Here is a 57,671-nt window from a genome sequence, read left to right on the forward strand (position 1 = left end):
GATAATGACCTTTTGCCAGGTGCTGGGCACGCCGGTCAGAATCAGCACGCTATTGATCAGCGTCACCAGCGCGACCCCGAGCAGCGTGCCCCCCACCGTCCCGGTGCCGCCGGTAATGCGTGCGCCGCCCAGAATCACCGCGGCAATCACGTCGAGTTCCGAGCCGACCAGGTCGAACGGATTGGCGAGTCGATTGTTCGACACATGCAGAATGCCGGCAATCCCGGCGAGCAGCCCCGTATAGCCGAACACGAACAGATGGATAGCGCGCAGATTGTAGCCAAGCCGCTCGGCGATCGCGAGACTGCCGCCCATCGCATAGACGCCCCGTCCCATCATCGTCCGGTTCAGCAGCCACCACGTGAGCACGGCGGCAGCCACCAGCGCCAGCACCGAAACCGGCAGCACCGCGCGCAGACCGTCGGCCGTGTGATAGAAAAACAGCGGGATCCGGCCGAAACGGTCCATGCTGTGCGGGATATTCATGAAGAACGTCGTGCCGATAAACGTCAGCAACAGCCCGCGATACAAATACTGCGTGCCGATCGTCACGATCAGCGAAGGCGCTTTCAACCGATGCACGAGCACGCCGTTCACCACACCGAGCATCGTCCCACCGAGCGCACCCGTGACCACGATCAGCGCGAACGGCGCATCGGGCCACCACGCGAACACGGCCTTGGTGATGCCGTACATCGTCAGCGCCGCGATCGCGGTGAACGACACGTCGATGCCCCCGGACGCCAGCACGACCAGCGTGCCGAGCGCGAACAGCGAAGTCGTGGTGGCGGAGTGCAGCAGGTCGAACAGCGTCGCGAGCTGAAAGAAGCGCGGGTTGATCGCGCCGACGATCAGGCACGTCACCGCGATCAGCGCGACGGTGAACCACTCGGGGTTACGCGCGAGTTGGCGTGCAAGCTTCGCCGGCAGACTGGGCGGTTTGACGCGAGGCGCGACTTCGACGACGGTGGGCGGGGTCATGGTCTGGTTCGTGCGCGAATTGATCCGCGAGTTCATGGGTAGTGACGTCCTCTGCGCTATGCGGCTTCGGAAAGCAGCGCGTGATACAGGTCGGCTTCGTCGAGCGCGTCAGCGCGATATTCGCTCGCCACGCGGCCCTTCTTCATCATCAGGATGCGGTCGCAGTTCTGCAGCAGCTCAGGCAGATCGTCGCTGATCAGAATGATGCCGATGCCGCGTTGCGAAAGCCGCTGCATGATGCGGTAGATGACGTCCCTGGAGCCGACGTCGACACCGACGGTCGGCCCGTGGAGGATCAACACGCGGGGATCGATCGCGAGCCAGCGGCCGATCAATACCCGCTGCTGGTTACCGCCGGAGAGCGACTGCACCGGTTTGTCGATGCCCGCTGTGGCGATCTGCAGCTCTTTCACCGTCTGTTGCGCGAGCGCTTGCGCACGCGCGCGGTCGATCTGGCCGAAGCGGTCGCGCAAGCTCGAGATCATCGCGGTGATGAGGTTGTCGCGGATCGGCTTGTCGAGAAACAGCCCTTCGTTCAGGCGGTCTTCCGGTACATACCCAATGCGGTTGCGCTTCGCGTCGGAAGGCGTGCGCAACGCGATCGCGTGGCCGTCGAGCAGCACTTCGCCCGCGTGCGCCGGCGCCACGCCTGCCAGCGCGCGCGCCAATTCGTTACGGCCCGAATCGAGCAGACCGGTCACGCCGAGAATTTCGCCGCCGTGCAGCGACAACGATACGTCGCTGAACTGGCCGGCGCGCGTCAAGCCGCGTAGTTCAAGCACGACATCCTGCGCATGCCCGGCTTCCCGGTACCGTTCGTTCGACAGCTCGCGCCCGGTCATCAGCTCGCTGAGCCGCGCTTTCGTGAATTGGGCAATCGGCCCTTGGGCCATTTTCTGGCCATCGCGCAGCACGATCACTTCGCCGCCGATCGCGTAGCATTCGTCGAGCTTGTGGCTGACGAACAGCACCGTCACGCCGTGCGCGCGCAGATTCGCAAGCACGGCGATCAGATTGTCGACTTCCTTTTGCGTGAGCGAGGTGGTCGGCTCGTCCATGATGACGAACTTCGCTTCGCTGGCGATGGCCCGCGCGATCGCGACCAGTTGGCGCGTCGCGAGCGGCAATTGCTCGATCAGCGTCGCCTGGAAATCGGCACTGCCGGGCAAGCCGACGGCTTCGAGCGCACGCGCGGCGGTTCGCGCCAGCGCGCGCCGATCGAAGGTACGCGCGAGCTTGCCTGCGTGAGCCGCCAACTCGGCGGTGAGCGCGACGTTTTCCGCAACGCTCATATTCGGCAGCAGCGACAGATCCTGATACACGGTTTCGATACCCGCTGCGAGCGATTCAAGCGGGGACAGCTGCGCGTGACGCACGCCTTCGATCACGAGCTCGCCTTGGTCCGGCGGCTGTGCGCCGGAAATGATCTTGATCAGCGTGCTCTTGCCACAGCCGTTCTCACCGAGCAGGTGATAGATCTGGCCGCGCTCGAACGTCAGGCTCACGCCGCGCAATGCGTGCACGCCGGTAAACCGTTTGTGTACGCCAACTACCTGTAAAAAAGGCTGCGCAGTTTCGCTCAACGGTGACGCTCCGTCCTGATTCATGGTGGTGAGTCGCAAGGTGAAGCGTGCCCCCGCGGGCACGCCGTAACGGACAATTCAAGCGCCGATCAGAACGGATATTCCTTGTAGTTCGACTTGTCGACATTCACCCAGCCCTGGCCGCGCACGATGATGCCCTTGCCCGGCCCTTTCGCGACCGTGACCCTGGTGTAGCCGGGAATGCCGAGATCGGCGCCGTTCGCGACCGTCTTGCCGTCGATCAGCATCTGCGCGACCTTGTTCATCGCGATGCCGGCAAGCTTCGGATCCCAGAACGCAATGCCGTTGATCGCGCCGCTTTCGAGGAACTTGCCGGCTTCGGTCGGCAGGCCGGTCCCATACACGCAGATCTTGCCCTGCATGCCGGCTTCCTCGACGGCGCGGCCGATGCCGATCACATCGAGCGACGACGAACCCTGGAAGCCCTTCAGGTCCGGATGCTTGCGCAACACTTCCTTCGCGACTTCGTACGCACGTTCGCCGTCGTTGTTGGTTTCGAGCTTGGGCTCGACCAGCTCCATCTTCGGATACTTCGCCTTGGCGTTGCCGATACCGCCATCGGCCCATTGCACCTGCGAACGGCTACCGAGCGAGCCCACCAGCACCGCCCACTTGCCGTCGCCGTGCATGCAGGACGCGAGCCGTTCGTTCAGGCCCGCGCCGTAGGCGGTATTGTCGAACGCCTCGATGTCGACCATCGTGTTCTTCGCGTTGTCCGCTTCATGCGTGACCACCTTGATGCCGCGATCCATGGCTTTTTTCAGCGCCGGTTCGAGAGTCGGCGGATCGTAGGGCACCACGGCGATCGCGGTGACTTTCTTCGCGATCAGGTCTTCGATGATCTTCAGTTGCTGCGCGGCGTCCGCCCGGCCCGGCCCGGTCTGATAGGCGGTCACGCCGGGATTGTCCCTGGCGAACTGCTTGACGCCGTCGTCCATACGGTTGAACCAGTTGATACCGGTCACCTTGACAACCGTGACGATCGTTTCGTTGGCCGCCGCGTGCGCCGCGACCATCACGCCCACCGTCAAGGCGCCGGCTGCAAGCGCGGTCCCCAGTCGAGTCAGTTTCATTGCGTTTGTCTCCTTTATGATTCGATCTCGCCCTTCGTGAGCATCGCGGGCAACCAGGGCATGATGTCCGCCGCGTACTGAATGAAAGCCAGACCTGCATCGGTTCATGCGCTGGCACGCTAACGCTTCGTTGCGCTCCCGGCGCCGCCGAAGCCGAAAATCGCGCGTACCCGCTCGCCGCCCGCGAACGCAAGCGACAACAACAACAGGAAGCCCCACGCGCAGTCGCCGAAGAATTGCGACACGCCCATCAGATTGAACAGGCTCGACAGGAATTGCAGCACGGTCGCGGCAAAGAACACGCAGATGATGCGTCCATAGCCGCCCGCCGGATTCACCCCACCCATCACCGCGATCAGGATCGCGATCAGCAGATACGAGTTGCCGTAGTCCCATTTCGCGCTGGACGTATGCGTCGCGCTAATCAGGCCCGCGAGCGAGGCGAGCACGCCGCACATCGTGTAGGTGACGATCAGCATCCGCGCGCGCGGAATGCCCGCATAGAACGCGGCTTTGGGGTTCGTGCCCATCAGATAGAGACGCAGGCCTAATGGGGTGCGTTTGAGCAGCCAGCCCAGCACGATCACGGCGGCAATGAAGATGCAGAACGCGATCGGCACCTGGAACACCGTGCCGTTGCCGATGTTCGAAAGCGGATCGACATAGTCGACGTGCACCGACGCGCCGTTGCTAAGCACCACGGCAAAGCCCGTGAACAGCAACTGCGTGCCCAGCGTGCAAAGAATCGGAGTGAGTCTGAGCCGCGCGATCACGACGCCATTCAGCAGTCCGCCGAGCATCCCCATCGCCACCACGATCGCGCAGAACAGCGCGGTATAGAGCGCCGGCGAGCCGTCGCCGTTGACGAAACGCGGCACGATCAGCGCCGCGACCATGCCCGACAGGTTGGCGAGGCCGACCCCGGACAGATCGATGCCGCCATTGCCGGACACCATCGAGAGCATGATGCCGAGCGCGAGCAGGCCCAGTTCGGGTAACTGGCCACCCATCGACTGCAGATTGTCGATGTCGACGAATTGCCCATGCGACAACCAGGTCGCGAGCAGCACGACGAGCAGATTGACGATCAGCAGAAAATTCAGTTGCCGGTCGGCAAACAGTTTTCCAGCGGTGAGCGAGGACTTCATGATGCGGACGATCTCCTTCGAACGGCGGCGACGGCGTGAAGTGCCGGACCTACCGGCAGCAGGCGGAGGCGCTCAGGAGGCGTGCGCCGTCCGGGCCGCCGCGTTCAGCACCCGGTTCACTTCGGCAAGCGTCGGCATCGACGGCGCGGTGCCGGCGCGCGTCACCGAAATCCCCGCGAGCGCACAGCCGAAGTGCATTGCCGCAAGCGCATCGTCGCCGCGCGCGAGCGCCGCCGCGAAGCCGCCGGTGAAGCCGTCACCCGCGCCGGCCGTTTCGACCACGCGGCCACAGTGGTAAGCCGGCACCAGCACCGATTGCGTCGCCGAATGCAGCAGCGCGCCGCCCTCGCCGAGCGTCACGATCACCGTGCCGACCCCTTTGGCCAGCAGCGCGTCGGCGGCGCGGCGCGCGTCGTCGGGATTGGCGATCGGCACGCCGGTGAGCGCGGTGGCCTCGGTTTCGTTCGGGGTGAGGTAGTCGCACAGCGGGAAGATGCCGTCGTCGAGCGGCAGTGCGGGCGCCGGATTGAATACCGTGACGACGCCGTGCCGGCGCGCCACTTCGAGGCCGCGGCGCGCGGCGGCGAGCGGCTGTTCGAGTTGCGTGACGAACACGCGCGCCGCGGCAATGTCGGCCTCGATCGCATCGACATCGGCCGCGCTCAGCGTGCCGGCCGCGCCGGCTGCGACGATGATCGCATTCATGCCGCTGGTGTCGTCGACGAAGATATGCGCGGCGCCCGTGGCGTGGCCGTCGGCCACCGGCGCGCGCGCCGTGATGCCTTCCGCCGCCCATGTCGCGCGGGCGATCTCGCCAAACGCGTCGTTACCGAGACGCGTGCAGAACACCACGTCGGCGCCCGCGCGCGCGGCGGCGACCGCCTGATTCGAGCCCTTGCCGCCGGGCCCCATCGCAAACGCGGAACCCGCGATCGTCTCGCCGATCAGCGGCATACGCTGCGCGCGGAACGTCAGATCCGTCACGTAGATGCCCAGAACGACGACACGTCCATTGGCTTGACGAGCCGTGTTCATTGCCGCGCTCCTTGCTGCAATGCGGTCGAGGGCGCGTCCTGGGCGAGCAGGACGCCCTTCTTGAACACGAAACAGCCGTAGCCGCGCTGCTCGCCCGTCGCGATCACGCAGTAAGCCCGGCGCGCACGCTCGTAAAACGCGAACCGTTCAATCGACGCAAACGGCACGTCGCGCCCTTCGGCGGCATTCACTTCGGCCTGCGCTTCGCGCTGCACCGCGGGCAACGTATGCGGCTCGCCCACCACTTCCATGCGCAGCGCCGGAGCGTCGACAAACGTATCGAGCGGCAGCACCGACAGCACCGCGCGAATCGCGCGCGCCGCGTCCACGCCGTCGAGGCGCAGCAGCTTGCCGGTCACCGTGGCGCGGGCGACGGAGTCGGCGGGAAAATTCGCGTCGCACAGCACCAGCTCGTCGCCGTGCCCCATCGCGCGCAGTGCGTACAGCACGTCGGCGTTCAACAGCGGGTCCAGATTCTTCAGCACGTTGTCTCCTCCATTTCCTGGTTGGCGTGCGGGTATTCAGATGCGCTTTGCGCGCGTGGCGAGACTGGTCCGGCTATCGGTCAGTCTCCATACGGCACCCAGATGTTCTTGACCTGGACTGCCTCGCGCAGAAACGGCAGACCTTCGCTCGACGGGTCGAACCAGTCGAACTGGCGGCCGTAGTCGGTGAAAGTGCGCTTCAGATTGCCGGCCGACTCGCGCTCGACGAGCGTCGAATCCGCCGCGCTGCCGAAGCACCAGAGCGCATCGACGTCGTTGTGCCGGGCCAGCGCCGGCAACAGCGCGCCGCGCTCGCCGGTGATGACGTTCAGCACGCCGCCAGGCACATCCGACGTTTCGGCGACCTGATAAAAGTCCGTGACCGCCAGCGGACACGCTTGGCCCGGCAGCACGATCACGCGGTTGCCCATCGCCAGGGCGGGCGCCATCAGCGAGACGAAACCGAGCAAAGGTGCTTCGTCCGGGCACGCGATCCCGATCACGCCAAGCGGTTCGTGCATCGCCAGCGCGACGCCGCGCAGCGGCGGCGTGTGCACCGCGCCATCGAACTTGTCGGCCCACGCCGCATACGTGAACAGCCGTGTCACGGACGCCTCGACTTCCGCGCGCGCCACCGCTTCCGTTGCGCCATTTCTCTGCATCAACTGCCGCGCGAATTCGTCGGCCCGCACGCTGAGGTTTTCGGCGAGATAGAACAGCACCTGTGCCCGGTTATGGGCACTTGCCTGCGACCATTTATGCGCCGCGCGCGCCGCTTCGACCGCGTTGCGGATGTCCTTCCGGTTGCCCTCGCCGACTTCGCCCACCGGCGTGCCGTCCGGCGCGTAGACCGGCAGCGAATAACCGCTGTCCGGGCGCACCTGCTTGCCGCCGATGAACAGCTTCGCCGTGCGGTCGACGCGATCGATTGCCATGACGTTCAGCGAGCGCTCAGGTTGGTCCGCGACGGTTTCGGCGTTGCGCGGCTGACGCCAGCCAAGATTGAGCCATGCACGCGGTTTCAGATATTCGTAAATGCCCTCACGTCCGCCTTCGCGCCCATAGCCCGATTCGCGGTAGCCGCCGAAGCCGACCGCCGCGTCGAACAGGTTCGTCGCGTTGATCCACACGACGCCGCACGCGAGTCGCGGCGCGATGTCGAGCGCGCGGCCGATCGTCTCGCTCCACACGCTGGCGGCGAGCCCATAGCGCGAATTATTGGCGAGCGCGATCGCTTCGTCGGGTGTGCGAAAGCTCATGGCCACCAGCACCGGCCCGAAGATTTCCTGCTGCGCGAGCGTGGAAGCCGGCGCCACGCCGGTGACGAGCGTCGGCGGATAAAAGCAGCCTTGCGCCGGCAGGACCGTGCCGGGCGACTGCCACACCGCGCAGCCTTCGCGCCGCCCCGTTTCCACCAGCGACCGGATCCGCTCGAGTTGCACCGGGTCCACGATCGCGCCGATGTCGATGCTCTTGTCGAGCGAGCTGCCAATCCGCAGTGTTTCCATGCGGCGTTTCAGCCTGGCAATGAAGCGCGCCTCGATCCCTTCCTGCACCAGCAGTCGCGAACCCGCGCAGCACACCTGCCCCTGGTTGAACCAGATCGCGTCGACCACGCCTTCGACAGCGCCGTCGAGGTCCGCATCGTCGAACACGATGAACGGCGACTTGCCGCCCAGTTCGAGCGTCAGCGATTTACCCGAGCCGGCCGTGACCGCGCGGATCGCCTTGCCGACTTCGGTGGACCCCGTAAAGGCGATCTTGTCGATCTGCGGATGTTCGACCAGCGCGGCGCCGGTGCGGCCGTCGCCAGTCACGACGTTCAGCACGCCCGCCGGCAGGCCCGCCCGATGCGCGAGCTCGGCGAACAGCAAGGCCGTCAGCGGCGTGTATTCAGCGGGCTTCAGCACCACGCAGTTGCCCATCGCAATGGCCGGCGCGATCTTCCACGCCAGCATCAGCAGCGGAAAATTCCACGGCACGATCTGGCCGATCACGCCAAGCGGCGCGTACGCGGCGAACTCGCTCTCCTGCAGTTGCGCCCAACCCGCGTGATGCAGAAAATGCCGCGCGACCAGCGGCACGTCGATGTCACGTGTCTCGCGGATCGGCTTGCCGTTGTCGAGCGCTTCCAGCACGGCAAACAGCCGGCTGTGGCGCTGCACCATGCGCGCGAGCGCATACAGATGCCGCGCGCGCCCCGCGCCGCCGAGCGCAAGCCAAGCCGGCTGCGCCGCGCGCGCGGCGCACACCGCCGCGTCGATGTCGCCGGCATCGCCGTGGGCGATCTGGGCCAGTGGTTCACCGCTGGCGGGCGCATGCGAAGCGAAGCGCTCGCCGGCGCCCGGCTCGCGCCATGCGCCGCCGATGAAATGCCCGAAGCGCGCTTCATGCTGCGCGAGCCACGCACGCGCGGCTTGATCGCTCTCGGGCGCGGGACCGTACTCCATCGATGAAAAATACTCGGCTACGCTCATGGGATCGGTCTTGGGTTCAGGCTACGGGGTGACGGTTGAAAGCGGAGTACTGGCCGCTCACGTGATGTTCGAGCTGGCGTTCGATATCGGCCAGCAGGCTCGACGCGCCGATGCGGAACAGCTCGGGTTCGAGCCAGGCGCGGCCTAGCTCCTCCTTCATCAGGATCTGGTACGCCAGCACCGACTTCGCGCTCGAGACGCCGCCCGCCGGCTTGAAGCCGATCGGCATGCCGGTGCGCTGCTGGTATTCGCGGATCATGCGCACCATCACGAGCGACACGTCGAGCGTCGCGTTGACACCCTCCTTGCCGGTCGAGGTCTTGATGAAATCCGCGCCAGCCATCATGCAGACCATCGAGGCGCGCGCCACGTTGGAGAGCGTGCGGATGTCGCCGGTCGCGAGAATCGCCTTCAGATGCGCGGGACCGCAGGCCGCGCGAAACTCGCGTACTTCGTCGTAGAGCGCCTGCCAGTTGCCCGTGAGCACGTATTCGCGCGTCACCACGATGTCGATTTCCCGCGCGCCGTCCGCGACAGAAGCCTCGATCTCCTTCAACTTCAGCGGGTGCGGAATCAGCCCGGCCGGAAAACCCGTCGACACCGCCGCGACCGGAATGCCGCTGCCCTGCAACGCATCGACGGCCGCCGCCACGAAGCGGTGATACACGCAGACCGCGCCGGTCCTGATACCGCGCGGCTCCATGCCGAGCGCTTCCAGAATCTCGGCGCGCACCGGCTGGCGCGCCTTCGCGCACAGGCGGCGCACCCGCCCTTCGGTGTCGTCGCCGCTTAGCGTGGTCAGGTCGATGCAGGTGACGGCCTTCAGAAGCCAGGCCGCCTGCGCGTCCTTCTTGACCGAGCGGCGCGTGGCGAGCGTTACCGCGCGCCGTTCGGCCGCCGACTGGTTGACGCGCAAACCGTCGAGCCACGACGCGTCGAACGGGACCCCCGGATTGCGCGCTGGATGAATGAGCGGCGTGCCGCGCAGCGCGACGACCGACGAAGACAGGGAAGGAGCTTCAGACATGAGACATCCGGAAATTGATGCGAAGCACAACGCCCGCGGATGGGTTGTTCGCAGCTATGCTACAACGATTGATATAATTATCACAAGTTTTACGAACATATCTTCACATTAGTACAAACCAGAGGGTTGTTCTCGCGCTGAATGTGATTGGCGCACCATAAACATGACGCGAAGATCACAATAGCGCGTCGCAGCCGGCGGCGCCGCGCTCCAGGCGCGGCCCCGAGCAAACCCGCTTTCTCTACGACGTACGCGCGTTGGCTTCAGACGGCGCACCTGCCGCTGAACGTATGCGTTGCGGTTGATGCTCTCGCGGCCGCATTGCGCGAGCGGCGACGCCAGCCAGCACCGAAGTGCCCGCCACCACAAAAATCTGTCCCGCGGAAGACGGCAGCAACCATCTTGCATGGGACCAGGTAGGTGCTTTGCATGGGACCTGAGCAAGCGCTAAAGCGCCAGCTCCGGTCGACCGAAGCCGAGCGTGGCCTTCGGTGAGATGAAATCCATCTGGCATAAAGCCAGATTTAATGTTGCATAAGGGGCGGCTGTCGACAAAACTGAAGCCACACTACGTCGTTGAGGGCAGCCTCATGATGCCGGGCAAAACTGCGTCGAAGGTCGACGGTTATCTCTTCCAGCAAGGCGTCGTATGCGCATTGCGTACGTTGGCGGGTGCCTGGTTCGTGATGGCTGTCAGCGTTTCCCCCGCTCAAGCCGCCTGTGCGCCCGATGGCCAGGGCGGCATCACCAATAGCGGCGGCACCTGTTCGGTCGCCCCGCCCGTCAACCGCATCACTGCAACCGGCAGTGGCACCACCACCGCACCCGGTGTCACGCTCGCCGTGCCGTATGGCATCGCCGTGACAGCATCGGGAGGGGCGTCGGTCAGCCTTGGCCGAAGCGACGCCGGCGGCGCGCCGGCGATTTCAGCTCTGAACGGCGGCGGCCTCACGGGCCTGTTTGCGACCGGGGTGTCCAGTACGATCACGGCGGACAGTCTCGCCATCGGGCTTCCTTCGGGGGGCGGCAACGCGGCGGCGAGAGCAACCGCCGGCGGCCACATCACGTTCCTGAATAGCGCAAACATCACCTTCGTACCTGGCGGCGGTGGCGGCACGGGCCTGCTGGCCGATGGCGCAGGCAGCCAGATTACCGGCACCAACGTCACCGTGGCAGGCGCGGGCGGCGGCGGGGATTATGTCGCACACAGCAACAACGGCGGGGATATCGCCTTGACCGGCGGCGCACTCAGCCTGAATTCCCCCGGCGGTGGCGGAGTGGCGGTGCTGTCGGAAAACGGCAGCACCTTCACCGGCGACGGCGTCGCCATCAGCGTGTCCGCTTCAGGGGGAGATGCCGCGGTGAAGTCGGTCGGCAACAGTCATGTTTCCCTGAGCGGCGGCTCCGTCACGCTGAACGGAACAAGCGGTGAGACCGGCTTGCTGGCACAAGGCGCGACGCTTACCGCCGTCGGCGTGCCTGTCAGCGTGACGGCCAGCCAGTCGTCCGCCGGCACCGTGCAGGGCGGCGGCACGCTCGCGATTACCGGCGGTTCGGTGACGGCGTCGGGCAGCGGCACGGTCGGGATGCTCGTCAACGGAGCGGCGGGCGCGGCCAATACGCTCGCGCTCAACGATACGACCGTCACATCGACAGCCGACTCGCTGCATGTCGTGGGCGCGAATGCGAACATCACGGCGGCGGGATCCACCATCACCGACAACAACGGTGTGCTGCTCAGCACAACCGGATCTCCATCGACGACCACATTCGACGCGGGCGCGTCGACACTTGGCGGAGCGATCACGACCGGTGCCGGCACCACGACGACCGTCACGCTGCACGACGATACCGACTGGACCGTCACGGGCAATTCCACGGCGACCAACCTGACCAACAGCGCGAGCAATATCCACTTCACGGCGCCGGCCGACCCGAGCCAGGCCGCCAGCTACAAGACGCTCCAGGTGCAGAACTACACTGGCGCAGACGGCAACCTCCATCTCAACACGTTTCTCGGCAGCGACGACGCCCCGTCGGACAAACTGATCGTGAGCGGCGGCACCGCGACCGGCACGACAAATCTCACGATCCACAACACGACCGGCCCAGGCGACATGACGGTGGCCGACGGCATCCAGGTCGTGCAAACCCTCAACGGCGGAACGACGGCATCCGATGCCTTCACGCTGACCGGCAGATTACGCGCCGGAGCGTTCGACTACCTGCTGTTCCATGGCGGCATCGGCGGCAGCCGTCCCAATGACTGGTTTCTCCGCTCGAGCTTCGTCGTCCCCGAGTCGATCACACCGACGGTGCCATTGTCGCCGGCGACACCTTCGTCGCCACCTGGAGAGCCGGGTACACCTTCGTCGCCGCCCGGAGAGCCGGGAACGCCTTCGTCGCCGCCCGGACAACCGGGTACACCTTCGTCGCCACCAGGACAACCGGGTACACCTTCGTCGCCACCAGGACAGCCAGGTACACCTTCGTCGCCACCAGGACAGCCGGGTACACCTTCGTCGCCACCAGGACAGCCAGGTGCACCTTCGTCGCCACCAGGACAGCCGGAAACCCCTTCGTCGCCCGGACAGCCCGGCGGCCAGACGACGCTGGACGTATCCCGGCCTTTTCCGGCCGACCCGCCAGCCAGCCCGCTACAGCCGGGCGTGACCTATCCGGTCATCGGGCCTGAACTCGCCACCTATGGCGTGGTCCAGCCGGTTGCCCGGCAGATGGGCTTCACGATGCTCGGCACGCTGCACGAGCGCATCGGCGACACGTTGACGGCCGACAACGCCGGCCCTGACAGCGAAGGCTGGGGACATTCCGGCTGGGCACGCTTCTTCGGCCAGCAGATCGACAACCGCTACCAGGCGTTCGCCAGTCCCCGTGCCACCGGCCAACTGCTCGGCGTGCAGGCCGGGGTGGACGTCTGGCGCGGCAGCCTGATGCCCGGCCACCGCGATGTCGCCGGCGTCTACTTCGCCTACGGCAACAGCAACCTGGATGTGGACGGACTCGTCACGAACGCCACGGCCACTGCCTATCTCCTGGGCCGCACCGGCAAGCTGAATCTCGACGCCTATTCCGGCGGCGCCTACTGGACCCATTACGGCCCCGGCGGCTGGTATCTGGACCTGGTGCTGCAAGGCACGTCCTACCAGGGCGAGGCGACGACGCAGTCGGCCAGGCTGCCGACCACGGGCGACGGTTTCGTCACCTCGCTGGAGGCCGGCTATCCGGTGCCGCTGCCACTCGGCCCCCGCTTCGTGCTGGAGCCGCAGATCCAGGTGCTGTGGCAGCGGGTCAGCTTCGACCAGGAAAACGATGGTCTGGGCCCGGTCGACCTCGGCTCAACCACCGGCACCACCGGACGGCTCGGCTTGCGGGGCCAGTGGACCATCGACGGTGACCACGGCCAGGTGTGGCAACCGTATGGCCGCGTCAATCTGTGGCACGACTGGGGCGGGCGCGCGACAACCCTGTTTGGCGTCGATCAGGTGCCGCTGCGGGACGCAGCAACGCGGCTGGAGTTCGCAGCCGGCGTTACCGCGAAGGCAACTCTTCGTCTGAGTCTCTATGCTCAGGCCGGGTATCAGTTCGCTGTGGGAGCCGGTGAAAATAGCCGGCGGCAGGGGGTGCAGGGCAATCTCGGGCTCCGGTACACCTGGTGATCGCGATCGCAACCGATCACCCGAACAGATCCCCTGAACTGCGGACGAACTTCTTCGTTCGGGTCCGAATCGACGCGCCGGCGCCGGGCCACGCGCGCTTTGCAGGCCAGCAAGATTCCGGGCCTGCCAGCAATTAACGGCCGGCAGCGTGCAATGCGCGCTGAATCGCCCGAAGCACATCGTCAAGCTCGTTCACCGCGTAGGGCTTGCGCAATCTGTTGTGTGAGAAGTCGAACAACACGTTGTCCGGCAATTCGTCTCCTGATGCAAACACCACGTGCAGACGCGGATGCACCGCCACCGCCTGTTTCGCGAGTTCGATCCCGGAGGCGCCGGGCAGGTTCAGATCAGTCAGCAGGACATCGAAGCGCCTGGCGCGCAGCCGCTCCATCGCCTGCGTCGCGTCGGTGGCCTTCGCGGCATCGTGGCCGAGCATCTGGAGAATTTCACAGGCCGCATCCAGAGAGTCGGTGTCGTCTTCGGCCACGAGGATATGCAATGGTCCTTCCGGCACCGGGACTGCACCGGCTTGCACGGTGTCGCCACTGCCGGCGGTCGCGGCAATCGCTTCCCCGGGTGTGCCGAGAATGTAGCGCAGCTTGTGGGCCAGTTCTTCCTGACTATAGGGCTTGCTGAGCAGTTCGACACCGGCGTCCAGCCGTCCTGCATGCACGATCGCATTCTGCGTATAGCCGGAGGTGAACAGGATTTTCAGGTGCGGCAGCAGCAACGCAGCCTGGCGGGCCATTTCAGGACTGCGCAGCGGACCGGGCATGACGACGTCCGTGAACAGCACGTCGATGTGAATGCCGCTACGCAGCACGGTCAGCGCCTGCTCCGCATTGTCGGCCTTGAGAACGGAATAACCCAGTTCCGTCAGCATATCGACGACCGTCGACTGAACGTTCGCGTCGTCTTCCACCACCAGGATGGTCTCGCGGCCGCCCACCTTCACCGGGTGCTCGTGTCTTGCCAGCAGATCGACTGCGGTATCCATGGATCTCGGCAGATAGATCCGGACCGTCGTGCCATGCCCCACTTCGCTGTAGATCCTGATGTGTCCGCCGCTCTGCTTGACGAAGCCATAAGCCATGCTCAGGCCGAGCCCCGTGCCCTGCCCCTCCGGCTTGGTCGTGAAGAATGGATCGAAGGCACGCTCGACGATCTCCGGCGGCATGCCGATGCCCGTGTCCGTCACTCCCAGCATGACGTACTGCCCCGCGGGCACGTCCGATAGTGGCCGCACGTACCGGTCGTCCAGCATTGCGTTGGCCAGTTCAATGGTGAGACGGCCGCCTCCGGGCATCGCGTCGCGCGCGTTGATCGCCAGGTTCAGCAACACATTTTCAAGCTGGTGGGTGTCCACCAGCGTATTCCATAGTCCGGCGGCAACGACCGTTTCGACATTGATCGTCTCGCCGAGCGCGCGGGCGAGCATGCTGTCCGTCCCGCGCACCATCGCGGCCAGGTTGACGACAACGGGGCGCAACGCCTGGCGCCGGCCAAATGCGAGAAGTTGCGACGCCAGTTTGGCGCCGCGCTCGACGGCATCGATGGCGTGAGCGAGCCGCTCCCTGCTCCAGACGTCCCGGCTATGCCTGTTTTCGAGTAGTTCGAGATTGCCTCGCAGCACCTGCAATACGTTGTTGAAGTCGTGGGCGACGCCGCCCGTCAGCTTGCCGATCGCTTCCATTTTTTGCGCCTGGAACAGCGCGGCCTGGGTCTTTTCCAGAAGCTCGTGCGCCTGACGGCGCTCGGTGATGTCCTGCGTGATCTTCGCGAAGCCGAGCAACGTGCCGTCGTCTTCGTAGATTGCATCGATCACCACATGGGCCCAGAAGGTCGTCCCGTCGCTGCGGACCCGCCAGCCTTCCGCCTCGAAGCGACCGTCGCGGGCCGCGGCTTGCAGACCGCGCTGCGGCAAGCCGGCCGCGGCGTCTTCCGGCGTATAGAAGCGGGAAAAATGAGAACCGACGATCTCTTCCTCGGTGTAGCCCTTGATCCGCCGCGCGCCGCTGTTCCAGTTCGTCACGCAGCCTTCGGGCGAGAGCATGAAGATCGCGTAATCCGTCACGCCCTGCACCAGCAGCCGGAAACGCCGTTCGCTTTCAATCACGGCCTCGTGTGACCGGCGGTTCTCGCTCACATCGCGCACTACCTGTACCGCTCCGCTGAACTCGCCCCGCCGGTCGCGAAGGGCGGTAGTCACCACGCTTGCCCAGAACGTCCCGCCATCCCCGCGCTGGCGCCATCCTTCCGAGTCGTGACGTCCGTGGCGCCGGGCGCTCTCCATCACTGCTTCGGGGATGCCGTCCCGGCGGTCGTCATCGGTGTAGAGAACGGAGAAATGCTGCCCGATGATTTCCGCCGGCCGGTAGCCCTCGATCCGGATACCACCCTCGTTCCAGCTGGCAATCCTGCCGTCGGTCGTGATACGAAAAACGGAGTAGTCCACAGTGGACGCAACCCATTGCCGGGCCCAGTCGTCGTTGGCCTCCCATTGCGTGGCGTCCGGTGCCTGCGCTGTCATTCGTACATTCCTATTCTGCGTATCCATGTCGAGCGGACCCGCCTTCACCGCGCGGGGCAAACCGGGCGGCCCGCATAGCGATCGATTCTATCAGTGCGCGTTCTGCCCATGATCGGATCAAAAGTTGCCCGGTCTGGCCGCCACGGGTGACGAGAGATGACGATCGGGGTGTCGCTGACCCAATGAGACTCCACAGCCTGATCAGGGCGACCCGCCCCGATAGATGATCTTACAAGTGTTCCTGTTACGATTACATACCCCATGGCGTAGCCGGATCCGGGCGCCGGCCGCAGAACATCACGGCAGTCTCCACGGCCCAGGACGAACAGGTTCGAGATCGGCCGAGCGGGCATGGCGCGATACGTGGTACGTGGTACCTGATACGCGAGCCGGTTCCGCTTCAGCAAGATCGCATGCGCCTATCCCCGCGCCATTTTCGTGCGGATAGCCAGCGGCGCTGCATCCGCTGCATCGATAGCGCGCCGACGCGGCGCCGGCATTGCGCTCGTCGTCCCAGACCCGAACCTGCCCGAAAAAATTCTTCCATGCGCAACCTCGATTTCAGTTCCTGGCAAGCCCTGCTCTCCACGCTCGTCGGGTTGGCCGTTATCACGTTGATCGGCGTCGGTATCCGGTTGCTGCTTATGCAGACGGTGCAACAGCGACGCGAGCGCGAAAACCGGCAGGTAAACGAGCGGCTTCGCACGCTCATTGCCGCGTACAAGACGCTTGGCGGTTCGTTCACTGGCAATCTCTCGGTCGATCCCGCTCATCTGCGCGACCTGAAGCGCGCCTCGATGGCCGTTCCGGCCGTTGCGTCAGCCCTACTCGACGCGTCTGGCGGCGATGCCCCGCTGCAAGGCGAGGCCGCCGTGAGCGCAAGCGATCCGGGTGGCTCTGACCGGTCCCGGCGCATCCGGGACGCCGTCGAGGCCGCGCTCGCTGACATCCTCCTGCTAGGCACCGAGGAACAGGTACGGCTCGCGGCTCAAGCCGCGCTGGAGATGACCCAGGGCAAGCCCATTCATACGGCGGAACTGGTCGTCTCGCTGCGCGATTTCATCCGCGAAGTGCTCGATCTCGATCCGGTGCCGCGCAGCCTGGCGATTCCCGTGCAAGGCCCCGCGCGGCCATCGGGCGCGAGGGGCAAGGACGGCGGACGCGAAGGAGGCGGCGCGCCGGGCGGCAAGACGGGCGGCGGGGGAGGAGGAGGTGGTGGTGGCGCCGGTGGGATGGGCGGCGCCAGTGGTGCGCGGCCCGACGACGGTCTGGCGCCTCAAGCCGACGACAATGATGCGCATCACGGCCAGTAGGGCGGCAGGATGCTGGTGGCGGTAGAGAAAGGAAACCTGGCCGCTTGCGGTTTCGCCCCGCCATCCGATGGCAGCCGGGATTTCGCGCGCTGTTCTATCAACCGACCGTCGAAACGCAAACGCCTGCTGCAATATGGCAGGGGCGCGCCCACCACCGAACATGATGCAGCCCTTAACAGAAGTGCATCACACCCTCTAACGTTTCTGCTCGTGGGCGCATGACTCGCCGCGACCGGCGGCACCCCGTACGATCTCGCGGCGGGTCTCGTGCTGCCCATTGCCCGCGCGCAGGCACAGGTTATGCACATTTTCAAGGCCACCATTGATGGCCATCGTCCGAATCGCACTGAAGACGCAGGAGAAAACTCACATGTCACAGCATCCAGCTCACTCCCAGGATCAACGTCATCCAGGCCAACCCAATCCCGCCGATATTCAGAAGGCGCTTGCCGGGATCGATTATCCGACGACGCGTGAAAAGCTCGCCGCCAAGGCACGACAGAACCATGCGAATACCGACATTGTCGACTTGATCGAACGCCTGCCGGATCACAATTACGACAGCCCGGCCGCGGTATCGAAACAGATTTCCCGCACTCAATAGAAACCGCCGGCACGGCCCACTCGCGGTGTCCGTCGTGCCCACCGCGCCCCGGGGCGTCCGCGATTGTCGTTCCACGTGCGGACGCTTCCTGCCCGCGATGGGCGGCCTCTCATGTTAGTTGAAGTGGGAATACCGATGATTGCGGCGATCTTCCTTCAGACCAATGCCGGGTTCAAAACCCGCGCCATCGGAGCCTGCGAAGAACACGGCGAGCGGCGCTCACACGCCAAACGGGAAGGTCTCGGCGGCCCCTTCGCTGGCTGCGGCGGGCAAAGCCGTGACAGCGTTGGTGCGATCGAACCAGACCAGCGCGTCGAATTGACTTGCGAGCGACGCCTCGACATAGTGGCTGTAGTGTTCCGTATCGGGCCAGTAGATCACGCCGATGAACCGCTCCAGCAGCGGCCCCTGCAAGCGTTCGCGTAACGCGTCGTGGACCTTCGGACGAAGGTCGAGCAGGAACCGGGGAAGTCCGGTGCCATGCATCCAGTACTCGTAACTGTCCTCGTGCGACGGCCGCACGGTCTTCACCTCCATCGGACCGCCCCACTCCGTCGCCGCGGCCACTGTGCCGTGATGCGTGGAAAAACCAATCAGCGCTGCCGCATCGCCGAAATGCGCGCGGCACAGTTGACCGAGGTTGATCTCGTCCTGCACCTGTCCCATTGCCGTGGCGCTCGCGTCGCCAATATGCGAGTTATGCGCCCACACCACGAGGCGCGCGCCGGGCCCGCGACTGTCGAGCGTATGGCGCAACGTTTCGAACATGTGCGTGTCGCGCAGATTCCAGCTCTGCGATCCACCGTAATACATCGCGCGGTAATAGTGTTCGGCCACGGCGACCAGCCGCGCATTCTGTGCAGCGTCGAGGAACCGCTCGCCGTCCGCATGCGAGTAATCAAGGCGTTTTTTCAGCAGATCGCCGAGTTGCGCGACAACGTGTTCCTCGCAATGCGCATAGGTGCCGTTCACGGCCGCGCGGCCGTACACCGAAGGGTTTTTCTGCCATGGGCCGAGGCATCCGTATCGCTCGCGGGCAATCCTCGCCGCGTACGGGTCGACACTGTCCAGATAGCGCAGTACGGCGGCGATCGACTCGGACAGGCTGTAAATGTCCAGCCCAAAAAAGCGCGCCTGCCGATCAGCGGGCAACCGGCTATTGCGCGAGCGAAGCCACGCCACCAGCGCCATGAAATCCGTATTGCGCCACATCCAGCTGGGAAAGCGCTGAAACGGCGCGGTGCCGTCAACCGGCGGCGGACGATGGCGGATATGCCGGTCGATCATCGCGGCGTCGGGCCAGTCCGCCTCGAGCGCAATCGTCGAGAAACCGTGCCGCTCGACAAGGCGCCGCGTGATCGCCGCCCGCGCGCGATAGAACTCCGACGTGCCATGGCTCGCCTCGCCAAGGAGCACGACGCGCTTGTCGGCAAAACGGTCGAAAAACGGCGCGAATTCGTTGGAATCGATCTCGGGCAGCGCTTCGGCCGCGTCGCGGATCGCGATCTCCAGCGGCAGCGGCACGCGCGCCTGCGAACGCTCCGCTGAGGTGGCAAAGCCGGCCTCGGCGGCAAGGGCGGTCGGGGCGATCGGGGCGGCGCGCGACATACGCGGCTCGGCGTCCAGTTCAGGCCAGCCGTCATCACCGACCAGCGGGACGAATCGCACGTCTCCCAACACACGCTCTTCGTAGTCCTGCTCGCCCCGACGCACGATCTTCACCAGCCGCTGCCGGTTTGGCTCGGGGCCGACCGGCATGATGAGGCGACCGCCGGGCGCAAGCTGCGAACATAACGCATGGGGCACGCGCGGACCGCCAGCGGCTGCGATGATCGCATCGTAAGGCGCGTGTTCCGCGAGGCCGGCCGTGCCGTCGCCATGATGCACCACCACGTTCGTATATCCCAGTCTCGCCAATCGGTCCTGGGCCGTATCGGCCAGCGCGGCGTCGCGTTCGATCGAATCCACCCGCGCGGCTATTTCCCCAGCGACCGCCGCAGCGTAGCCAGAGCCCGTGCCGATATCCAGCACATGGTCGCCGGGATGAAGCTGCGCGGCCTCGAGCATTTTCGCCACGATGACCGGTTGCGAAATCGACTGCTCGTTTTCGAGAGGCAACGGCGTGTCGTCGTAAGCGAATTCGCGTAGTTCGGCTGGCACGAACGCATCGCGCGGCACGCGTCGCATCGCGGCGAGCAGGTGGGGATCGCGCACCCCACGGCGCACGATCTGTCGTTCGACCATCCACTCGCGCGCCACGCTCGAATCGGTCATCGCATTCCTCCACACAATCACGGCGGACCACAGCGGCGATCCGCCTCAAACGTGGCGCGAGCCTCGCGTCGACCACGGGCCGCGCTGCTGCGCCCGGCTGCGCTCCCGGGCTGCCGGATTCCGCGCCCGCGTGCCGCTGCGCGCAGGCCCGAGATCCGTGCAGCAACGGGCATACCGCGCTGCCGAACTTCCACGGCCGCAGTTGGCGCGCCGTGGCGCCAGCGTGAAGCTGGCATTCCTGATGCTGGACTGACCGGCAATCACAGTCCCTGAAGCGAGTGAGCCATGTCCGCCCATGCCGGCGAGAAAGCGGAAAAGACCGGCGATTTCCGCCGCGCCCAATGCGATCAATCCGTTCATGTGACCAACGGACATGCGATCGGACATGCGATCCCGAGGTACCCGCATTGCGGCAACGAAGCCTCCGCGACGCGCATGCGCGAGCCGGGGAACAAATCGGGCAGCCAGACCCCGCGCGCTGCCGGCCACCTCCACGACGAACCTGTCTTTCCCCTTTCGCCACGGATTCATCATGAGAATTGCCCAAGTCGCGCCGTTATACGAAAGCGTTCCACCATCCGCGTACGGAGCGACGGAACGCGTGGTCTCGTATCTCACGGAGGAACTGGTCCGTCGAAACCACGACGTCACCCTGTATGCGAGCGCCGACTCGGCCACCCGCGCGAAACTGGTGCCGGTCTGCGAACGCGGGTTGTGGCGCGACGCCGCCGTCTGGGACACGCTCACCCATCACGTCAGACAGCTCGCGCTGGTCGCGCGCGACGCCGACGCTTTCGACATCGTGCACTTTCACGGCGACCCGCTGCATTTCGCGCTGGCGGACAGTCTCGCCTGCCGCACGCTGACCACGCTGCATGGGCGGCTGCTGCCGGTGGATCACGGCCCGCTGTTCCGCCAGTGTCCGTTTGCGCCGCTCGTCTCCATTTCGAACAGTCAGCGCAAACCCGTTGCATGGGCGAACTGGCAACGCACCGTGCATCACGGTCTGCCAATCGACGAATTCGACTTCGAGCCAGCCGGCGATTCCTATCTGCTCTTTCTCGGCCGAATGATGCCGGAGAAGCGACCGGACCTCGCGATTGAGATCGCGCGGCGCGCCGGCATGCCGCTCAAAGTGGCCGCGAAAGTTCATCCCGGCGAACGCGAGTACTTCAGACAGCAAGTCGAACCGCTGCTGCAGCGCTCGCGCGATTTCGTGGACTATCTGGGCGAGATCGGCGGACACGTGAGAAAGCAGGTGCTTGCGCATGCGCGCGCGTTGCTGTTTCCGATCGAATGGGACGAGCCCTTCGGGCTCACCCTGATCGAGGCGATGGCATGCGGCACGCCGGTCATCGCATTTCACCGGGGCGCGATTCCCGAAATCGTGGAGCATGGGGTCAACGGTTTCATGGTGGACAACGTGGACGAAGCCGTCGCGGCCGTCGCGCGCCTCGATGAAATCGACCGTGCGGCGTGCCGGCGCTCTTTCGAGGCGCGCTTCAGCGCGGCGCGCATGACCGACGACTATCTGCAGGCCTATGAGGCCGTGCTGGCCACCCCGCCCCGCACGGCTGCGTCCGCGGCTGCGTGCGATACCGCGTTCGGCCGCTAAACGGCTCGCCCTTTCGCCGACGCATGTAATTACTCCGCGCGTCTTTGCAGATTTGACCGGGGCACGGCCGGCAACGCGCGCGTCGCAGGGCTGGAGATGCAGCAGCTTGCGGTCCGGTCGGATCGTGGAAGTCCGCGCGTATCTGAATTCGGCGCTGGTGCAAAGACTATTCGATCGGCATGACGCCGAAAAGCCAGGCGCGGCGAACCACTGACCCACGCGGCCAGCAGGTCCGCATCGTTCGCGCCGCAGGTACAGACCATGCTTTCACCCGTTGGCGGACACCGTTCGCGCGTGCTGCCGGCCTCCGGCACCATCGGCCCATCAACATTTCACGCGCTGTGTATGGGAACCATCGTCAGCATCGGCAGCATCAATCTGGACCTGCAAATGCGCGTCGACCATCCGGTGGGCAGCGCCGAAACGCAGCGCGCCCATGACTTCTCGCGCCTCGCCGGCGGCAAGGCGGCGAACGTCGCCTATCTCGCGCGCCGCTTCGGTCACGACGCGCAACTGCTCGGGATGGTCGGCGACGACCGTTTCGCCGACGAAGCCGTTGCGCCGTTGCGGGACCTCGGCATCGACGTGTCGCGGGTGCGCACGGCCGCCGGGCAGCCCACCGCGGTATCGATGATCTTCGTGCCCGACAACGGAAAAAAGACCATCGTGCTGGCGTCCAACGCGAATGACGCGTGGCAGCGCGCGGATATCGACGCCGCGCTGGAAGCGATCGATGCCGCTCCCGCGCACAGCGTGCTTGCGGTGGACTGCGAAATGAGCGTCGACGCGTGCGCGGCCGTGCTCGCTGCTGCGCAACGCCGCGCGCTGTGCGTCGTGCTCGACCCCGCGCCTCCCCAACGCGCCCAGTCGGGCGCGCTGCGTGCGCTTTGGCGCGCTGTGCACGCGCTGACGCCTAATGAGGAAGAAGCGGCGGCGCTCACCGGCATCGAGATCGCGGATCAGGCCGGCGCCGTGCGCGCCGCTCGTGCCCTGCATCGTGAAGGCTTCGAACTTGTGTGCGTGAAGCGCAGCGATGGCGGCTGCATTGCCGTGTCGCGCGACGGCGTGCTGGCGGTGCAGGTGAAACCGGTCGAAGCGCTCGACACCACCGGCGCGGGAGACGCCTTCACCGGCGCGCTCGCCGTATCGCTCGTCGAGCGCCGCGCGTTCGCGGATGCGGTCCGGCTGGCGACGGCCGCCGCCAACCTCACCGTCATGGCGTGGGGCTCGCAAACCGCATTGCCGGATCGCGCCCGTGCGGACGCGTTCGCCGCCGGATTGCAGTGCGAATGGCTTTGAGATCCGATGCGCGACGCTGCCAGCATCGTCAGTTCCGTGGTATTCGACCATTACGACGAGGCGGACGAGCGCCGCCGCGAATCCTTGCTGGGGCTCGGCAACGGCGTGCTGTTCGTGCGCGCGTGCGCGCCCGAAAGCATGTTCGCATCGCCGGCCGACGACGGGGCGAGTCACTATCCGGGCACCTATCGCGCGGGGCTATATAACGAGCTCGAAACCGAAATCCAGGGTGAACGCGTGCGCAGTACGTTCACGCCGCGTCTGCCCGACGCCACCGTGCTTGCCGTGCGCCCTCGCGGTGGACGCTGGCTGGGCGCCGATACTTCGCGTGTGCTGGATTACCGGCACGCGCTCGACATGAGCCGCGCCACCGCCACACGTCATCTGCTGCTCGCCGACGACGGCCGCACCACGCGCATTGAAGAACTGCGCTTCGTGAGTGCCGCGCATCCGCAAATCATCGTGCTGCGCTGGCGCGTGACGGCATGCGACTGGACTGGCCTGCTCGACATCGGCGCTGGCATCGACGGCGATGTGCGCAATGCCAACGTCGCGCTGCAGCGCGCATGGCGCGGTCGTCACGTGACGGATTTCAGCGCGCGCCAGGCCGCTCCCGAGACGCTGCTTGCGACCGCGCGCCTGAGCGGCGCGCTCGTCTGGCTGGCGCTCGCGGCCCGCACCGTCGTGCGCGGCGCCCACGGCGCGCTCGCGCCGAGCCAACTGGCAGCATGCGGAGCGGGCCTCTTCGAGTTGCATCGTGTGCCTCTGCAGGCAGGCGAAACCGTTTGCATCGACCGCGTAATCGCGGTGTGCACCTCACGCGACGCAACCGTGAGCGATCCGGCCGAAGCTGTCCTCGCGCTGGTGTCCGATGAATTTGCCGCAGACGCCGACGCGTTGCAGGCCGCGCACGAACGTACATGGGCCTCACGCTGGGAGCGGATTCAATGCCGCTCGAGCGATGCCCGGCTCGCCCGGCAACTCAACCTGCGGGCGTTTCACGTGGCTCAAACGCTGTCAGGGGCGGTGGTGCATGAAGACGCCGGTTTTCCCGCGCGCGGCTGGCAGGAGGCTTACCAGGGGCACATATTCTGGGATGACATGTTCGTGCTGCCGGCGCTGCTGCGGGACTGCCCGGAGGCCGCCCGCGCGCCGCTGCTGTACCGCTACCGGCGCTTGCCGGCCGCGCGACGCGCCGCCGCGCGCGAAGGCTACGCGGGCGCGATGTTTCCGTGGCGCAGCGCGACGACCGGCGGCGAGGAGACGCCGCGTTTCGAGCTGAATCCGCTGAACGGGCACTGGATGCGCGACGACACGCGGCTGCAACGGCACGTCGGCGCGTCGATTGCATGGAACATCTGGCGCTACTACTGCATGAGCGGCGACGCCGCGTTCCTGTATCGCGAGGGCGGTGAGATGCTGGTCGAGATCGCCCGCTTCTGGGCGAGCATTGCGCGCTTCGACGAAGCGCGCCGCCGCTACGTGATCCGGGCCGTGATCGGCCCGGATGAGTATCACAACGCCTATCCCGGTGCCGACTCGCCCGGTCTCGACAACAACGCCTACACGAACGTGATGGCCGCATGGACGCTACGATGCGCGGCCGATGCGCTCCGCGCGATGCCGCGGCCGCAGCGTGACGCGCTCGCGGTGAAACTCGAACTGGGCGACGCCGAAGCCGCTCGCTGGAACGCGATCGCGCGGCGTATCCATGTGCCGTTTCTGGCGGGCGGCATCATCGAACAGTTCGACGGCTTTTCGGCGCTCAAGCCCTACCCCGATGTGTCCGCGCAAGCGCGGCACGGCCAGCGGACCGACTGGCGTCTCGAAGCGGCAGGCGACACGGTCGAGGCCTGGCAAGTCTGCAAACAGCCGGACGTGCTGATGCTGTTCGCGCTGCTCGGCCAGCCACAGCTTGCCTCGCTACTGACCGATCTGGGTTATCCGTTCGACGACGCGAACGCCCGGCGCACGCTCGACTATTACACCGGCCGCATGACGCACGAGTCGAGCCTTTCGAAAGTGGCTTGCGCGGCCGCGTTTGCGCACGCCGACCCGCAGCGCTCATGGCAATACTTCGTCGATGCCCTGCAGGTGGATGCCGCCGCCGGCGCCGGCAGCAGCGCAGCCGAAGGGCTGCATCTTGGCGCGCTCGGCGGTGCATTCAGCGTGGTCCTGCGGCACTACGCCGGCATCGACTTCATACCGCATGCGATGCGGCTGTTTCCGGCATGGCCCGAACCCCTGCCGGCGCTGCAACTGGCCTTTGCCTATCGCAGCAATCGCTTCGAGTTGCAGGGCGACGCCCGCACCGTTCGCATTCTGTCCGATCCGGGAAATCTCAGCGCAGTCGCCGTTCAGCATGTGGGCGGAACGTGCCAGTTAGCGCCCGGCAAGACGATCGCGGTGGCGGCGCGCGCGGCATAGGCCAACCGGAACCCGACGCGGGCTGCGCACCGTCGACATCGCAAGGGAGCGGCAGCGACACTGCTTCGCATCGCGCGCGCCTGAACTTCACCGGGTCGAGGAACAGGGTTTGCTGCCGGTTCGATATGCGTTTGCGCCGCCCCCTTCCTGTCGCGAAGGTGGCTTACAACCCGGTTGCGTCCGCGCAGATCGCTCTGCAATGCATCGGCCGGCTGGGCTATTCCGTGGAGAATGCAATGAGTCAAACCGTGGGTGACTTTATTATCGATCGGCTGCATGCGTGGGGTGTGCGGCGAATTTACGGCTATCCGGGCGACGGCATCAACGGCGTCTTCGGCGCGCTGAATCGCGCCCACGGCAAGATCGAATTCGTGCAGGTGCGCCATGAAGAAATGGCTGCATTCATGGCCTCGGCGCACGCGAAATTCACCGGCGAGCTCGGCGTTTGCATCGCAACCTCAGGGCCGGGCGCATCGCATCTGCTCACCGGCCTCTACGATGCCCGGCTCGATCACATGCCGGTACTCGCCATTGCCGGACAACAGGCCCGCGCGGCGCTCGGCGGCCATTACCAGCAGGAGCTGGATCTGGTGTCGATGTTCAAGGACGTAGCCGGCGCGTTCGTGGAGCAGGCTAGCGTGCCCTCCCAGGTCCGTCATCTGGTCGACCGCGCGGTGCGCACGGCGCTCGCCGAACGCAAGGTCACGGCTCTCGTGTTGCCCAACGATCTGCAGGATCTTGCGTACGAAGCACCGGCGCGCAAGCACGGCACGCTGCATTCGGGGGTCGGCTACCGGCGGCCCCGCCTCGTGCCCTATCCGGACGATCTGCAACAGGCCGCGGAAGTGCTCAACGCCGGCAAGCGGGTCGCGATTCTGGTCGGCGCGGGCGCGCTGCATGCCACCGACGAAGTGATCGCCGTCGCCGACAAGCTCGGCGCGGGCGCTGCCAAGGCCTTGCTCGGAAAAGCGGCGTTGCCGGACGATTTGCCGTGGGTGACCGGGTCGATCGGGCTGCTCGGCACCAAACCCAGTTACGACCTGATGACCGAGTGCGACACCCTGCTGGTGATCGGCTCGGGTTTCCCGTACGCCGAATTCCTGCCCAAGGAGGGCGCCGCTCGCGGCGTGCAGATCGACCTCAAGGCCGACATGCTCAGCCTGCGCTATCCGATGGAAGTCAACCTGGTGGGCGACAGCGTCGAGACGCTACGCGCGCTGCTGCCGTTGCTCGAACAGAAGCAGGACCGCGGATGGCGTGAAAAGATCGAAGGTTGGACTGCCGACTGGTGGAAGACACTCGACAAACGCGCCCACGAAGCAGGCAGGAAGGGGATGAATCCCCAGCGCAGCGTATGGGAACTGTCGCCTCGCCTGCCTGCCAATGCCATCGTTACAAGCGATTCCGGATCATGCGCGAACTGGTACGCGCGCGACCTGAAAGTGCAGCGCGGGATGATGTGCTCGCTGTCCGGCGGTCTCGCCTCGATGGGGGCGGCGGTGCCGTACGCGATAGCCGCGAAATTCTCCCACCCCGAGCGCCCGGTGATCGCGCTGGTGGGCGACGGCGCGATGCAGATGAACAACATGGCGGAGCTGATCACCGTGGCCAAGTACTGGAAGCAGTGGGCCAGTCCACGCTGGATCTGCATGGTGCTCAACAATAGCGACCTGAACCAGGTGACGTGGGAGCAACGGGTAATGGAAGGCGATCCGAAGTTCGAGGCATCGCAGGACATTCCGTCCGTGCCCTATCACCGTTTTGCGGAGCTGATCGGCCTGAAGGGCATCTACGTCGAGGACCCGGAGCGCATGGGAGCGGCCTGGGACGAAGCGCTCGCGGCAGACCGTCCCGTGGTCATTGAAGTGAAGGCCGATCCGGACATTCCGCCACTGCCGCCGCATATCACGTTGGCGCAAGCCAAAGCCTTCGCGTCGACGCTGATCAAGCGCGATCCGAACGAAGGCAGCGTGATCATCGAAACCGCCAAACAGGTGCTCGGCGCGGTGCTGCCGGGGCATCGCGACAAATGACGCGGCATTTGGCCGGGAGCTTCGCGTCGCCGCCGGGAGCGGAGGCGGAAGGTGGGCCGGTTCGCGTCACGGCGCTGCGCGCGCAGGCTTTCCATATCCCGACCGATCTCCCGGAGGCCGACGGCACCTTCGCATGGAACGCGACCACGCTGGTGCTCGTCGAAGTGGAAGCCGGCGGCCAGACCGGCATCGGCTACACCTATAGCGACGCGAGCATCGTCAGGCTGATTCATCACACGCTGGCCGCCTGCGTGATCGACGCCGATGCATGGCAAGTCGGCGCGCTATGGTTGCGCATGCAACGACAGGTGCGCAATCCGGGACGTGCGGGACTGGCCGCCACCGCGATCTCGGCGGTCGACTGCGCGTTGTGGGATCTGAAGGCGAAACTGCTGGGCGTGCCGCTGGTGACGCTGCTCGGCGCGCAACGCGCGAACGTGCCGATCTACGGCAGCGGCGGCTTTACGACTTACACCGACGAGCAGTTGCGCGAGCAACTGGTCCGCTGGGTCGCGCAGGACGGCTGCCGCTGGGTCAAGATGAAAATCGGCACGCACCCGCAAGAGGATCCGCAGCGGGTTGCGGCGGCCCGCGCGGCGATCGGCGACGCCGGGCTGTTCGTCGATGCGAACGGCGCCTTCAGCGTCAAGGAGGCGTTGCACTATGCGCGAGCGTTCGCGGAGCAAGGCGTCGAATGGTTCGAAGAGCCGGTTTCGTCCGACGACCTGCGCGGACTCGCCCTGCTTCGTGAACGCGCACCGGCGCGCATGGAGATCGCCGCCGGCGAGTACGCGTACACCCTCGACGATTTCCGCTTGCTGCTCGAAGCCCATGCCGTCGACGTGCTCCAGGCCGACGTAAGCCGTTGCGGCGGCGTCACCGGCTTCTTGCAGGCCGCGGCGCTCTGCGAGGCCTTTCATGTGCCGTTATCCGCGCATTGCGCGCCGGCGCTGCATCTCCATGTGGCCAGCGCGGTACGGAATCTGCGCCACCAGGAATGGTTCCACGATCACGTGCGCATTGAAGCCATGCTGTTCGACGGCGCACCCCGGCCTTCGAATGGCGCGATCGCCCCTGACATGGCGCGGCCCGGCTGCGGCCTGGCGTTCAGGCACGGCGATGCGCAACGCTATCTGATCCATTGAACGGAGCCCGCTCGCGGATGAATCCTCGCTATCTTCCCGGTCTGATCGGCGCCGCTGCCGGCGCGGCGGCGCTGGCGGCGATCGCGGTGAATCGCGGCCGTGCGCAGACCGCGCGCGGGTCTCACCAGGGGTCTCACAGCGGGTCTGACGGCGGGTCTCACCAGCCCGAGGCGCTGCAGCATATTGCGGCGGCCCGTTCCTTCAATCGCGGCTCCGCGCTCCTCGCGCTCTCGGTGCTCGCCGACAGCGCCATGGAACACTATCGCGGCTCGTTCGAGAATCCCGCGATGTACACGCCGCTCATCTCGTCCACGCTGTCGCTGCTCGCCGGTCTGCACGGCGGCGGCGACCCTCGCTCGAACCGGCACCCTGCGCGGCACGCGATCTATCTGACGGCGGCGCTTGCGGGCGTCTCGGGCACCGCCTTCCACCTCTACAACGTCACCAGGCGGCCAGGCGGCTGGAGCTGGAACAATCTCTTTCACGCGGCGCCGATCGGCGCGCCCATGGCGCTGCTGCTGTCGGGCGCGCTCGGCGCCACGGCCGAACGCCTGCGCGACCAACCTTCCGTCGATCCGGAACTGTTCGGCATGCCGGCGGGCCGCGCGCTGGGCCTGCTGGTGGCCGCCGGGCTCGTGGGCACGGTAGCCGAAGCCGGACTGCTTCATTTTCGCGGCTCGTTCCAGAACCCGGCCATGTATGCGCCCGTCAGCCTGCCGCCCATCGCGGCCGCGCTGCTCGCGCAAGCGGCGCTCGGCGAGCCGCGCGGGCGCTGGTTCACGCGGCTGTGGCTGCGCGTCACGGCGGCGCTGGGCTTGATCGGCGCCGGCTTTCATGCGCGCGGAATCGCTCGCCATCAGGGCGGCTGGCGCAACTGGAGCCAGAATCTCTTCAACGGTCCGCCGCTGCCCGCCCCGCCCAGCTTTTCGGCGCTGGCGCTGGCCGGCCTCGCGGCATTGCGTCTTCGGGAGACGGAACAATGAACCCGCCGAGAACTACACGCTATCCCGGCTACGACGTACTGAACAAACGCAACACGCCGTCATGGGACGACGCGACGCGCGCGGTGATCGAGCAACGTCTCGCCACCCCGCGCGAGCCGCGCTTTTTCAACGCAATCGAGTGGCGCGCCGTGACCCATCTCTGTCATTGCATCGTGCCGCAGGCGGACGCTGAACCCGAGGTGCCGCTGGCTCCATTGCTCGATGCCAGGCTGACAAGCAACGCAGGCGACGGCTATCGCGACGCGCGGCTGCCGCCCGCCCGGGACGCCTGGCGCATCGGCCTCGCGGCGCTCGACGCCGAAAGCCGGTCGCAGTTCGAATTGCCGTTCGCGAGCGTCGACCGGGCCGTCCAGCACGCGCTGCTCGAACAGATGCAGCGGGGCGACATGCACCACGAAGCATGGCAGCGCATGCCGGCGAAGCTCTTTTTCAGCAAGCGCGTGCTGCACGACATCTGCAGCGCCTATTACTCGCACCCGCATGCGTGGAGCGAGATGGGTTTCGGTGGGCCGGCCAATCCGCGCGGCTACGTGCGAATGTATTTCGACCGCCGTGATCCGTGGGAGGCTGCCGAAGCCCATCCCGGTCTCGAAGACAACGCGCTGCGGGAGAATCGCCGTGCTCGATGACGCATTGCATCACCCTCGCGGCAAGGATGGCCGCGCGCCCGACGTGTTCCGCCGCGGCGCATGGGTGCCGATGCGGGAATACGGCAATGACGATGAAGTCGACTTCGCGATCGTCGGCACGGGCGCCGGCGGCGGCACGCTGGCATGCCGGCTCGCTGAACTCGGCTTCAGGGTGGTCGCCTTCGACGCAGGCGCATGGTGGCGTCCGCTCGAAGAGTTCGCTTCCGACGAAACCCATCAGGCGAAACTGTTCTGGACCGACGAACGAATCTGCGACGGCGAAAATCCGCTGCAACTCGGCAACAACAACAGCGGCAAGGCGGTTGGCGGCAGCACCGTGCACTTCGCGATGGTGTCGCTGCGTTTTCGTCCGGAATGGTTCAAGTCGCGCAGCGCGCTCGGCTATGGCGCGGACTGGCCGCTGGACTGGCGCGAGATGTGGCGCTACTACGCGCAGGTCGAGGACGCGCTGAAGATCTCCGGACCGGTGAACTATCCATGGGGGCCACCCCGGCCGCGCTATCCGTACCGCGCGCACGAACTGAACGCGGCCGCCCTGGTGCTTGCGCGCGGGGCCGAAGCAATGGGCATCCCGTGGACCCCGACGCCGCTCGCCACGCTATCGGCGCCGCGCGGGCTTGCTCATCCTTGCGTTTATCGCGGCTTCTGCGTCTCCGGCTGCGCGACCAATGCCAAGCAGAGCGCGCTGGTCACGTGGATCCCGCGCGCGCTGCGGGCCGGCGCGGAAATCCGCGACCTTGCGATGGTCGGCCGGATTGCGACCAACGCCCTCGGGCGAGTCAACGGCGTGGAATATCTGCGCGAAGGGCGCTGGCAGTTCCAGCGCGCCAAACATGTGGTGGTGGCGGGCTATGCGATCGAAACGCCGCGCCTCCTGCTGATGTCGGCGACCAGCCAGTATCCCGATGGTCTCGCCAACCGCTCCGGCCTGGTCGGCAAGAACCTGATGGCCCAATCGAATCAGGCCGTGTACGGGACGATGGAGGAAGAGATCCGCTGGTACAAAGGGCCGCCATCGCTCGCGATTACCGAACACTGGAATTACACCGACGAAGGCAAGGACTTTTTTGGCGGCTACTCGTACATGAGCCAGGGGCCGTTGCCGGAGGTGTGGGCCGGCGCGCAGAACAAGCGCGGACTATGGGGCGACGCGCTGGCTCGGGAGATGCGCAATTACAACCATCAGGCGGGCCTGAAGATCGTCGGCGAAATGTTGCCGCAGGAGCGCAACCGCGTGACGCTGGCCGACGAAAAGGACCAGTACGGCCTGCCGGTCGCGCGCGTCACCTATTCGTGGGGCGACAACGACAAGCGGCTGATCGCCCATTCGCTCGACTTCATGCAGCAGGCGCTCGCCGCGGCCGGCGGCCGGGACATCTGGCGCGAAACCGACGACACCTGTCACCTGAACGGCACCGCGCGCATGGGCAGCGATCCTGCCACGAGCGTCGTGGATGCCGATTGCCGCAGCTGGGACATACCCAATTTGTGGATTTGCGACGGCTCGGTATTTCCGACCGTGGGCGGCGTCAATCCGTCGCTCACCATTCAGGCAATCGCATGCCGTACGGCCGCGCGCATCGCCGAACTCGCTGCGCGCGGTGAGCTGTAGAAGGCGCGCTGCGGCGCAGCGATAAAGCGGCAAACGGCTTTTTCACGGAGGACCTCATGAGGCTCGTCGACTGGAATATTCAGTGGGGTTGCGGCGTGGACGGCCGCGTCGAGCTCGGCCGGATCGTACGGGAGGCACGCAAGCTGTGCGATTTCGACGTCATGTGCGTGCAGGAAATCACGCGCGGCTTCAATGAAGAACCCGCAGCCGGCGGACTGAAGGGCCAGCCCTCGTCCGATCAGTTCGCCGAGCTTGCCGGACTGCTGCCGGAGATGACCGTGATCGACGCCATCGGCTCCGATCTGCCATCCATCGGCGCGAGCCCGCGTCGGCGGCAGTTCGGCAACGCGATCGTGACCCGCTTGCCGGTCCGGCAAGTGCTTCGCCATTCGCTTCCGTGGCCCGCCGACCCGGCCAAACCGTCGATGCTGCGCATCGCGCTCGAAGCCGTGCTCGACGCCGATATCGGCCCGCTACGGGTGATCAGCACCCACCTGGAGTTCTATTCGGAAAAGCAGCGGCTCGCTCAAGTGGCGAGGTTGCGGGAATTGCATCGGGAAGCGTGCGATCACGCGCGCTTTCCCGCGAGTGCCGAAAAGCCGGACAGCCCGTTCGCCGGCACCGCCCGTCCGCTGGGCGCCATTTTTTGTGGCGACTTCAACAGCGCGTTTGACGGCGCGGCGTATCGCCGGATGCTCGAACCGGTTGCCGACGCCCCTAGCTTCGCCGATGCATGGAGTTGCGCGCATCCTGGCGAGCCGCGTGCCGCGACCGTCGGCCTGTACGATCGTGAGCAATGGCCTGATGGACCATTCGCGTGCGACTTTATTTTCGTCACGGAAAATCTCACGCCGCGCGTTGCGGCATGTGAGGTGGATCCGCACAGCCGCGCGTCCGATCATCAGCCCCTGTGGCTGGAATTGCGCTGAGCCCGAGCGCCACCGGACGCGCGGCGAAGCCCACCGTCCAGGTCCGCTTGCGCGGCTCGACGCCTGGCTGCCTACTGGCTCGCGCAAGTGAAGCTCGACGCGAGGTTCATATCGCCGGAACCGTTATAGCGCGGAAAGGTGGGGTACTCGCACAGCGGCCGTGTACGCCCCGGCACGCCAGCCGTATCGGCGACGATCTGCGCGGGCGGAGCCACGCCTTTTTCGACCCAGTTTTCCAGCGTGGTGAGCGAATCCCACGCCGCGTTATAAACCGTGCTGGCCGCATGCCCGTAGCCGGGAATTTCGTAGTAGCGCACAAAGTTGGCAACGGCGGAGGTGCCCATCGTCGCCTGCAGGCGCTGATAGTACTGCTCGGTCGAGCGCGTGCTGACGAGCGCGTCGGCCATGCCGTGCGCCATCAGGATCTTGCCGCCTTTCGCATTGAAGGCCGACAGGTCGGTCTTGTTGACGTCCTGCAAACCCGTCAGTTGACTGATGCGCGCCTGCAGGCTGCCGGGATTCTGCGGATCGACGCTCAGCGAATTGTAGTTGGGGTCGCGCGTCACGAAGTAACGTATCCATTGGTCCCAGAACACGCTGAGATAAGGCGCGGTATTGGGCATCGGCGAAGCCGGCTGCGACGTGCCGAGCGCGAGCGTGATCACCGTTGGCTGCAGCGCCGAAGCATTCGCCACCCCCAGGTCCGCGCCATACACGTTGAAGCCGGGGTATTGCGTCTCGCCGCTCGCCAGCGTGTAGCCGAACGTGATCGGCGTGTCGTACACGTTGAGCGCGGTGATCTGCGCGTCGGACAGGCAGCTATCGCCGGTGTCCGCGCCGCCGGCACAACGCAATGGCGTGCCGTTGAGCGTCGCAGTGGCGGGATTGAACGTCGCGTTGCACGCGGCGACATTGCTGATCACACCGTCGGCGACTCCGTCGAGCGTATCGCAGCTGGCGAGCACCGCGTCGAGCAGCACTTTGCGTTTGGCCTGATCGGGATACGCGCCGGGCGCCGCCAGCGCCCGCGTGATGCGCCCGAACTGCAGATCGAGGCTGGCGGCCGCCCAGGCCGGATACAGGACGATCGATCCATCCCAGTCCTGCGGCCAGCGCTGCACGACGGCGAGCGCCTCGCGCCCGCCTGACGAGCCTCCCGCGAAATACGCCCGCTTCGGCGCCTTGACAGCATAGCGCGCGTCGATCAGGTACACGGCTACATCGCGCGTTTTCTTCAGCGCGTCGCCGGAAAAGTTCTGCACGGCTTCGTCGTTCACACCGAACGACCCATCCTCGCTGCCGAGCGCATTGGCCTCGTGCCCCGAGTCGCTCGCGAACACCGCGTAACCGCGGCCGAGCGGTGTCGGCTGCGCGGTCGGGCCGGCCGGCACGTTGCCGGTGGGCGCGGGAATCGTGCCGTCGTAGCCGCCACCGCCGAACATCATGATCTTGCTGTTCCAGACGGTAGGCATTGCAATCTGCAACTTGATCTGCGGGGCCGCCGGATCGACCGGATTGATCGCCGCGCTAACGAGACAATATTCGCCGGTCGCCTGCACGCCCGAGCCCGACGCAGGCATCACGGTCGCCGCAGTCACCGTAGCCCCCGTGGTGGGCAAGCCGATGGACGACGCGGGCACATTCTTGCCGGCGAGCTGCGAGCAGCTGAGAGGCGCCGCCGCGGGCGACTCGAGGTGGTTGTCGCCGCAACCGCTTAGCGAAAAGACCGTGAGCAGCGGCGCAAGGGCCAGGGCGGAACCCATGGCATGGAATTCATGAACGGCGGGCTTCAATTGCATGACTGTCTCCATTTGTATTCGAGTCCAGGTCTTACAGGCCGGTTTCGTTTCGCGCCGCGTCTGCGCCGTAACATGTATTCGTAAACTCTGCGCCCGGCAACTCTCCTGTCAATCGGTGTCTGTATCCAGTCCGGAAAAAGCGGTATTCCTCGTTGTCCCTGACGAGCCGGCTCGAGGCTGGCTGGACCAGATAGTCCACCCCGGCTTCGATCATCAGATGACGAAGCCGGCCGCTTCGGACGCCTTGCGGTCGCTGCGGCCGCGTCCTTTGCCACGCGGTGGCAGCGCGCTCGCCGAGCGCCTGCTTTTACGATGCGCCCTCCAGTCATCCGAAGGCGGCGGCGGGTCGTCCTCGCGCTTATTGTCCTGAGCCGCTTGCACTCACTGGCGCGTTCGGACCGCCCGGTGTGGCCGTGCCGCCTGGCTGGGTCGTCGGGGCAGCGGTGCCGGCCGCCGACTTGCCGGACTTCATTTTTTTGTGGGTGTGGGTGGAATGAGGCGTGGGCGCCGCCTGCACGTTGTCCCCTGCATTAAGACTTTGCGAAGAACTGGGCTGGTTGCCTTGCGCAAACGCGCCGGAAGAAAAAATGGCTAATGCACCAAGCGCAGCAAGAATAGCGTGACCCTTCATGACAGAACTCCCGGAAATCGTGGCCGATCGAGCATTGAAGAAAGAACTCATGCCGTACGCCGACACGCGCGGGTGGGGTACGGCAATCGGCAGAAGAGCAAGCGGCATGCCGCGCGCGATAATGGGCCGGATATCGTGGCCAACCAGGCGGCACATCCGTTGCTGGAAATCCCGCATCGACGCCAACGCTCCCGCGCTTACGACAGGAGGTCCCATGCCAACCACGGTCCGCCTTCCCGAACGCCAGCAGGTCGATGGTAAAAAAGGCGCGATGAACGCGATGATGGATCTCGCGCAACGCTTCTCGTCCCACCGTTGCACCATGATGGGCGCCAGCATTGCGTTCTATTCGGCTTTCTCCCTCGCGCCCACTTTATTGATCGTGCTTGCGGTGGCGGGCTGGTTTTTCGGCAAGGAAGCGGCGCGCGGCGAGCTGTTCGCGCAGGTAAAAGGCATTCTCGGATCGGACGCCGCCGCTGCGATGCAGGACATCGTGGGCCACGCGCACTATGCCGGCGGCAGTGGCATCGCCGCGCTGGTGTCCGTGCTGTTGCTGATAGTGGGCGCCTCGGCAACGTTCACGTCTCTCAATACAGCGCTCGACGTGGTGTTCGAGGCGCAAACAAGGTCGGGCATCGCTGGCATGGCGCTGCTGCTTCGAGCCCGGCTCCTTTCGTTCGGGCTCGTCATGGGGCTCGGTTTTCTGATGGTGGTGTCGCTCGTCCTCGACGCGGCGATCCAGTTCGCCGGACACGCGGTATTCGGCAACAGCCCGGTCATCGCCTTTGCACTGGTGCTGCAATCCATCGCTGGACTGGTTGTCCTGACGGCGGGATTCGCGGCATTAATCAAATGGCTGCCCGATGCGCCGGTGCGTTTCCGGCACGCACTGGTCGGCGCGTTTGTCTCCGCGATTCTGTTCACCGCCGGACATCATCTATTCGGCTTCTATCTTTCGCATGCCGGCACCGCTAATGCATTCGGCGCTGCGGGTTCGCTGGCCGTTCTCATGATGTGGCTTTACTTCTCCGCGCTCGTCTTTCTGCTCGGCGCGGAAACCACCGCCGCAATACGGCGACGCAGCGCGGCTGTCCAGCCCGATGACGGGACGGTCAAGAAAGGCGCCGACAGCGGGAACATTCGCCCCTAGCCAGGTTGGCGGGCACAGAGGCGCATGCACGGGCGATATTCGCGCGCCGACATCGCCGGTCGATCTCAGTCGATCTATTTCAACGCGAACGTGGGGCGACTATTGCGCGCCGACTTGCGCAAGCGCCGCGATCAGATCGCCAAAGCGTTCGCCCTGGACCAGGATGTGCCCTCTCAGCGCCGCGGCGGCAGCGTCGCCATCTCCCGCCGCGAGCGCATCGACGACCGCCTGATGTTCGTCGAACGACGCAGCCACGCGCCCCTTGACGCGCAACTGCAAGCGCCGGTATGGACGCAGCAGCTTATGCAGCGCCTTCGCCTGATCGTGCAGAAAACTGTTGTGGCTGCCCTGGTAAATCAGGCAGTGAAAGCGCTCGTTCAAATGGAAGTACTCGTCCGGGCTGTCGGCGTCTCGCGCTTTCTGACACGCGACATGAGCATCGCGCAGCGCTTCGAGTTCCCGCGCATTCATCCGTCTTGCGGCGAGACGGCTGGACATCGCCTCGAGTTCGGCCATCACTTCGAACATCTCGATCAACCTGTGCAGGCTGATCTTCGCGACCACGGCACCATGACGCGGGCGCATCTCGACCATCCCCGCCGCGGCCAGCTGGAGCAGCGCTTCGCGCACGGGCGTTCGGGATACTTCGAAGCGCGCAATCAACTCCGCTTCGTCGAGCCGTGCGCCGGGCGGCAGGTCGCCGGTGGCGATGGCTTCTTCGATGGATTCCCGCAGCCGGTCTGCGAGAGTGAGCTTGTTTGTCATGTTTGGACTCCCCACGGAATCGAGTTGACCACAACGAGCATGCCGTCACCGTACGCGTAAACGATAGTTGAGAACGGTGTGGGTCGAATTATAAATACGTTCTGAGGATATAAATATACAAAGAACGGTCTTGCAAAATATTGACAAGGCTTCTGGGCATATCGGCGATATTCGTCGATGACGGTCCGTTTGTTCCATGCGCGCGAACTCTTTTTCCCTGACCGTGTTCGGAGGCCTGACCATGAAGATGCAGTCAATAGCCGTATCAGTGGGAGCGGGTGTAGGAATCGCGCTGATCGGTGCTTGCGGACATAGCGACGACGTTTCCGCGCCGCCCCCTGTGGTCCACGGCGCAGGCTTCATCAAAAGCTTCCAGATCATTTCGAGCGCGCCCGCATTCGGCGGCGCGACGCCGGGCGGCGCGGCGGGTCCGTATCAGGTGATAACGGCGGTCGTGCATGGCGAACTCGATCCGAACGACCCGCTCAATGCCGGCATCGTGAACCTCAGGAACGCGCCGGTCGGCAGCGACGGCTACGTTGCCTATGCGACCGACGTCGTGATCCTGCGTCCGCAAAACGCATCGGCCGCCAAACGCGTGCTGTTCTATGACGTCGTGAATCGCGGCAGCAAAATCGGTGCGGCGTCTTTCGTAGGCGGCGGCGCGCTCGATACGGGCGCCGCGCCAGCGTCGAGTTTCCCGTCGCTGCTGCGTAACGGCTACACGGTCTTGTGGAGCGGCTGGCAGGGCGATGTGCCGCTTACCGGCAACAGCACGACCGCCGGTGCGGGCCTGCTCGGCGCCAGCTTCCCGGTCGCGACCAACAAGGACGGCTCGCCGATGACAGGCATGAGCCGCGAGGAATTCATTCCCGACTACGCGGGCGGGCCGCCCACCACCATTCCGTTGACGTACCCGCCCGCCAATCTCGCGGACAAGACATCGGTCACTTTCACCGCGCGCCAGTCGTGGCTCACCGCGTACGGCAGCATTCCCGGCGGCCTGCAGACCTATACCGCGCCCTCCCAGCCGGTCACCACGTGGAGCTATGTCAGTACGCCGAACAATGTCTATGAAGGCAACTACTCGGTGACGTTCACGCCGCCCGCCACCGTGCCCGGGCCGAACGGCACGCAGGTTCCTCCTGACGCCGGGACCATCTACAGCTTCGTCTATCAGGCCGCCGCGCCGACCGTCGACGGCATCGGCTTCGCCGCGCTGCGCGACCTGGTGTCATTCCTTCGCTATGACGCGGCCGACGCGCAAGGCACCGCCAATCCGCTCAACGATCTGAAGACGGCGGGATGCGTCGCGTCGTCGTGCTCGACCAGCACGAACTTCGATATCGCGATCGGCGAAGGCATCTCGCAGTCGGGCCGCTTCATGAAGGACTTCCTGTACGAGGGTTTCAATGTCGACAAGAACGGCAAGATCGTGTTCGACGGCATGTTCCCGATCATTTCCGCCGCTCGCCGCACATGGACCAATGCGGCGTTCGCGCAACCGGGGCGCTGGTCGAAGCAGCATGAAGACCATTTCATGCCCGGCTTCCAGTTCCCGTTCACTTACGCCACGACGACCGACCCGGTGAGCGGCGCCACCGACGGTATCCTGAAGCGGTGCACCGCGACCAACACCTGTCCGAAGATCATGCAGCTCGACGGCGCGTTTGAATGGTGGGGCGGCGCGGCGTCACTGGTCGTCACCGATGGACGCGGCAACGACATCCCGTTGCCGCCGAACGTGCGCTACTACCTGGTCGCGGGAACCCAGCACGGCGGCGGCAGCGGCGTGACGACCGGCAATTTCACGGTGCCCGCGCCCGGCAGCCAGTGCCAGTTGCCGGGCTCGCCGGTCGAGGAGACGCCGGTCGAACGCGCGTTGATTCCAGCGCTCGTGAACTGGGTCGGCAAGGGCACGGAGCCGCCCGCGTCGCAATATCCGACGGTCGCGTCCGGCAACCTGGTCGCACCCACCCAGAGCGAGCTGGGCTTCCCGTCGCTGACCAACGTGTCGGTTCCGAGCGGACCGGCTGCGACGCCCACGCCGCTGCAACTGACCTTCAACGGTGAATACAACCAGTTGTTCGTGACCGACTATAGCAACGCGGTGCCGGTGGTGAACACGGCGCAGGCCTACACCATCCTCGTGCCGAAAGTGGACGCCAACGGCAACGAAACATCCGGCGTGCTGGTGCCGGATGTCAGCGTGCCGCTCGCCACCTACACCGGCTGGAACTACCGTGGCGCCGGGCATGCGATCGGCGACGGCTGCATTTCGAACGGCGCAGCCATTCCGCTGGCGGTGAATGCCGCCGCGCAGGCCGGCGGCACCGATACCCGCGCAACGCTCACGACGCTTTATGGCGGCAGCCGCTCGAAGTATCAGGCCGCGGTCGCATCGGCGGCGAACGCGCTCGTTAGCCAGGGATATCTGCTGCAAGACGACGCCAGCAACGTCTTCATCGCGAATGCGAGCAGCGTGTCCGCGACATTGCTGCCGCAACCTTGAGCCGCAGCATGTGGGGGGCGAGCGCCATGAGGCGGATAGCGCGACGGCCCGCCGCGCTCTTCACCGCCGCCCTCTGCACCGCCACGTTAATCGGCGGGTGCGGCGGCGGCAATGGTGGCGATGGCGGCGGCTCCAGCACGCCGGCTGCCGGCACGGCGCCGTCCAGCCCGCCGAATGTTTCGGTCTACCCGAACAGTCTGACGCTCGGCAGCGTGGCAGCGGTTTCACTGTCGCTCATCGCCGCGACCACGACCACCGATGCAATGCTGGTCAGCGCCGTCGCCGCGCCGCTGCTGGGCGCGGGGAACAATCCGCTGGTTTCGACGCATCTCGCGGCTAACGTGCCGGGCGCCGGCACGGCCTGCGTGTCGGCGGCAACGGACAGTACCGGCACGGTGACCGGGGTCAACGCGGGCGTCAATATCAGGAGCGTGGCAGCGTTGCTGGACGATACGTGGAGCGTGCCGGCCACCCCGTCCGCGAACTGGGCGGCGCTCGGCGCGAGCGGCGCCGTGTTCGACGGCTGGGAAAACTGCGGCGCGAAGGCCGAAGGTGCACCGTCACCGTCGTCCACGCTGACGGTCAACGCGGACGGCAGCTTCTCCGATAACGTGTTCGACGGCAATCCTTCGACCACCGTCACAACGATCAACCAGAGCTTCAGTGCGGCACAGGCGAGTTCGCTGCTGTCGGATGCCGGCTATTCCGACGCCAGTCAGCCGGCCAATCCGCAAACTATCCGGCTGAAGCTCTACCGCAACGCCGCGCAGCAAACGGTGCTGGTCGAACAGGGCATTCCGGTGGGCGGTGCGACGGATCAGCATCCCGGATTCATTGCGATCTATTTCCCGCGTTGATCCGTCGTGGCAGGCGTAAGCCTGCGGACGGCACGGCTGCATGCCGGCGCATCGCGGCATTCGCCCATGCAAAGCACTCGCCGCGCTGCCAAGCCGCCGCCGAAAGCTTCATACGGATTAACCAGCCTTCACGAGCAAACCGAATCCATTCATAGTAGCGCAGTCGTTGCGTAATCCGTTGCGTACCCGATAGTCAAATAAAGAGGAAGCGTTTAATGAAATTGTCGAAGCGTCTGCTCATCAACGCGCTGGCTTTATCGGCCGTTGGCTTTACCGCTGTTGCCGCCCATGCGGAAGATCTGCTGGACACCGTGAAGCAGGCCGGCGTACTCAGGATCGGTCTGGAGGGCACCTATCCTCCATTCGACTACCGGAACAGCGACGGTCAACTCGAAGGCTTCGACGTCGACGTCGCGAAGGCTGTGGCAACGAAGCTCGGGGTCAAGCCGCAATTCATTCCCACTGAGTGGAGCGGCATCATCGCCGCGCTGCAGAGCGGCAAATTTGATGTAATCGTCAACCAGGTCACCATCACACCGCAACGCAAGCAGGTTCTCGACTTCAGCCAGCCGTACACGTACTCGGCCGCGCAGTTGATCCAGCGGACAGACGACAAGCGCGAGTTCAGGTCTCTGGACGAGTTCAAGGGCGACAAAAAGCTCGGCGTCACGCTCGGGACCAACTATGACCAGATGGCGCGAGCCGTCCCTGGCATTAACGTGCAGACCTACCCTGGCGCGCCGGAAAAGCTGAGCGATCTGGCAGCGAAGCGTATCGATGCGACGATCGATGACCGGCTAATGCTGCCTTACATCATCAAGACCTCGCAGTTGCCGCTTCGCCCGGGGGCGGTGCTCAAGGGCGCCGACCAGGACATGGGCATCCCATTCCGCCAGAACAATCCCAAGTTCGCGAAAGCGCTCGACGATGCGCTGACTGGACTGAAGCAGGACGGTACGCTAAAAAAGATATCCGTTCACTGGTTCGGCACGGACGTGACCCAACCCATTGCGCAGTAATTCCCAGACGTTGTTGGGTGCCCGCGCCGGTCAGCCGCACGGCCGGCGTGGCAACTCATTTCCTCTTTCCGCCGCCGTTGCGCGGCATCGATGGACTCGCCGCGCAGCGGATGGCCCCAGCCACCGCGCCGCATCACGACAATCCAGCGACAACCCGGCCGGCGGCAATGCCCACATGTTGCCTGGTGGAATAATCGCCGGCGAATAGCGGATCAGCCGTCCGGTGGCGCGATCGTGAACATACCCGTGAGCGGACTTACCGACTCGTTGACGGCGCTCTGGAATACGAAGACCGCTCTGGGCTTCGATACGTTCGTCTTGTTGATCTGTGCGCCGGGGTAATAGCGCGTCTGCGCGCACGAGCCGTTCGGAGGCAGCCAGTCAGCCGACGTGGTGGCGGCCCTGTCGGGCTGTTCCTGGCGCACCGGTTGAAGCGTCGCTGGTTCGCCGCATGCTTTAGCGCACCACCTGTACGCTCGCGCGCACGAGCTGTTCGCGACTGCGAAGTGGCTCGACCGGTGGGATTAAAGGGGTAGCCAGATTCAGCGGAAGCCATTGCCATGCATGCTGCGTTGCGAAAACGTCCGTCCGAGGTATCGGCGGCACATCCGGCGCTTGCCGACCCTTCTCAGCCGATCTTGCGAAAGCGTCCGAGTGTAGTCTCATACCGGACATTGATACCTGAAACGGGCATGGAGTCGCTCGAAGATCGCAATGAGGCGCTGTGGCAGCGGGTGCCGCTGGCAAACGGGCGACAACTGCCCGACCGGTCGGCAGGCTGACGCCGAACTCAAGCAGCAAGCCGTGCATCTGTGGAACGAGTGTTTGCCCAGATCAATTCCAACCAGCGTCACGCCCTGCATGATGGCTTCCAGAACATAACACCCTACAGCGTAGCTCGCGTGTAGGGTGGGAGTGACCATCTCATTAAACCCCGCTAACGGGGTGATAATTACGTGAATCGGCTAGCGACAGCGGTTTTCCCAGTGGTGATGCGCCCTTACTCTGTGGCATGACCGGTGATGCGAGGCGGCAGAAGCAGGAACGATCGCGCTGAAAGCAACAACTGCGGCGGCGAGTGCGAAAACTATTCTTTTCATGGGTGTATGACTCACAGGTTGGAGGTGGATGCCCGGCACGTAGCGCATTGGCGGTGTCGGCGTAAGGCGGTAAAACAGGGCGCATGCTGCATGGTTACTCGCCGGGGTGAGCGCCCGGCCAATACCGGGCACTCTCACTGGCGACGACGGCTCTATTGCGCAGGCACGTTGATCACCGTATTGACCATGGTCACCGCCGCGGTCAATGCGATGGCGCGACCATTGAGCGTCGTGATGACGGCGGTAGGAGGCGTCCCGCCCACTGTAGACAAGGTAATCGACGCATTGGATAACATCGTCCCGGTCATCGTGGCCCCCGTTCCGATAACCGCACCGGCCGGGACATACCAGAACACGTTCTTCGACTGTGCGCCATTCACGAGCAATACCTGGATTGGCACGGCCGGTGTCGCAGGTCCAGTTACACCAACATTCAAGGTGCCCGTTTTGGCGGCTGTCTGGAACACCCAGACAGCATTGGCGTCGCCGCCTGCGTCCAGCGTCAGACTTGCCGCCGGGCGCCCTACGCCGCCAATATCAAAGGTACCGGTGGTCGACAGATAGATCCCCGGCGGAAGAGTACGGCCAGCCAGTTCATCCGCGCCCCCTCCAGCCCCGCCGCAACTCGGACATTGGGCGAGACTCGCCACATTGATGCCACCGGGCAATGAGGCCGGCGAAAGCGAGTTGAACGCCGTCGTCGCATCGACGCTCGCCTGCGTCACCGCAAGTCCTGCGACAGAACCCGGCGGCGCGGTCAATGTGAACACAAGGCCCGTGACCAGTCCGTTGTTGTTTGGAGTAACCGTATAGACGTTATTGCCGGAATCATGCAGTCCCGTTATCGACGTAGAAACGGCATTCACACCGAGATCGCCGTTGATGATGGTATTCAGGCCGGCGTTGGTGACTGAAGCGTTGCCGCCGAACGAACCGAAGGGCTGTGCAGCGCCCAGAGCCGGTGCTGCGGCGCATAACGACGAATTGGTCGTGATCGTCGTCACCGACGCAGAGGCTAGTGCATTGCCGGCAAGGTCCTTGACGCCGGGCGTAATCGTGGCCGTGTAGTTCGTGTTGGCCGCGAGCGGGCTGAGTGGTGTGAAGGTAGCTACCCTGCTTGGGACATCGTAGGCAACGGTGCCCGGCAACAGCGTTGCCGACGCGCTGGATGCCGCCACCGTGAAGGTGGCCGCAGTGATGGTCGACGGGTCCATCGCCTCGCTGAAGGTGACGTTGACCGACTTGTTGGTGCAAACGCCGTCCGCGGCGTTGGCCGGGTTGGTTGACACGATCGACGGAGGCGTCGTGTCCGCGCTGCTCCCTGTATTGAACGTCCACGTAAAGTTGCTGCTCAATGCATTGCCGGAAAGATCTTTTGCTGCGGTCGTAATCGTCGCGTTATACGCTGTTCCCGCGTTGAGGAGCGCGGGCGTGGTCGGGGTGAAGATCGCACTTCGTGCGCCTGCCGCATAAGAGACGGTGCCCGCTACCTGCGCGCCACTGGCGTCGGTCAACATAAAGCTGGCCGTCGAGATCGTCGACGGATCCATGTCTTCGCTGAACGTCGCCGCAATTCGCGTGTTCAAAGGCGTATTCGCCGCACCCGCCGCTGGCACGGTAAGCGATACGGTCGGAGGCGTCACTTCCGCGACCGCGCCGGTCGTGAAGGTCCACACAAAATTGTTCAGCAGCGCATTGCCGGAGGTGTCCTTCGCCGCAGTCGTGATGGTTGCCGTAAGGGCACTGTTCACGGGCAGTGATGCGTTCGTGGGGATGAATATCGCGGCCCTGGAGCTGACGTTGTAGCTCACCGTGCCGGCAATCGCGGCGGCGCCCGGACCGCTGACCGTAAAGCTCGACGCGGAAATCGTTGCCGGGCTCATGTCCTTGCTGAAAGTAACGGCGATTTTTGTCGCCGTTCGAACACCTGTGGCGCCAGGCGCTGGCAATGCAGCGCTGACGACAGGTCGGGTCGAGTCCTGGTTTGCTCCCGGCGCCGGGCTGGATTGATCACCATGCGAAGAACCGCCGCAACCTGCTGCCAGCGCTATCAGCAAAACTGAAGAAAACCCGATAAGCTGTTTCGCGAAACGCGATAGATGAGTCATTTGCAACCCCCGTGCGGCGACGACGCCGCTTCATGGTCAAGATTTTTCATGGTTCTTTTCCTGCATATCGGCCCGCGGCACCGCGTATTCGGTGTCGCCTGAAAGTCGGTTTGGCTTGAGGTGTGGCGTTGAAAATGTCCCAATGATCTGGGTAGCCACGAGTTCTGGAAGAATCGGACCGGCTGCAAAGCGTGCCGGGATTGAACAGCTAGGAATGGATAGCCAAATATTGGCGACGTGAGGTTCGCACGGCCTAAAAGGCGCAATGCAAAGGGGCGTCAGATATTCGCTCTTCGGAAGCAGGCGGCGCAACCTTACGAAGAATTCGTGATTGGTTATACACCGATTTCATCGGAAGTATCGTTTTATTTGATGTTTTGATTGGGCTCCTGTCATTTCACCGCGTCGGGCCTGCAGCGGCTGTTATCGCGCCACACGAAGCGTGGACCACGCGGATGGCGCAGACAGCTGTGTGGAACCAACGTCATTGAACCGATCAATCTGCCAATGCCGCTGTTCAGCATGCGATTCATGGGCATGCGTCATACCGCAGGCGGCGGTTACCGGAGGGCATTCGCGCAACACCACACTGGGTCGACGTCCCAGGAACGCACGTCGTTAGCAATCCCGAGAGCGGATATTCGCACTCGTCAAACCAATGGCTAAGATGGCCGGCAAGCGTCCGCTCGCCGACCTCGGTTCAATCAGACTTCAGTTTGTTCGGCCATCTCCAACGCATCGTCTACGTCAATGCCAAGGTAACAGACCGTGCTCTCCAGCTCCGTGTGCCCGAGCAGCAACTGGACCGCGCGAAGGTTTTTTGTGCGCCGGTAGATCAGCGACGCCTTGGTGCGTCGCCTCGTGTGCGTTCCGTAGCCGGTGTCATCGAGCCCGATTGATCGTATCCAGCGATGCACCAGTCGGGCATACTGGCGCGTGGATATATGCGGCGAACCGTGAATGCGACTGGGAAACAGATAGTCGCCTGATGCCAGAGCCGCAGCTCGTATCCATGCCTCTACGCTTGTCCGGGTCTGCTCGGTAATCTCGAACTGCACTGGCCGCTGCGTTTCTGCTGCATGACCATCGCACGCGCCGCGACCCGTGATCCAAGGCAGATATCGGATATGCGTAGCCTGGTGAGATCGCATGCTCGCAACTTGCTGTCGATCGCAAGGTACCGCCGGAGCGCCGCAACCAATTGATCGCCAACTCTACTTCGCGAGGACAATGTGCGTGGCTCGGTCCGTCGGTACATGCTCGACGGTCTGATATCCTAGAGTGCGCAGATCCAGGCCGCCAAAGAGCGATTCCCCCTGACCGAGCGCAACCGGAGCAAAGGCGAGATGGATCTCATCCACGTAGCCGGCCTGAACGTATTGCTTCACAGTCTTGACACCGCCGCCAATCTTGACGTCCTTTCCGCCCGCCGCTTTGCGTGCCTTTTCCAGCGCATCCTCAATGCCGCCAGTAACAAAATGAAATGTCGTTCCGCCTAGCATCTCAATTGACGGTCGTGCATGATGCGTGAGTATGAAGGTTGGCGCATGATACGGTGGATTGTCACCCCACCAGCCTTTCCATTGATCGTCCGGCCATTCGCCACGAACAGGGCCGAACATGTTGCGACCAAGGATAAAGGCACCGAAACCTTCCATTGCTCGTTGCGCGAATCTGTCATCAAGGCCAGTATCACCACCTTCTTTGCCCAGCATCTGACGGAACGTCCGCGTGGGGAAAAACCATTGAAAGATTTCCTCACCTCGAACACCAAGCGGGTGGTCTAAACTTTGAGCGGTTCCCGCAGCAAAGCCATCAAGCGAGACACCAAACCCCGCAACTCTTACCTTAGTCATTGACATCTCCATCGGTGCTTGAAGTGATGTAGTTTCAAAGCCAGATGATAGTTTGGCTCTCATTCACACGACGGGCGATGCGACAGCAAATCGACAACGATTCGACTCCGTGAAAACCCGAATGCAGAATCCGCGCTGTCGCATTCCCGCCAACCTGGATCAGGCTAACCAGTTTTTAGCACCAAGATCAAAGGCATGCGTGTGCTCGCATCACTCCAACGTCAACAACGGCCGAGGAAGTGACGCCAGCGCAGGACGAGCGAATGGCCGTGTACGGAGTCGTGCGGTCTGGCGAGTGTCGAAGGGGCAGGTTGGGCGAACGTCTGCTCATGGCCGACCAGCGCCCGCTCGCCGGCCAACAGCTATCAGACTCCGGTTTGCTCCGCCATCTCGAGCACGTCATCTACCTCGATACCAAGGTATCGAACGATGCTCTCGAGCTTCGTATGGCCCAGGAGTAACTGAACCGCGCGCAGGTTTTTCGTGCGTCGATAAATTAACGACGCCTTCGTGCGGCGCATGGTGTGCGTGCCGCAGGCCGTGTCGTCGAGTCCGATTGACGCAACCCACCGATGCACGATGCGACGAGCGCCAGAAGAATTAAGCGTTTCCATGACAATCTCCTCTTCAACGAAGGGAGATCGATTGTGCGCGTGGGGAGCGGTCAATCTTCGACCCTGAGCGGCCAAAATCATTGAAGCGTCCAAGGTCCGCTCCAGGTCCACGACCGGACCGTTGCAACAGCAGCCCGCTGCTAGCGCAACGGACCTCCGTTTGATGTGGAGCCACTGCGGGACAAGAGGTCCATTGTGTGCGTAATGGATTCGCGAGCGCATAGGTGCGATCCAATTCCGCAGCCTCCTTTCACATTGTGATGACTCAAGGCGTCAGGCCTTTGCCAAATCCAAGCTTGTCCATCGCCTCATGCGCATCGATCACCATGGTGGCGATCTCGCCTACAGTGACCCGGAGACCTGTGGCTCGTGAACGAATGTGCTCGTACGCTTCATTTTCGCTTAATCGATGCGCCTCCATGAGGATACGAACGGCCTTCTCGATATGGCGACGCGCTTTGATCGCATCCTCAAGCTTACCGATCTTGTTGTGTAGCCGCTGCTGATACCCCGAGGAAGCGCGTGCAAGCACCAGGGTACTAAGAATACCCGTAGAACGGTACGGCTTTGTGATCACGCCGTGCGCTTGCGTATCCAGCAGCATTTTCAACGCCGTTGGATTCTCATAATCGGACAATGCAATAAGCGTCGCTTCAGTATCGGCTGCACACCAATTTCCGGCACTCCGGGTCTCGGGACCGACGAGAAAAAAAATTGCGTCGGCATCTGCGGGCAATTGAGACGGAAACGGCCAGAGGACGCGCACCGGGCAACCGATCCGACGCAATTGTTCCTCCAGAACACTGCGGTCGTCCCCCGGCGGATGAATCACAAGGACGCGCAGTGTGCGCAGATCGTCAAATAGCCGGCGGGCACCCGTGCTCATGCCGCATCTCCGTCAAGCCAGAACTCCGCGAATCCATACGACGTCAGATAGGGATCTGGTTTGATCGGGATGCGGCCCTCCCAAACTATATCGAACAAGCCGTCTGGTCTACAAATGGCAATGCGAGGGGTCAAGACCGCGTGGTTGTTCTCCCGATCGATTTTCAGCATACCTTCTGGCGAATCGAATTCAACCTCGTGAACCGCTTCCACCAGCTTTGCCGTGTCAAGACTTCGCGTACGAGCCAGCGCTAGCGCAAAAAGATGGACCTGGTTGTACGCCATCTCGGACCACATGCTGGCCGGCTGATCTCCGAATCGCATCCGCCATGATTCGAGGAAGCGCTTGTTGCTCGCATGGTTCAGCGTGTTGACATAGCTGGCTGAAATGATGTGACCGCCGCACAATTCAGGACCAATCATCCGCGTTTCGCCTTCGGTCATCGTCAGGCTTGCGATCGGGATGCGCGAAGGGTCGATACCGTGCTCGCGGTACAACTGATAAAAGGCACGCGCGCCACGGCCGATTAGCGTGGAGAAAACTACGTCGGGCTTAACAGCCTTTATCTGCCGGACCACCTGGTCCAATGCGGAGGGATCGGCATCGCTAGGTAAATAGAGTTCTTCCACGATTTCGCCGCCATGTTGCTCGACCATGTCCCGCATGATGCGGTTCGACTCTCGTGGATAGATATAGTCTGCCCCCACCAGAAAGAAGCGGCGGCCGTGATTACGGAGCAGATATGCGGCCAGCTGCATGCTGTTCTGGTTCGGCACCGCCCCGGTGTAGATCACGTTGGGCGAATATTCGAATCCTTCATAGATCGAGCAATACCAGAGCAGCGCGTTGTTGCGCTCGATCACCGGTAACACTGCTTTTCGGCTCGACGACGTCGAACAGCCGAAAATCACCGTCACGTCGTCTTCCTGCAGCATCCGCGAGGCGAGGCGGCGATATTCGTCCGGGTCGCTCTTTGGGTCGTAGACAACCGGGTCAAGCTGGCGCCCGTCAACACCACCAGCCGCGTTGACTTCCTCGATCGCGAGCGCGGTGCCGAAAAAGTGTTCTGACTCGGTTGCCGCAGTCACTCCGGTACGGGAGTACAACACGCCGATACGCCATCCGGCGTCGGCAGGTAGCCGCGTGGCGGACTCTCGTGAGTTCTCTCCCATTCTGATTTCTCCTTGCATCGTCTGGTCATTCCCTATGTTGCGGGAAAAGTCCAACAATCCCTGTGATCGCCCGCTCGACGAATGCCGCAGCGTCGAGGCATCTGGCGTCGTCGCGCGGCCGGCAAATGACCTGCACGCCGATTGGACCACCTCGTGCGCCCCAAAGTCCAGGCACATTCACGCACGGGCATCCGAGCAGGGTCCAATTGCGATTGAACGCCGGGTCGCCCGTCGAGCCAAGCCCGTCGAGCGCTTCGTCGGGCGCACTCGGCGTCAGCAATGCGGTGATGCCGTCGAACAGCTCGGAAAGCCTGTCTTTCGCCTGCTCCATCGACACGCACGCTTTGGCGTATGTAGCCGTGTCGACGTGCGCTGCACGCTCGAGAAAAGCGGCAAGCTTCGGCGACAAATCAGCCCGATGATGATCGTACTCGAACCCCAGCGCCTGATACGCTTCGTAGCTCTGGATCGTGTCGTGCGCGGAGATCAAGTCGGCCATCCACGGTGCGAAACGCACGCGCCGGATACGACCGCCCGCATCCTCGATTGCCCGCGCGGCGATATCGAGCACGGCGCCTGCATTCGCCGACGGCTCAGTCCATGGGTAGCTATCTGGCACGCCGAACACCGGGCTGGTCGATACACGCTCCACAGCGAGCTGGCGCCCCGACAGGATCTGCGCGAGGTAAGCGACATCGCGCACACCGGCAGCAAAGAGGCCGATCGTATCGAAGGACCACGAGAAGCACTTCATTCCGACGGTCGGCAAGATGCCGAATGTCGGCTTATAGCCGGCGACGCCGCAAAACGACGCGGGCCGGATCGTTGAACCGCCGGTCTGCGAACCGATCGCGAAAGGCACGATACCGGCCGCCACCGCAGCGGCTGAGCCGGATGACGATCCGCCTGCGGTACGCCCCAGGCCGCACGGATTTCGCGTCGCAGTCGGCGACATGTACGCAAACTCGCTGGTGACGGTTTTGCCCATTATGACGGCGCCGTTACGTCGTAATAACGTGACTATCGCGGCGTCGGATTTAGGTTGTTGGCTTTCGTAGATCGGCGAGCCGTAACTGGTGACGAATTCGTTTGTGTCGAAAATGTCTTTCACCGCTATTGGCATACCGGCCAACGGCCCCCGGGCTGCCGTGGCCGTTGCCATCGCGGCCTCACGACGTGCGACGGCCGTCATTGCTCTTACTTCCGACTCGACCTCTTCGATGCGCATGAGCGATTCGAGGACAACGCGGCCACGCTCGCGCGGATCGTCGGCGGTACGGCCAAGCAGGTCCAGTCCCGAAAGTGGTCGATAAAATGAGTGTGCGGTCATCATGCCTCGCATATCGTGAAAGTCAGACAAGCAGATGTTCGAAGATCGATGTCTCCGCCGTTTCGTCCTTCGCATTGCCGTGCTCGATGACCTCGCCTTGCTTGAGCACCGCATACCGGTCTGCGACCTTCAGCGCGAACGGAACGTTCTGCTCGATTAACAGAAGAGTGGTGCCGTGCTGCTTGCGCTCCCATAGCAGCGCGTCGGCGAGGCGATCAATCACCGACGGCTGCAAGCCTTCCGTGATTTCATCGAGCAGGATGATCGAGGGGCGTGTCATGAGCGCACGGGCTACCAGCAGCATCTTCTGTTCCCCACCCGAAAGCGTACCGGCATACTGGCGCAGACGGCTTTTGAAGACGGGGAAAACCGGTTCGATCCCGGCAAAGCGTTCCTCGAACACGGATACATTGGAAAGCCCCAGACGCAGGTTGTCACGGATGCTGAGATCCTGAAACAGCGCATGTTCCTGAGGGGCATAGGCAATGCCTGCCCGCGCGATCTGATGCGGCGGCAGACGCGTGATGTCTCTTCCGTGTACATGGATCGCACCGCCCTTCTTTGGCAGATAGCCCATGATTGTCTTCAGCAACGTGGTCTTGCCCATGCCGTTCTTGCCAAGCACCGCGACGGCCTCGCCGTTTGCGACGGTCATCGACAGTTTGCGAAGCACAACCGACGCTTTGTATCCGCTGGTGACGTCCTGCAGGTCCAACGCGATCTGGTTCATGAAGCCTCCCGATGTGAAGTGGTCCCGTCGGGCGCACCGGCCTGCGCGGTTCCGGCGTAGATCGTTCTGACCAGCTCCGAATTGACGACGTCATCAAAGCTCCCGTCCATCACAATACGTCCCTGATGCAGGACTACGATGCGGGTAGCTATTTCGGCGACGAAGTCGAGATCATGTTCCACCAGCAGACAACAGAGCTGATACTGGTGAGCCAGTGCGGCCAGCACGTTGCCGATTTGTGTACGCTCGGTTTTGGTCAATCCTGCCGTCGGCTCATCGAGCAAAACGATCCTCGGCTCCAGCGCAAGCACCATGGCCAGTTCCAACGCCTGCTGTTCCCCATGTGAGAGATCCCTTGCTACCGCACTCAGCTTCCGATCAAGGCCGGTGGTACGGACAACCTCCATGGCGTATGGTGGCAACGCAAGGATCTTCGAGCGTTGGAAGAGCGAAGGTCGCTCGATGATCGTCCCCGCGATTCGCAAACATTCCGCCACGGTGAGGGTTTCAAAAATGTTTGCGTTCTGGAACTTGCGCCCTAACCCGAAACGCACACCCCGGTCCGGCGGTAGCTGGCGGATAGGGTTACCACACAGGATAACCGTACCGGCAGAGCGCTCCGCACCGTCGCTCATGCAACGCATGAGCGTCGTCTTGCCAGCGCCGTTCGGACCGATAAGACCAACCAGTTCGCCACCGCTAGCGTTCAGATCGATACCTTGCAGCACCTTGAGACTGCCGAAATGTTTAGCAACACCGCGCATTTGCAATGCAGGGTCGGACGCTAGCTGTTTGTCGCGGACCCGGACGGCCCGTTCGACCAGTTCAGGCTCAGCATCGTTGCCAGCCAGGCGGCGGAACGGCTTCAGTAGCAACGGCACCAGCCCTTGCGGCACCAATACGATCACTATTACAAACGCGGCGCCGAGAATGAGTTGCCACGCAAATGGCATGCTGCTGCTGAGGTAGGCAGTTCCCACGTTGATCAGAAGCGCACCGATAACCGGCCCCCACAGCGTTCCCCGCCCACCAAGCGCGACCCAGATGATCAGTTGGGTGCCAAGGACAAACCCGGTCAACTCAGGTGCAACCACACCGCTAAACGATCCGTAGCCGAACCCTGCAAGGCCGGCGATTACCGCAGTCGCGGCAAGCAGGATAATTTTGACAAGCGACGTGTTGATACCAAGGTATGAACCGCGCGATTCGTTGTCACGAATGGCCGCCAGTACGCGGCCGCCGTCACTGCGCACGAACAGCCACGCCAGCGTTGCGACCACCAGCAAGGTCACTCCGGCAATCCAGTACCAGGCCTGGAGAGAAAGATCGAACGTCGGATAGCCGGTCAGTCCGGAACTCGAACCCGTCCATTGCCCACCGGACAGCAGCAATTGGCTGAGGACGATCGGCAGCACGAGTGACATCACTATCGCAAAAAAGGGTGACGCGCCTCGGTAGAAGGATAGCCAGCCAAGCAGCCCACCTACCGCCCCTGTCACCACGATAGCTGCCCCAAGCGCCACCACGACGTAACCGGCCGAAAATCCGCCGTGCGTGAAAACCAGACCCGCCGCGTAGGCACCAAGACCAAAGAACGCCGATTGCCCGAACGTCAGATATCCGGTGTATCCCCAAAGGACGTCCACTGTCACAGCGACGATCGAGAAGAAGAACGCCTGAATCAGGATGTTCAGCAGATACGAACCGAAAACAAACGGACCTGCGGCTAGCAGCGCAGCGGCGAACCCGGCAACCATGATCCACCCGCGCCCGTGGATCTTTCGCTGTTCGCTGACGCGGGCGTGATCTTGTGCAGATTCGTCGCCGACACAGTTTGGCGACGCGTTGACCTTAGCCATGGGAGAACCCCTTCGGACGAATGCGCAGAGTGAACGCAGCGAGAACGGCGATGGTCAATCCGCCCAGTACCGGACTGACGAACGTGCTGACCAGCACCTGACAAGCTCCGAATACGACGCAAGTGACCAGCAGACTGACCATCGAGTCACCCGAAACCATAACCAGCATGAAGGCGCTGACCAGCCACGACAGTCCCATGTCGGGATCGACACTTGATAATGGCGTGATTAGCGTGCCCGCCAGGGAACCCAGTGCGGCGCCGAGGCTAAACGTGATAAAGCGGATGCGGCCTGAATGAATGCCGAGTCCTCGAGCCAGATCTTCATTCATGATCACCGCACGAGTCTTGACGCCGAATCGCGTTCCCGTGAGCAGGGCGGTCATGAGAGCGCAAAGTCCGACCGCAATCGGAATCAGCAATAACCGATAACCGGAGTAGCTTGTCCCCGCGATGGAAAGTGCGCCTTTTAGCGGCGTTTCCACGAATTGGACTTCGCGACCAAAGACCATCACGATGAGCTGGCCGATGACGACTCCCAGACCCCAGGTGGCAAGGATCGCGTCCAGCGGTCGCTTATAGAGGGGCCGCACTATTACCAACTCGACAAGCATGCCGACAGCGGTGCCGACCACAATCGCCAGCGGCACGCTGAGCCACGGATTGAGCTTCAACTGTGTGACCACGAAGCTCGCGTAGGCCCCCATCGTCAGCAACGCGCCATGAGCAAAATTGACGATTTTCATCACGCCGAAAATCACCATCAACCCGGCGGTAACGATGAACAGCATCGCCGCCGTGGTGAAAATATCCAGTGCCAGAACCATTGTCCTCTCCAGTCACATCCGCCTGCTCATCCCCTATGAGGGTCGACCAGGCGGATGCCGTATCCGTGACAGCGCCTACTTGATGTTCGGGCACTGTTCGCCCGGGTCCACGTCAGGGAAAGTTTGCAGAATCTTCACAGAACCGTCTGCCTGAATCTGGCCCAGACGCATCGCCAGAGGCGTATGTCGGCTCTTGTCCATCTGAACCGGGCCGCGTGGTCCGTCAAACGAGACCTGACCCAGTGCCTTGATTACCTTCTCTGGATCCGTAGAACCTGCTTTCTCGACCGCGGCCTTGTACAGGAAGAACGCCTCGTATTGCGGCTCCGACAGTTCGTTCGGCGTCTTTATGTCCTTGCCGAAGCGCTTCTGCATTTCCCCAAGAAACTTCTGGTTCTCAGGCGTGTTGATACTCGTCAGATAGGAGCCGGACAGATAGATCCCCGTTGCGACGTCACCCATGCCCTTCGCGGTGCCTTCGTCGATGGCCAGGTTACCGTACGGAAGCGTCAACCCCGAGGCCTTCAGTTGTTTCGCGAGGGCGACGTTGGGTGCACCGCCGGCCGTCGCGCTGATCAGCGCATCGGGACGGGCTGCACGGATCCTGGCCAGGACCGGTGTCCAGTCCGTGCCGTCAATCGGTAGGTATTCCTCGCCGACAACCTTTCCACCGTGCAGTACGATGTATTTTGCTGTGAAATCGAGCATCCCACGACCAAACGCGTAGTCGTTTCCAACCAGGTAGAAACTCTTTGCGCCCGCGGTTTTCTGGAAATAGTCAACGACCGGCGCAACCTGCTGGTCTGGCACCCAGCCATTGATATACATCCACGGGCTGCATGATTTCCCTTCATAGAACGACGTGTAGATGAGCGGCTTTTTACCACGGGCCACTATGGGCAGAGCCGCGTTGCGGGCCGCACTGGTTTCCATTGAGATGATGGCGTCGACGTTCTTCTGGAAGACCAGTGAGTCGTAGGCCTTCTGCGCTCCAACTGCGCCAGACGCGTCGTCCGTGATTTCGAGTTTGACCTGACGTCCCAGGATGCCGCCAGAAGCGTTAATCTGTTCGACCGCAAGCTGCGAAGACTGAACTACGGCTGGCGCTACAACGCTGTTGGCGCCGGACAATCCGACTGCAACACCGATCCTGATCGGATCAGCGGCAAGCACAGTCGTGCAGGCGCTGACACCGGTGATCGCCGCGATGGCGGCGACAAGGAGTTGTTTCTTCAACGGTCTCATGGCATTTCCTTCGTAGTGGTCGTGTGGCGGATTATGAAAAGCGTGCGGGCGCGGGCAGGCATCTCACGAATGAGAAGACGGCCAGCCAGTGCCAAGCATCGGGTCGTATACGTCAGCACGCCGGTCGTGCAGCACGTGATTGAGGGCATTGAGCGCGCGACTGGAACGAGTGCGCTTCAGATCGATTGACGCGTAGAGGATTTCTTCACGGTCGCCGCTGGCCGGCCCTGTAATGGGCCATCCATCGCCTCCGACGATGACGCTCTGGCCGATGAACGGTTGCCCACGTTCTGTCCCGATCCGGTTTGCACACGCGATCGCCATACCGTTGCTGTGCGCAGCAGCCATGGTGAGAGTCGTTGCCATCGCTGGACGATCATCTGGCTGCGATGACATCGGCACCCAGTTCGTCGGGACGCATACGATGTCCGCGCCTTGCATCGCCGCGAGTCGATATGTTTCGGGGAACCAGCCGTCATAGCAGATCACGATCGCAATTCGCCCGACGGAAGTATCGAAGACCGGGATCCCAAAGTCGCCCGGCTCGAAGAAGAGCCGTTCGTTGTTCCAAAGATGTAGCTTGCGGTAAACGCCGATGTGACCTGACGGGCCGGTGAAGATGGCCGAGTTGTATAGACGCGTCCCGGCTCGCTCGGCGATTCCGGCAACGATATGAATGCCAAGGCGTCGCGCCATTTCGGCAAAGATACGAGCGGTCTGCCCATCGGGCAGTTCTTCCGCCAGAGAGAACGCCTCGTCGCGGTCCACAAAGACGTAACCGGTGTTAGCCAACTCGGGCAGAATCACTAGTGATGCACCGTTTTTAGCGGCGGTTTCAATGTGTCGGATCGATCGTGTCACGTTATCGCGCTTCGCTCCGACATGCGGCTCCATCTGGATGCACGCGATGACAGGACCATTGAATTCATGTTCTGCGGGGTAGTGCTGCAACATCGGTTTTCGTCTCCCAAAACAAAAAGCCTCCGAACCGGCGTTGAACGCAAGTTCGGAGGCTGCATAGCCGTCCATATGTAGCACGGCATCGTTGCCGTGGAGCCGCCGGAAAACACGGCGACTCAGTTGAAGCGAATTTATGAGGTCAATTTCATGATGTCAAGAGGTTTGCCATCTTTTAGGGTAAGTCCTGCGTAGCCTGTAATTCCACGGACGCGATAAGTATCGGTACGTCGACGACGCTCATGAAATGGTTTATGGTCGAAAAAGATTCAGGCGGATCAGTTGACGCCCTTGGCAGACTTGGACAGTTCAACGTTCACATGCTCTTGAGATCGCTTGCGGTCGAGCCCGAGTCGCGGAACAGGCACGATGTGCGCTTATTCACAAAACGGCGCAACGGCTTTTCGAACGGGCTGTCTATGGGCGAGTAAGTCGAGCCGAAGTCCCACCCGATCTAGCTGTGCATGCATTCCCCCGACATGTACGCGTTGACGAAACCTCGATGCGAAAGCGGTTCGCCCCGAAATCCTTAATAATCCCCGAATGACCGCGATCAAACTCATTGCGGCCGTTTCCCGATCCTTCGTCAAGGGCTCTTGTTGGCCGAGACCATGTCAAACCCGGCCGATCGCCTGCTCCCGAGCTTCGTATGGCCCTAGAGCAATCGAATCATGCGCAGGTCCTTTGTGCGCCGATAGATCAACGATGCTTTCGTGCGGCGCATCGTGCAAGTCCTTGACCGTGGCGGTATCAGGCGAGCGGCCGAATAACCGGTGCACTCGCGCACGATCTTGCCGTCCACCAGGTCAATTGCAAGTGCGTCGTGTGCATGCAGCGAGTAATGAATCGCGTTGCGTTGCGATGGATTACAACGATTCCATACTTCGGATCAATTTTCTGAGGAACGCTTCACACGCGCTCAATTGCTCAAGCGAAACGTATTCGTCTGCGCGGTGCGCTTGCCGAATATCTCCCGGTCCACACACGATGCTCGGGATCCCTGCCTGCGAAAACAGGCCGGCTTCGGTTCCGTAAGCAACCTTTCTTTTTTTCTGCCCCCCGGTCAGCGCGCGAACCAGTTGTGTTATGGCGGCCTCCTCGGCCGCCTCAAGGCCCGGCGACGAGGCGATTGGCATGAATTCGATCGACGCTGCGCTGTTCTGAGCCTGCATTTCGGGTAACAACGACAGACGGACGTATTCCTCAATCTCGCGGAATATCGCGATGGGCTCCATTAACATCAGATTACGGAATTCGAGTTCGAAGTCACATTGCGCGGGAACCGTATTAATGGCGTTACCTCCATTGATCGT

Annotated in this window: 42 protein-coding genes and 3 pseudogenes (2 of these 45 cut by a window edge); 16 read left to right on the top strand and 29 right to left on the bottom strand. The window is 63.6% G+C overall.

Annotated elements, in window-relative coordinates:
- The 8 genes from BXE_RS42630 to deoC form a co-directional block, all read right to left on the bottom strand.
- Positions 1 to 1,017, bottom strand: partial view of an ABC transporter permease gene (locus BXE_RS42630; RefSeq protein WP_011494354.1) — the 5' portion only. The gene continues 54 nt to the left of window position 1, outside the view; only the first 1,017 of its 1,071 coding nucleotides appear in the window; the start codon lies at positions 1,015 to 1,017; its stop codon lies beyond the left edge, outside the window.
- Between the two features lie 20 nt (positions 1,018 to 1,037).
- Positions 1,038 to 2,588, bottom strand: coding sequence for a sugar ABC transporter ATP-binding protein (locus BXE_RS42635; RefSeq protein WP_011494355.1), 1,551 nt, complete (start codon positions 2,586 to 2,588; stop codon positions 1,038 to 1,040).
- Positions 2,589 to 2,653: 65 nt separating this feature from the next.
- A complete protein-coding gene (locus tag BXE_RS42640; protein WP_011494356.1) occupies positions 2,654 to 3,658 on the bottom strand; it encodes an autoinducer 2 ABC transporter substrate-binding protein in 1,005 nt (334 codons plus the stop codon).
- A 119-nt stretch (positions 3,659 to 3,777) separates the two neighbouring features.
- Positions 3,778 to 4,806, bottom strand: a complete 1,029-nt coding sequence (locus BXE_RS42645; RefSeq protein ID WP_011494357.1) for an ABC transporter permease — start codon at positions 4,804 to 4,806, stop codon at positions 3,778 to 3,780.
- Between the two features lie 72 nt (positions 4,807 to 4,878).
- On the bottom strand, positions 4,879 to 5,841 hold the full coding sequence (locus tag BXE_RS42650; protein ID WP_011494358.1) for a ribokinase: 963 nt from the start codon (positions 5,839 to 5,841) through the stop codon (positions 4,879 to 4,881).
- Positions 5,838 to 6,326, bottom strand: coding sequence for an RbsD/FucU family protein (locus BXE_RS42655; protein WP_011494359.1), 489 nt, complete (start codon positions 6,324 to 6,326; stop codon positions 5,838 to 5,840). The genes BXE_RS42650 and BXE_RS42655 overlap by 4 nt, the downstream gene beginning before the upstream one ends.
- A gap of 80 nt (positions 6,327 to 6,406) precedes the next feature.
- Positions 6,407 to 8,803, bottom strand: a complete 2,397-nt coding sequence (locus tag BXE_RS42660; protein ID WP_011494360.1) for an aldehyde dehydrogenase family protein — start codon at positions 8,801 to 8,803, stop codon at positions 6,407 to 6,409.
- Between the two features lie 16 nt (positions 8,804 to 8,819).
- Entirely contained in the window at positions 8,820 to 9,830 is a 1,011-nt protein-coding gene (gene deoC, locus BXE_RS42665) for a deoxyribose-phosphate aldolase (protein WP_011494361.1), read from the bottom strand.
- A gap of 590 nt (positions 9,831 to 10,420) precedes the next feature.
- Between deoC and BXE_RS43630 the strand changes: the two genes are divergently transcribed.
- A complete protein-coding gene (locus BXE_RS43630; protein WP_052115905.1) occupies positions 10,421 to 13,507 on the top strand; it encodes an autotransporter outer membrane beta-barrel domain-containing protein in 3,087 nt (1,028 codons plus the stop codon).
- A 133-nt stretch (positions 13,508 to 13,640) separates the two neighbouring features.
- On the opposite strand, the gene BXE_RS42680 is transcribed toward BXE_RS43630, so the two are convergent.
- The gene (locus tag BXE_RS42680; RefSeq protein ID WP_040123609.1) at positions 13,641 to 16,037 is read right to left on the bottom strand and encodes a PAS domain S-box protein; all 2,397 of its coding nucleotides are present in this window, start codon (positions 16,035 to 16,037) and stop codon (positions 13,641 to 13,643) included.
- Positions 16,038 to 16,582: 545 nt separating this feature from the next.
- On the opposite strand from BXE_RS42680, the gene BXE_RS42685 reads away from it, so the two are divergent.
- Positions 16,583 to 17,350, top strand: a complete 768-nt coding sequence (locus BXE_RS42685) for a hypothetical protein (protein WP_011494364.1) — start codon at positions 16,583 to 16,585, stop codon at positions 17,348 to 17,350.
- 325 nt (positions 17,351 to 17,675) lie between these two features.
- Positions 17,676 to 17,954 carry a DUF2795 domain-containing protein gene (locus BXE_RS42690; protein WP_011494365.1) on the top strand — a complete coding sequence of 93 codons (279 nt, stop codon included), beginning with the start codon at positions 17,676 to 17,678 and terminating at the stop codon, positions 17,952 to 17,954.
- 219 nt (positions 17,955 to 18,173) lie between these two features.
- Here BXE_RS42690 and BXE_RS42695 read toward each other — a convergent pair whose 3' ends face one another.
- Entirely contained in the window at positions 18,174 to 20,228 is a 2,055-nt protein-coding gene (locus tag BXE_RS42695; protein ID WP_011494366.1) for a protein-L-isoaspartate(D-aspartate) O-methyltransferase, read from the bottom strand.
- A gap of 532 nt (positions 20,229 to 20,760) precedes the next feature.
- On the opposite strand from BXE_RS42695, the gene BXE_RS42700 reads away from it, so the two are divergent.
- The 9 genes from BXE_RS42700 to BXE_RS42740 all read left to right on the top strand — a co-directional run bounded on the left by BXE_RS42700 (position 20,761) and on the right by BXE_RS42740 (position 32,942).
- Complete coding sequence (locus tag BXE_RS42700) at positions 20,761 to 21,843, top strand: glycosyltransferase family 4 protein (RefSeq protein ID WP_011494367.1); 1,083 nt, start codon at positions 20,761 to 20,763, stop codon at positions 21,841 to 21,843.
- 261 nt (positions 21,844 to 22,104) lie between these two features.
- On the top strand, positions 22,105 to 23,142 hold the full coding sequence (locus BXE_RS42705; protein ID WP_011494368.1) for a ribokinase: 1,038 nt from the start codon (positions 22,105 to 22,107) through the stop codon (positions 23,140 to 23,142).
- A gap of 6 nt (positions 23,143 to 23,148) precedes the next feature.
- Positions 23,149 to 25,569, top strand: a complete 2,421-nt coding sequence (locus tag BXE_RS42710) for a glycoside hydrolase family 65 protein (RefSeq protein ID WP_011494369.1) — start codon at positions 23,149 to 23,151, stop codon at positions 25,567 to 25,569.
- Between the two features lie 236 nt (positions 25,570 to 25,805).
- Positions 25,806 to 27,602, top strand: a complete 1,797-nt coding sequence (locus BXE_RS42715; protein ID WP_040123821.1) for a thiamine pyrophosphate-requiring protein — start codon at positions 25,806 to 25,808, stop codon at positions 27,600 to 27,602.
- A complete protein-coding gene (locus tag BXE_RS42720) occupies positions 27,599 to 28,747 on the top strand; it encodes an enolase C-terminal domain-like protein (RefSeq protein ID WP_011494371.1) in 1,149 nt (382 codons plus the stop codon). Before BXE_RS42715 ends, BXE_RS42720 begins: the two co-directional genes overlap by 4 nt.
- Positions 28,748 to 28,764: 17 nt before the next feature.
- Entirely contained in the window at positions 28,765 to 29,730 is a 966-nt protein-coding gene (locus BXE_RS42725; RefSeq protein WP_011494372.1) for a hypothetical protein, read from the top strand.
- A complete protein-coding gene (locus BXE_RS42730; protein WP_011494373.1) occupies positions 29,727 to 30,380 on the top strand; it encodes a gluconate 2-dehydrogenase subunit 3 family protein in 654 nt (217 codons plus the stop codon). The genes BXE_RS42725 and BXE_RS42730 overlap by 4 nt, the downstream gene beginning before the upstream one ends.
- Entirely contained in the window at positions 30,370 to 32,013 is a 1,644-nt protein-coding gene (locus tag BXE_RS42735) for a GMC family oxidoreductase (RefSeq protein ID WP_011494374.1), read from the top strand. Before BXE_RS42730 ends, BXE_RS42735 begins: the two co-directional genes overlap by 11 nt.
- A 56-nt stretch (positions 32,014 to 32,069) precedes the next feature.
- A complete protein-coding gene (locus tag BXE_RS42740) occupies positions 32,070 to 32,942 on the top strand; it encodes an endonuclease/exonuclease/phosphatase family protein (RefSeq protein WP_011494375.1) in 873 nt (290 codons plus the stop codon).
- 71 nt (positions 32,943 to 33,013) lie between these two features.
- On the opposite strand, the gene BXE_RS42745 is transcribed toward BXE_RS42740, so the two are convergent.
- Both BXE_RS42745 and BXE_RS47750 read right to left on the bottom strand, forming a co-directional pair.
- Positions 33,014 to 34,741: a tannase/feruloyl esterase family alpha/beta hydrolase gene (locus BXE_RS42745; protein WP_011494376.1), complete on the bottom strand. Its 1,728-nt coding sequence runs from the start codon at positions 34,739 to 34,741 to the stop codon at positions 33,014 to 33,016.
- A 358-nt stretch (positions 34,742 to 35,099) separates the two neighbouring features.
- Positions 35,100 to 35,549: a hypothetical protein gene (locus BXE_RS47750; RefSeq protein ID WP_233518885.1), complete on the bottom strand. Its 450-nt coding sequence runs from the start codon at positions 35,547 to 35,549 to the stop codon at positions 35,100 to 35,102.
- A gap of 37 nt (positions 35,550 to 35,586) precedes the next feature.
- Between BXE_RS47750 and BXE_RS42755 the strand changes: the two genes are divergently transcribed.
- Positions 35,587 to 36,522, top strand: a complete 936-nt coding sequence (locus tag BXE_RS42755; RefSeq protein ID WP_011494377.1) for a YihY/virulence factor BrkB family protein — start codon at positions 35,587 to 35,589, stop codon at positions 36,520 to 36,522.
- 99 nt (positions 36,523 to 36,621) lie between these two features.
- Here BXE_RS42755 and BXE_RS42760 read toward each other — a convergent pair whose 3' ends face one another.
- Entirely contained in the window at positions 36,622 to 37,287 is a 666-nt protein-coding gene (locus tag BXE_RS42760) for a GntR family transcriptional regulator (protein WP_011494378.1), read from the bottom strand.
- A 241-nt stretch (positions 37,288 to 37,528) separates the two neighbouring features.
- Between BXE_RS42760 and BXE_RS42765 the strand changes: the two genes are divergently transcribed.
- From BXE_RS42765 to BXE_RS42775, 3 genes are all read left to right on the top strand, one after another.
- Positions 37,529 to 39,799 (top strand): alpha/beta hydrolase domain-containing protein, encoded by a 2,271-nt coding sequence (locus BXE_RS42765; protein WP_011494379.1) that lies wholly within the window; start codon positions 37,529 to 37,531, stop codon positions 39,797 to 39,799.
- Between the two features lie 26 nt (positions 39,800 to 39,825).
- Complete coding sequence (locus tag BXE_RS42770) at positions 39,826 to 40,656, top strand: hypothetical protein (RefSeq protein ID WP_011494380.1); 831 nt, start codon at positions 39,826 to 39,828, stop codon at positions 40,654 to 40,656.
- A gap of 215 nt (positions 40,657 to 40,871) precedes the next feature.
- Positions 40,872 to 41,675 (top strand): transporter substrate-binding domain-containing protein, encoded by an 804-nt coding sequence (locus tag BXE_RS42775; protein ID WP_011494381.1) that lies wholly within the window; start codon positions 40,872 to 40,874, stop codon positions 41,673 to 41,675.
- A gap of 212 nt (positions 41,676 to 41,887) precedes the next feature.
- Here BXE_RS42775 and BXE_RS42780 read toward each other — a convergent pair whose 3' ends face one another.
- The 16 genes and pseudogenes from BXE_RS42780 to argE form a co-directional block, all read right to left on the bottom strand.
- On the bottom strand, positions 41,888 to 42,100 hold the full coding sequence (locus BXE_RS42780; RefSeq protein ID WP_040123605.1) for a hypothetical protein: 213 nt from the start codon (positions 42,098 to 42,100) through the stop codon (positions 41,888 to 41,890).
- A 252-nt stretch (positions 42,101 to 42,352) separates the two neighbouring features.
- A pseudogene (locus BXE_RS47755) lies at positions 42,353 to 42,488 on the bottom strand (IS110 family transposase); the annotation flags it as partial.
- Between the two features lie 439 nt (positions 42,489 to 42,927).
- The gene (locus BXE_RS42785) at positions 42,928 to 44,883 is read right to left on the bottom strand and encodes an Ig-like domain-containing protein (RefSeq protein WP_011494383.1); all 1,956 of its coding nucleotides are present in this window, start codon (positions 44,881 to 44,883) and stop codon (positions 42,928 to 42,930) included.
- 704 nt (positions 44,884 to 45,587) lie between these two features.
- Positions 45,588 to 46,060: pseudogene (locus tag BXE_RS42790) on the bottom strand (tyrosine-type recombinase/integrase); the annotation flags it as partial.
- Between the two features lie 37 nt (positions 46,061 to 46,097).
- Positions 46,098 to 46,739, bottom strand: coding sequence for a dihydrofolate reductase family protein (locus BXE_RS42795; protein ID WP_011494386.1), 642 nt, complete (start codon positions 46,737 to 46,739; stop codon positions 46,098 to 46,100).
- A gap of 365 nt (positions 46,740 to 47,104) precedes the next feature.
- The gene (locus BXE_RS42800; RefSeq protein ID WP_407668650.1) at positions 47,105 to 47,353 is read right to left on the bottom strand and encodes a tyrosine-type recombinase/integrase; all 249 of its coding nucleotides are present in this window, start codon (positions 47,351 to 47,353) and stop codon (positions 47,105 to 47,107) included.
- A gap of 265 nt (positions 47,354 to 47,618) precedes the next feature.
- On the bottom strand, positions 47,619 to 48,239 hold the full coding sequence (locus tag BXE_RS42805) for an ANTAR domain-containing response regulator (RefSeq protein WP_011494387.1): 621 nt from the start codon (positions 48,237 to 48,239) through the stop codon (positions 47,619 to 47,621).
- Complete coding sequence (locus BXE_RS42810) at positions 48,236 to 49,411, bottom strand: transporter substrate-binding domain-containing protein (RefSeq protein ID WP_040123603.1); 1,176 nt, start codon at positions 49,409 to 49,411, stop codon at positions 48,236 to 48,238. The genes BXE_RS42805 and BXE_RS42810 overlap by 4 nt, the downstream gene beginning before the upstream one ends.
- A gap of 25 nt (positions 49,412 to 49,436) precedes the next feature.
- On the bottom strand, positions 49,437 to 50,744 hold the full coding sequence (locus BXE_RS42815; protein ID WP_049782493.1) for an amidase: 1,308 nt from the start codon (positions 50,742 to 50,744) through the stop codon (positions 49,437 to 49,439).
- A 19-nt stretch (positions 50,745 to 50,763) separates the two neighbouring features.
- Positions 50,764 to 51,471, bottom strand: a complete 708-nt coding sequence (locus BXE_RS42820; RefSeq protein WP_011494390.1) for a branched-chain amino acid ABC transporter ATP-binding protein — start codon at positions 51,469 to 51,471, stop codon at positions 50,764 to 50,766.
- The gene (locus BXE_RS42825; RefSeq protein WP_407668657.1) at positions 51,468 to 53,228 is read right to left on the bottom strand and encodes an ABC transporter permease subunit; all 1,761 of its coding nucleotides are present in this window, start codon (positions 53,226 to 53,228) and stop codon (positions 51,468 to 51,470) included. The genes BXE_RS42820 and BXE_RS42825 overlap by 4 nt, the downstream gene beginning before the upstream one ends.
- Before the next feature lie 94 nt (positions 53,229 to 53,322).
- Complete coding sequence (locus BXE_RS42830) at positions 53,323 to 54,156, bottom strand: branched-chain amino acid ABC transporter permease (protein ID WP_011494392.1); 834 nt, start codon at positions 54,154 to 54,156, stop codon at positions 53,323 to 53,325.
- A 75-nt stretch (positions 54,157 to 54,231) separates the two neighbouring features.
- Entirely contained in the window at positions 54,232 to 55,401 is a 1,170-nt protein-coding gene (locus tag BXE_RS42835; protein ID WP_011494393.1) for a substrate-binding protein, read from the bottom strand.
- 63 nt (positions 55,402 to 55,464) lie between these two features.
- Positions 55,465 to 56,355: a nitrilase family protein gene (locus BXE_RS42840; protein WP_011494394.1), complete on the bottom strand. Its 891-nt coding sequence runs from the start codon at positions 56,353 to 56,355 to the stop codon at positions 55,465 to 55,467.
- A gap of 658 nt (positions 56,356 to 57,013) precedes the next feature.
- Positions 57,014 to 57,091 (bottom strand): annotated as a pseudogene (locus BXE_RS47760) (integrase); the annotation flags it as partial.
- 133 nt (positions 57,092 to 57,224) lie between these two features.
- Positions 57,225 to 57,671, bottom strand: the 3' end of a protein-coding gene (argE, locus tag BXE_RS42845; RefSeq protein WP_011494395.1) for an acetylornithine deacetylase. It continues 750 nt past the right edge of the window; 447 of the gene's 1,197 nt are visible here — the last part of the coding sequence; the start codon falls outside the window, past its right edge; its stop codon occupies positions 57,225 to 57,227.

Origin of the sequence: Paraburkholderia xenovorans LB400 (genome assembly GCF_000013645.1) — a bacterium.
GTDB classification, from domain to species: Bacteria; Pseudomonadota; Gammaproteobacteria; order Burkholderiales; family Burkholderiaceae; genus Paraburkholderia; species Paraburkholderia xenovorans.

What these genes read in the sequence shown, in the direction of transcription:
- BXE_RS42725 (WP_011494372.1), top strand. Translation starts at nt 28,765, where the DNA reads ATGAATCCTCGCTATCTTCCCGGTCTGATCGGCGCCGCTGCCGGCGCG.
- BXE_RS42785 (WP_011494383.1), bottom strand. Translation starts at nt 44,883, where the DNA reads ATGACTCATCTATCGCGTTTCGCGAAACAGCTTATCGGGTTTTCTTCA.
- BXE_RS42710 (WP_011494369.1), top strand. Translation starts at nt 23,149, where the DNA reads ATGCGCGACGCTGCCAGCATCGTCAGTTCCGTGGTATTCGACCATTAC.
- BXE_RS42755 (WP_011494377.1), top strand. Translation starts at nt 35,587, where the DNA reads ATGCCAACCACGGTCCGCCTTCCCGAACGCCAGCAGGTCGATGGTAAA.
- BXE_RS42745 (WP_011494376.1), bottom strand. Translation starts at nt 34,741, where the DNA reads ATGCAATTGAAGCCCGCCGTTCATGAATTCCATGCCATGGGTTCCGCC.
- BXE_RS42740 (WP_011494375.1), top strand. Translation starts at nt 32,070, where the DNA reads ATGAGGCTCGTCGACTGGAATATTCAGTGGGGTTGCGGCGTGGACGGC.
- BXE_RS42830 (WP_011494392.1), bottom strand. Translation starts at nt 54,156, where the DNA reads ATGGTTCTGGCACTGGATATTTTCACCACGGCGGCGATGCTGTTCATC.
- BXE_RS42800 (WP_407668650.1), bottom strand. Translation starts at nt 47,353, where the DNA reads ATGGAAACGCTTAATTCTTCTGGCGCTCGTCGCATCGTGCATCGGTGG.
- BXE_RS43630 (WP_052115905.1), top strand. Translation starts at nt 10,421, where the DNA reads ATGATGCCGGGCAAAACTGCGTCGAAGGTCGACGGTTATCTCTTCCAG.
- BXE_RS42645 (WP_011494357.1), bottom strand. Translation starts at nt 4,806, where the DNA reads ATGAAGTCCTCGCTCACCGCTGGAAAACTGTTTGCCGACCGGCAACTG.
- BXE_RS42720 (WP_011494371.1), top strand. Translation starts at nt 27,599, where the DNA reads ATGACGCGGCATTTGGCCGGGAGCTTCGCGTCGCCGCCGGGAGCGGAG.
- BXE_RS42715 (WP_040123821.1), top strand. Translation starts at nt 25,806, where the DNA reads ATGAGTCAAACCGTGGGTGACTTTATTATCGATCGGCTGCATGCGTGG.
- BXE_RS42770 (WP_011494380.1), top strand. Translation starts at nt 39,826, where the DNA reads ATGAGGCGGATAGCGCGACGGCCCGCCGCGCTCTTCACCGCCGCCCTC.
- deoC (WP_011494361.1), bottom strand. Translation starts at nt 9,830, where the DNA reads ATGTCTGAAGCTCCTTCCCTGTCTTCGTCGGTCGTCGCGCTGCGCGGC.
- BXE_RS42705 (WP_011494368.1), top strand. Translation starts at nt 22,105, where the DNA reads ATGCTTTCACCCGTTGGCGGACACCGTTCGCGCGTGCTGCCGGCCTCC.
- BXE_RS42760 (WP_011494378.1), bottom strand. Translation starts at nt 37,287, where the DNA reads ATGACAAACAAGCTCACTCTCGCAGACCGGCTGCGGGAATCCATCGAA.
- BXE_RS42810 (WP_040123603.1), bottom strand. Translation starts at nt 49,411, where the DNA reads ATGGGAGAGAACTCACGAGAGTCCGCCACGCGGCTACCTGCCGACGCC.
- BXE_RS47750 (WP_233518885.1), bottom strand. Translation starts at nt 35,549, where the DNA reads ATGCGGGATTTCCAGCAACGGATGTGCCGCCTGGTTGGCCACGATATC.
- BXE_RS42765 (WP_011494379.1), top strand. Translation starts at nt 37,529, where the DNA reads ATGAAGATGCAGTCAATAGCCGTATCAGTGGGAGCGGGTGTAGGAATC.
- BXE_RS42650 (WP_011494358.1), bottom strand. Translation starts at nt 5,841, where the DNA reads ATGAACACGGCTCGTCAAGCCAATGGACGTGTCGTCGTTCTGGGCATC.
- BXE_RS42635 (WP_011494355.1), bottom strand. Translation starts at nt 2,588, where the DNA reads ATGAATCAGGACGGAGCGTCACCGTTGAGCGAAACTGCGCAGCCTTTT.
- BXE_RS42690 (WP_011494365.1), top strand. Translation starts at nt 17,676, where the DNA reads ATGGCCATCGTCCGAATCGCACTGAAGACGCAGGAGAAAACTCACATG.
- BXE_RS42695 (WP_011494366.1), bottom strand. Translation starts at nt 20,228, where the DNA reads ATGACCGATTCGAGCGTGGCGCGCGAGTGGATGGTCGAACGACAGATC.
- BXE_RS42805 (WP_011494387.1), bottom strand. Translation starts at nt 48,239, where the DNA reads ATGAGCACGGGTGCCCGCCGGCTATTTGACGATCTGCGCACACTGCGC.
- BXE_RS42730 (WP_011494373.1), top strand. Translation starts at nt 29,727, where the DNA reads ATGAACCCGCCGAGAACTACACGCTATCCCGGCTACGACGTACTGAAC.
- BXE_RS42685 (WP_011494364.1), top strand. Translation starts at nt 16,583, where the DNA reads ATGCGCAACCTCGATTTCAGTTCCTGGCAAGCCCTGCTCTCCACGCTC.
- BXE_RS42680 (WP_040123609.1), bottom strand. Translation starts at nt 16,037, where the DNA reads ATGACAGCGCAGGCACCGGACGCCACGCAATGGGAGGCCAACGACGAC.
- BXE_RS42820 (WP_011494390.1), bottom strand. Translation starts at nt 51,471, where the DNA reads ATGAACCAGATCGCGTTGGACCTGCAGGACGTCACCAGCGGATACAAA.
- BXE_RS42775 (WP_011494381.1), top strand. Translation starts at nt 40,872, where the DNA reads ATGAAATTGTCGAAGCGTCTGCTCATCAACGCGCTGGCTTTATCGGCC.
- BXE_RS42660 (WP_011494360.1), bottom strand. Translation starts at nt 8,803, where the DNA reads ATGAGCGTAGCCGAGTATTTTTCATCGATGGAGTACGGTCCCGCGCCC.
- BXE_RS42640 (WP_011494356.1), bottom strand. Translation starts at nt 3,658, where the DNA reads ATGAAACTGACTCGACTGGGGACCGCGCTTGCAGCCGGCGCCTTGACG.
- BXE_RS42815 (WP_049782493.1), bottom strand. Translation starts at nt 50,744, where the DNA reads ATGATGACCGCACACTCATTTTATCGACCACTTTCGGGACTGGACCTG.
- BXE_RS42700 (WP_011494367.1), top strand. Translation starts at nt 20,761, where the DNA reads ATGAGAATTGCCCAAGTCGCGCCGTTATACGAAAGCGTTCCACCATCC.
- BXE_RS42840 (WP_011494394.1), bottom strand. Translation starts at nt 56,355, where the DNA reads ATGTTGCAGCACTACCCCGCAGAACATGAATTCAATGGTCCTGTCATC.
- BXE_RS42835 (WP_011494393.1), bottom strand. Translation starts at nt 55,401, where the DNA reads ATGAGACCGTTGAAGAAACAACTCCTTGTCGCCGCCATCGCGGCGATC.
- BXE_RS42825 (WP_407668657.1), bottom strand. Translation starts at nt 53,228, where the DNA reads ATGGTTGCCGGGTTCGCCGCTGCGCTGCTAGCCGCAGGTCCGTTTGTT.
- BXE_RS42795 (WP_011494386.1), bottom strand. Translation starts at nt 46,739, where the DNA reads ATGACTAAGGTAAGAGTTGCGGGGTTTGGTGTCTCGCTTGATGGCTTT.